Below are 57,671 nucleotides of genomic sequence, written 5' to 3'. Positions count from 1 at the left end.
AGCCTGGACACACGGGATAGAAGCCCATGGCAGAGAACACATACCACGCCGATGTCTGCCCGTTGTCCTCGTCGCCGCAATATCCGTCGGGGTTGGCATTGTAGAGTTTGTCCATCACCTCACGTATCCAGTACTGCGTCTTCCATGGTTGTCCCGAGTAGGCATAGAGATAAATCATGTGCTGGATGGGCTGGTTGCCGTGGGCATACTGCCCCATGTTCATCACCTGCATCTCACGCATCTCGTGTATTATGCCCCTGCTGCTCACGTCAGGATAGACCACGAACACCGAGTCGAGCATGCTGTTGAACTTCTGTTTGCCTCCCATCAGACCGATAAGTCCCTGCGGATCGTGGAACACACACCAGCTCCAGTGCCAGCTGTCGCCCTCTGTGAAGGAGCGGCTCCATGCCGTCGGGTCGAACGGAGACTCGAAGCTGCCGTCGGCTTTCCTGCCGCGCATGAGACTGGTGGAGCTGTCGAACACGTTCTTATAGTTCATCGCGTTGGTGCGGTATTGCTTCAGTTCCTTGTCAGACTTTCCTAAAGCCTTGCCGAAACGGTATATGCACCAGTCGTCGTAGGCATATTCGAGCGTGCGGGCGACGCTCTGGCTGTGCTTGTCGCACGGCACATAGCCGAGGCTGTTGTACTCCTCGAATCCGAGACGGCCCGTAGACGACACCTTGGGATGGACGGCGTTGGCTCCGTGCTTCACCGCTTCCCAAAGCGTCTCGGCATCATATCCGCGCAGACCTTTGAGGTAAGCGTCTGCCACGACGGACGCCGAGTTGTTGCCCACCATGCAGCCCCGGTGTCCCGGACTCGCCCACTCGGGCAGGAATCCGCTCTCCTTATAGGCGTTGACGAGTCCTTCCTGCATCTTCTCGTTCATAGAGGGATACATCAGGTTGAGGAAGGGGAAGAGGCTGCGGAAGGTGTCCCAGAAGCCGGTGTCGGTGAACATGTAGCCCGGCAGCACCTTTCCGTTGTAAGGACTGTAGTGCATCACACGTCCGTCGGCGTCGGTCTCGTAGAAGCTGCGCGGGAAAAGGAGCGAGCGGTAAAGGCACGAATAGAACGTGCGGAGGTTGTCGGTGTTGTCGTCGGAGACCTCCACACGACCCAGAACCTCGTTCCACCGTGCCCTGCCCCGTGCCGACACCTCGTCGATGCCGTCGTCTCCGAGCTCCTTCAGATTGAGCAACGCCTGCTCCGGACTTATGAACGACGACGCCACACGCACGTTGACCTGCTCTCCGCGCTTCGTGCTGAAGCCCACGATGGCACCCGAATGATTGCTCGTGGAGCTGAGTGAGGAGGCGTCTATGTTGCCGTCGGTGACGGCGGCGGTATACTTGAACGGTCTGTCAAAGACAAGCACGAAGTAGTTCTTGAAGTTTTCGGGCACGCCGCCGCTGTTCTTCGTGGTGTAGCCCACAATCATGTTCTTGGACGGAATAATCTCCGCGTGCGAGCCTTTGTCGAACGCATCGAGCACGATGTATGCCTTGTCGGTCTGCGGGAATGTGAAGCGCATAGCCACGGCACGCTCCGTCGGGGCGAGCTCGGCGGTGACGTCGTGGTCGGCGAGATACACTTTATAATAATAAGGACGCGCCACCTCAGCCTTATGAGAGAACCATGAGGCGCGCTTCTCCTCGTCGAACACAGCCTCACCCGTGACAGGCATGACCGAGAACTGGCCGTAGTCGTTTATCCACGGACTGGGCTGGTGGGTCTGCTTGAAGCCCCTTATCTTGTCCGCCCAGTACACATAAGTCCATCCGTTGCCCATCTTTCCGGTCTGCGGAACCCAGAAATTCATGCCCCACGGCATGGCGATGGCAGGATAGGTGTTGCCTGTGGACAGTTCGAATTTGGACGCCGTGCCCACGAGCGTACTCACATAGTCAACCTCGTCTGCGGCTTTTGTCTGCAACATCGTGCAAAGACACAGTGCCGATAATAATAAAGCTCTTTTCATTTGTCTTCCGGTTTTATGTTATCTGTTCTGTTTTCAGCAATCGGATAAGGATTTTTCATACAGAAACCTTGCGCCCGGCGGAATTCATGCCGCCCTTCCGGACGCGGTGATATGGATGATGCAAACGGGCGGAAAATAAGTTTACTTACATTCACCCGGGTGCGGCTTAGCTGCTACAAAGATAATGCAAAAATCCGGTTCTACCCAATAAAAACGACAAATTAAACAAGGAAAAAGAATGATATGCACCATCGCGCGTCAGGCAACGGCAGAAAGGCGTAACACGATGACGCATAACACCACCGCAATCCACAACAAAGGATGTGCCGTGAAAGGGAATGCATAAATATGCAGAACAAGACATCGCGGAACGCATAAGAATATTCCATAACGCGAAAATAAGCGGTTATTTGCGTCCGGGCAGCACTTCGGGCGCAAATACGCCACTTTTGAGCACTTTCCGCATCACATTTACACACAACGATTTACGCCATTCAGCCATATAAAACCGCTGCCGTCGCACCGCGAAAGAGCCCGTATGACACTGCCGGAAAGCCCGTTTCGCCTGCCGGAAGAGCACGTACAGCATGTTGGCACAGCCTTTTCCGCAACACAGAAGAGCCTTTTCCGCATCCCGACGCGCCACATCCGGACATTCCATACCATGGTTACGGCAGCGGAAAAGCCTCTTCCGCATGCCCCCGTTTTCTATTTCGCGATTTTCCATTGTCAAAATTTTTTACTTCGGAATTGCATAAATATGCATGCAGGTATTTGACGGAGAGACAGCGGAAGGATAAACACCCGTACACAATATCGTCCCGCCACCCACCCATACCCCATACTTTCATGACACCACCACAACGGCGTCAGCCTGTAGAGACGCAAAATCTTGCGTCTCACGAGAAGGTAAGTACAAACCATACCTGCAATAATCAAATCATTATAATCGAATTCGTTGCCCGTGAGGCACAACCCATCGCAAGCCATACACATGATAATCAATCGCCAGCCAGCGCATTTCTTGCTCGTGAGACGCAAGATTTTGCGTCTCTACTTTTTGCAGGCAGCGAAATAAGACAGCAAATCATGTTGTGTTATTACAATGGCGCCAGCCTGTAGAGACGCAAAATCTTGCGTCTCACGAGAAGGTAAGTACAAACCATACCTGCAATAATCAAACAGTCATAATCATATTCCTTGTCCGTGAGGCACAACCCATTGCAAGCCATACACATGATAACCAATCGCCTGTCAGCGCAATCCTTGCTCGTGAGACGCAACCTATCGCACGCCATACGCATCATAACCATTCACCTGCAAGCGCACTTCTTGCTCGTGAGACGCAAGATTTTGCGTCTCTACTTTTGGGCGGGCAGCGGGGTAAACGAAATCATATATACTGCTGGAAAAACCGGTCTGCGGCTGGAAAAACCGTAAGCGCGATGACGGAGGCAGGCATACGGCGGTGCCGCCGACACTGCGCGGCGGAGGCTCACAGGCACAACACCGTGCCGCGGACAGCAAAACAAAAAGGAGCCGCGCCTCACGGCGCGCACTCCATCAACCTAACTAATAAAATAAAATTACTAATCTTCCACTTCAATGGACGCATCCGGATAGTCAGACTTGAACACGTCCTCGCTCTTGGTGAGCGTCGCCTCGTAGCTGTAGCGCACGTCGCGGTCGGTTATGGTGATGTCCTTATACTCATACTTCAGGTATAATGTGGTCATCATGATGAGCTTGCGCGTGTCCGACGTGTTCTCATAGAACTTGAAGTTATACGTTCCCGATATCTCCTTCAGTTCTATGGCGTCGTTCAGAGCCGTCAGCTTTATCGTTCCGTCATCGTTGAAATGCAGGTTGAGAATGAAGCTGCTGCGACCCGTTGTCGTACGGTCCACGTTTCCGGCATACAGATAGCATTCCTTTCTGGATATGGCGTAGAGCTGCTTTCCGGTAGCCTGCGTGGTGTAAGACGTGCCTATCTGCTTCATGTTTCCGTTGCCGGAATAGATGCCGGAATACTCGTTTTTCAGATTAAGGAAATAAAGAGCCTTGGTGTATTTGGACGGTCCCACAGGCTCACCCTCCGACGTCGCGATCTTGATAGGGAGCACATACTCGGCGTAGATGTTGTGCTCGCGCAGCTTGTTAAGGTCTATCTTGCACACTCCTCCGGCATTGAGACTGCCTGCGGGAATGGTGTAGACGGTCTTGTCGAAAGCATAGCAGTCTTCAGGCAGCAGCAGATAGTAAGACTCCTCGTCATACTTGTTCTTGTCGAAGTTGTAGTCGGCAAGCGTGTCCTCGTCCACGGCGAGAGTCAGACTGATGTCCTTGCTGTTGCCGGTGGTGCCGTTCACACCGAAATATACGGGCAGGTCGACGGTGTTGTCCTCGTTTATCTCCATCTCGATGTTCTCCTGCCATCCGTTGTTCATCAGGTAAGTGTACTTCGTGAACAACTCATAGTCGAGGTCGTCGCTGCACGACGCCGCTCCGAAGAGCACCGCTGCGGCAGCCACGCCTTTCATTATCTTGTTGAAATATATTCTTTTCATGATTGTCATTGTGTTAAAATGGTTACCATCCGGGGTTTTGCGTAAGGTTCACGTTGCGCTTCATCTCCTTGTCGGGGAAGGGCCACAGATACATCCTCTGTGTGAACACCTTAGGCATCGAAGCCACTACGGTGGGGCGGTAGAACTCCTGTACACGTGTCACGTCGTCGCTTATGTTGATGTTGCAACCCATAAGCGGCTGGTTCTCCTCAAGCAACGCATCCTTCCAACGGCGCAGGTCGTAGTATCTGAAACAGTTCTCGCCCACGAGTTCTATCTGTCTTTCGCGCTTGAGAGCGGTGCGGAAGAGCTCCTGGTTGGCGTATACCACATCGTCGAAGTCGGGCACTCCGGCACGCATGCGTATGGGTTTCATGGCAGAGCGCATCTCGTTGACGTCGCGCTGCACGGTCATCGTCTCCCCGTTATAGCGTTCCACGGTGTACGACTTGCCCGGAGTGAGCTCGTTGAGAGCCTCCGCATAGATGAGCAGCATCTCCGCATAGCGTATCGTGTTCTCGGTTTTGTCCATGCGGTAGCCGCCCTGCGTGAAGGCATCTTCGTCGTTGACGAACTTCTTGAAGCCTATACCCGTGAGCGGACAGTCCTCCTTGAAGCCCTGCTTGCCGTCGTTCAGGTCGCGATAGTAGAATATCTGCTTGTTGCGGTATTGTGCCTCATTCGCGCTCGCGCATACCCATATGGAGCCGCAATAGGCTATCGACGCATAGAAGCGGGGCTCCCTGTGAGCGTACTGCCACGACACGTTTGCCGGCAGGAACGGCGCGCCGCCCTCGTTGAGCGGGTTGCTCGACGTGGTGAAACCGTCTTCCTTATAATATCCCGTAGCCTCAGCCTCCTGTATGGTCTGGCCGTTGTCCATGTAGTAAGCGTCCACCTGCTTCTGCGACACGCCTATGAGGTTGGAGCCGCTTAGCGTGCGCGGCATGCAGTTTGACACCCAGTGGTTTATCTGCTCGTTGCCCCTGCTCGTGCGTGTGAAGATGAGTTCGGGGTTCTTCGAGCCTATTATCGTACCGTCGAAGATGGACTTGTAGGAGAGATAAGGGTCAACATCAGCCCATCCGTCGGGGAAGTTCTTGTCGGAGAACTCGGCGTTGTAAGGCGGACGCTCATACTCGGGGGTGTCCGGGGAAGGCTCTATGGTGTAGAGCTCGTATATTCCCAGATCCATCACTTCCTTGGCTGCGGCGGCTGCCTTAGCCCATTTGGACTCGTCATATTCCTGCGGCACGAGCTGGCGTCCGCGGTTGTCCTTCACGTTGAAGAGGTCTCTGTTGCCGTTCATGAGCGGACTTGCCACCCAGAGCAGTATTCTCGCACGCAGCGCAAGAGCCGCTCCGCGTGTGGGACGACCCATGTTGTTCACGGTGCGCACCATTGGAAGGGAGCGCGCGGCAACCACAAGGTCCTGGTCGATGAACGCCACAATCTCGTCGAGAGAGGCTCTCGGCAAAGACAGTTCCTCGTAAGACAGACTCACGTCGAGCCCGTGCTCAGGGATGAGAGGCACCGGTCCGAAGTGGCGTATGAGCGACCAGTAGGCATAGGCACGTATGAACCGCATCTGCCCTTTCATGTCGGCTTTCTCCACCTCGGTAAGTTCGCCGCATCGGTCCACATTGTCTATGAAGGTGGAAGCCTTGCGCACAGCCTCGTAAGCCTTGTAAAGAAGGTTCTCGCTGTCACCGTTGTTTGTCGTGGCACTGTAGTTTCCGTTCTGGTAGTCGCGCCCTTCATACTTCACGATGTCATCACTCATCCACCTGCGCATGCCTTCCCCTTCAGTTATATACTGTATTGGCTCGAACGCGTTAGACAGCCATCCGTCCACATACTTCCTTTTGGAGAAAGCCGAGTCGATGGAAAGCTGGTCATAGAAATACTTGTCCACGTCCAGATAATCGGCGCACGAAGAGAACATTCCGCCTGCGACAATCGGCAAAAATATATATAATAAAATCTTTTTCATGACCTTGTTGTTGTGTTATAGATTGAAACTTAGATAGAAAGAGAATGTCCGGCTGATAGGATAAGCGTTGCCGCTCTCGTTGTTTCCTTCCGGATCCCACCACTTGAACGGGCTCCATGTGAACAGGTTCTCGCCTATGAAGCCCAGGCGCAGACCTGTAAGGCGCAGATGCTGTATCCATTCTCTCGGAACGTCATAGGTTATTTCGAGGTTCTTCAGACGCAGATAGCTTCCGTCTTTCATCCAGTATGTGGATGCGCGGTTGTTGTTATTGTTGTTCGTATAGGTGAGTCGCGGCCACGGAGCGTTGGGATTCTCCGTATCGGTGGTTCCCGAGATGTCGCTCGGAATCCATCTTTCCTCCTCAACCATGCGCTGGAGTATGTTGCCCGTAGCACCGTCGTGGAATGCGTGAGGACCGTTGCCGCCCACGAAGAACGTACGCTTTCCGGCTCCCTGGAACAGAAGGTTCATACCGAAATTGCGCCATGCCGCACTGAAACCGAAACCGTATATCAGACCCGGAGTGTTGCGGTAGCCTATCGGCACAATGTCGTCCTCGGTGATGACACCGTCTCCGTTCACGTCCTTATACTTTATGTCACCGGGCAGGATGGGGAAGTTTGCCAGCGCGTCCTGCGACGGACTCGACTTGATGTCTTCCTCGTCCTTGAACAGTCCGAGCGCAATGAATCCGCGGGTCTGCCCCTGACGGAAGCCACGGCTCATCTTATACCAGAACTCGTTTGCGGCTTCATCCTGGTCGAGAATCTCCGTATTCTGATACGTCATGTTCGCTCTCAGGGTGAAATTGACCTCACCTATCTTGTGGTTGAACGCTATGTTGCCGTCAAAACCATACGATCTCATGCGTCCGACATTAGCCATCGGAGTCTGGTCGGCGAGTCCTGTGGACAGCGGCATGTTGTTTCTCCGCATGAAGATATCGTCACGGTTGTCCCTGAAGTAGTCCACTGTTCCGGTGAACATACCGTTGAATATAGACCAGTCTACGCCTATATCCCACTTCGTTGCCTTCTCCCATGTGAGGTTGGGAGTGCCGACTGTGGTCATACGGTAGCCTGTGATGTAGTTGCTTCCGAACTGTCCGAAGGCGTAACTGCCCGACGAGCCTATCTCGGAAATAAGCGAGATGTACGGGAAACGGGTGTCTCCGCCAATCTTGTCGTTACCTACCTCACCCCATGAGCCTCTTATCTTGAAGAACTCGAGCCACGGTAACGCCTTCCTTATCCACGGTTCCTCCGAGAGCACCCAGCCTGCGGAGAATGCCGGGAAGAATCCGAACTGCTTGCCTTTCTCAAAGTTCTCCGAGCCGGTATAGCCGAAGTTGAACTCGAAAAGATAGCGCGACTTGTAGGCGTAGCGCACCTGTCCGGAGTAGGCAAGGTTGCGTTTGGGTATCGAGGCGATGATGTCGCTGCCGAGGTTTGTGTCGGAATTCTCCTCCTGATAGACCATGAGAAGACCGTTCACCTGATGGTCGCGGGCGAAAAGGCGGTCATATTCCAGCTTGGCTTGCAGATAATAACGCTTCGTTCCGGTAGTCGATGAGGTCTGGGTCATGGGTTGTACGTCCTGCTCGCGTTTGAGAATGAGCTTGCCGTAACCGTCGCGGTAGTTCTGCGCACTCCACAGTTCGGGCGACTTCGAGCGCGTGATGGTGTTGTCGTTCCATGTGTCGAAGGCGAACGTACCGGAGAAAGTGAGACCCTTTGTTATGAAGTCGAGCTTCTGGTCGAGGCTCACGTTAGTCTCCATCTTGTTCTGCCAGATGGTCTTGTAACCCGTCTGCGTCATGAGAAACTCGGGAGTTTTCTTTCCGTTGACTATAGGCCACTGCCCTGTCGACCACTTTCTCGGAGTGGTGAGCGGTGTGTATTCGGAGAACGCCTTCCATATGTCAGCCGACGTGCTGCCCGGCTGCGTGCGGTTGATGAGGTAGCCTCCGATGCCGACTGAGAGCACCGTGCTGCGCGTGATGTTCATCGTTGTGTTGGCACGGTAGTTATAACGCTCATAGGTAGAGTTGGTGTTGTATTTGTTCTCCGCGCTTCTTGTGCGGTAGATACCGTCCTCATTGAAGTAGGCACCGGACACATAGTATGTCGCATTGTCACCTCCTCCGGTGAAACTGAGCTGCGCGCGATACTGCGACGCGCCGTTCTTGAGCATCAGGTCCTGCCAGTCTACGTTAGGATAAAGGTCAGGATCAAGATTGTTCTGTATGATATAAAGCTCCTCGTCGGAGTATAGCGGTGACTGATAGCGTGCGAGCCGCGCCTCGTTTGCGAGCCGCGCGTAGTCTGAAGCGTTGGCATACTCGGGCAGTTTGCCTGTCTGGTTGTAGCCGTACTGGAGCTTACCGCTGATGCGTATCTTTCCTTTCTCACCCTTCTTCGTTGTGATGAGCACCACTCCGTTGGCTCCACGGTTACCGTATACGGCTGTGGCGGACGCGTCCTTGAGCACGGAGAACGACTCGATGTCCTCTACCGGAATCTCGTTCAGACTGCGTTCGATACCGTCGACAAGCACAAGCGCGCTGGCGTTGGCGCCGAAAGTGGAGATACCGCGAATCCAGAAGTCAGACTGGTTCTCGCCCGGTTCGCCCGAGAGCTGCTGTGTTATGATACCCGGAACGACACCTCCGAGAGAGTTGGAGAGATTGCCCGAAGGGGCGTTGAGCTGCTTCACGTCAACCGTGGTGAACGCTCCGGTGACCGTTTTCTTCTTCTGCGCGCCGCTTGCGGTGACGACCACTTCGTCCACTTCCTGACTTTGCTCCTTCATTACGATGACAAGATTGTCGTAATCCTTTATGCTCACCACCGGCACTTCCTGCTTCTCGAATCCCAGATAGGTCACCTCCAGAATCTCATACTTGCCGGTTGTTATCTTGAAAGCGCCGTTCACGTCTGTCGACGAACCCAGACCCGGCTGGTTCTTCACGATGACAACGGCACCCATTATGGGTTCTCCCTTACTGTCCTGCACGACACCTTTCACGGTGACGGAAGCGTCCTGGGCAAATGCAGCCACCTGAACGACACACAGGAGCATCAGTAACAATATCTTTTTCATGAAACTTCTATTTTATTGCATTTGTAATGTTATGTTATCACTCCACGACTACCTTGCGTATGACGTGATTCTCCCTGTCGGCTACAATAATCGACTGGTCTGACAGGATGGTAAGTCCCTCGGGACGGTTGAACATCGCCACGTCGGGCAGACCGTCCTTGTAACCGCTCGTGCGCGGCATACCGGCATAGAGAGACACCTCTCCGTCGGGAGTGATTCGTCTGATACAGTGGTTGTACTTGTCAGCTACGTACAGGTTGCCGTCCTCGTCAAACTCGATGGCACTCGGCTGGTCGAACAGCGCGGACGTACCTATTCCGTTCTGATAGCCTGACGTGTCCCACTGTCCTGCCCACAGTTCGGCAGTGCCCAGAGTCTTTGTAGTGATGTCGTAAGGCATGCGGAAGATGCAGTGACGGTTTTTCACAGCCGCATACAGATACCTGCCGTCGTTGCTGAAAGCGAGCTTCAGCTCGGTGTTGGTGGCATTGTTGACACGTATGAGCCGCGTGTACGCCTCGTCAATATTGGTGTTTTCAGAATAGCGGTAGAGATAGCCGTCGCTCTGGTTGTTGAATATGATGTCGTTGTTCACAGGGTTTATGGCAATGCCGGTGCACTTGGGGTCGTTCATTCTCACCAAAGGCTTCACATCGACAAACCCGCTCGCACGCGAGATGGCTATCAGTCCCACCTTTGAGGTGCAGTTGTCGGGATTGTAGAGATGCACCATGTAGATGGTGTCCTGAGCCACATTGAACGCCGCAGCGGTGGGCGACTGGAACGGACCCGAGCTGCATTGGATGAGCGTCTCGACCAGTCCCTCGTACAGTTTGCGCAGGGCACCGTCCTTGTTTGTGCCTCGTCCCTCGTCAATCTCATATATCACGTCGTCGTTGTCGTGGAAAAGCGCCCACGGACGGCGGAATGTCGCCACGTCGTACTCGCCGTCGTCACGGCTCGCGTTGCCGTTCTGTCCGGCAAGAGTCGACACGTTGCGCTTATACTTATAGCGGAACTCCTTTGTCGAGACAAACTCCTTCACGTTGTCTCCCTTGCCCACATAGAGCTTCACAAGCCCGGTGTCGGCGCGCGCAGGAACCACCGCGTAGATGTAATCGTTTCTCACTCCGATTATCGCAGCCTTCTTGTCGTTCACCGTCACGCGCAGATAGCTCGTGTCGGTGCCGAGGTTCTGACCCTTGATAATCAACTGTGTGCCCACTCCTCCACTGTCTGGAGAGAACGAGACGAACTTGGATTCCTTGTTTGCATCAGGCGGATAGACCACTTGTCTGTCCTCCGCGATGTCGTTGTCGGCACATCCCAGAAAGGCTGTAGCGGCGACTGCAAACACTAAAGAGAATTTAAACAATCTGTTCATAATGTTCCTTAATTCCGCAACACTATTATAAATTAAACTTTTTAAGTACCTGAGCAACAAAAAGTTGCTCAGGATTTTGCCATGTCGAAGAATTCACTTATCTTAGTGTTGCAAAAAATAAACAAGAAAATCCGACGATAGACATGGCAAAAATACAAATTAAATCTGAGAAACTCACTCCTTTTGGAGGAATATTTTCTATCATGGAGNTGCTGAATATCTATACCTGTAATAATGCTTACGCAGACATTTTTCAGACTGATTTTGGATAACGCCTACAACTTATGGGTATGATACTGCGTATTGCCTCAAGTCGCATTGTGGGGTAAGGGAATATTGAGGGTTGCAGTGGGGATTTCTACCTCAATTTATCTGCTAATTCAGTAAGAGAGGACATGTACACGCAAGAAGGACGTTGAAGGGCTTAGTTGAGGATTTGAGGATGTTTAAGTTAATAAAGTTATTTAATAGTTTGGGTTATCGTTTTCGGTCTTATGCGACCTATGTCATATGTGATTGTAAGGAACAGAATATCATGCGATGTTTTTACACATGCATCTTTTCCTGTCGGGAGGGAACCGCCTGCGCCACACCGCCGTCCTACTCACTGTCAGGAAGCGGACGGAGGGATATGCGGTAGGTGCGTCCAGGCTTGGTCATGAACTCAACAGAACCGTCCGAAGATGTGGTGTGCCTCACCCTGAGTCCGTACTTTCCTCTCACCCCGCGCACCTCCATGCCGGGCAGGTAAAGCCTGCACAATCCGCCGCACTCCGACCTCACCACGACGCCGGTCAGACGTCCGCCCGTCCACTCAGCATCGAACGTGAAGCCACCGTGCGCCCGCAGTCCGCTGAAACTGCCGTCCGCCCACTCCTTGGGCAGCGCGGGAAGGAGCCACACCCCGCGCACGCTGTTCTGCAGAAGCATCTCGGCTATGGCGGCGGTGGTGCCGAAATTGCCGTCAATCTGGAACGACGGATGCGCGCAGAAGAGGTTTGAGTACATTCCTCCGGCATTGTCGTCCATGCTCACCACGGTGACATCGGTCATGTTCTGCGCCTTTTTCAGCAGACGGTAAGCGCGCTCTCCGTCATTCAGACGTGCCCAGCACGCCACCTTCCATGCCCTGCTCCAGCCCGTGGCACCGTCGCCCCGCCATGAGAGCGACACTCTCGCGGCGTCAGCCAGACGGCGGTCGGTAAGGGCGGAGATGCCCGACAGCGGATAGAGAGCCATGAGATGGGACAGATGACGGTGACGGTCGTCGGGCGTGTCGTCGGTCTCAAGCCACTCCCGCAGCTGTCCCCGGCTGCCTATGCGCAGACCGTTGTCGAGCTGTGAGAGCCTCGTCCTGAGACTGTCGGTGAAACCGCTGTCCTCGCCCAACGCCTCTGCCGCCTCAAGAGTGTTGGCGAACAGTTCGTGGACCAGCTGCTGGGCGTATGCCGGACCGTCCTCCCACGGACCGTGCTCCGGCGACCAGTCGTCGGGCGCGACGAGCTTTCCGTCCTTCATCTTAAGCCTGTCAAACCAGTAGAGACACGTCGACCTCATCACGGGCCACGCCACACGGCGCAGGTAGTCACGGTCAAGCCCGTAGGCATAATGCTGCCACAGATGTGTGCAATACCACGCATTGGCAGGCCGGTTGATGAGCCAGTCGGTGTAGCCGAACAGGTTGTTCTGCGTGCGGACAGCCCATCCGCGGCATCCCTCGCTCTCTGCCACGCGCCGCCAGGAGCCGTCCGGCTTCATGGCTTCGGTGCTCACGTAGCTGATGAAAGGCATGTGGCACTCGGCAAGGTTGGCAACCTCGGCGGGCCAGTAGTTCATCTGTATGTTTATGTTGCTGTGGTAGTCGCACTCCCATGGCGGATTGTTCACGTGGTTCCACAGTCCCTGAAGGTTTGACGGTACCGACCCTCCCCGCGACGAGCTTATCATGAGATAGCGTCCGTACTGGAAACAGAGCACGTCGAGCCAGTTGTTGTACTTATGATTGCGCAGCAGTTCGTCGGTAGTATACTGCGGCACGCTGTCAGTCAGCCGCAGAGCCACGCGCCCGAAGAGGCTCACATAGTCGTCCACATGACGCTGGCGCAGTCTGCCGTAATCCATCGCGCAGGCGCGCTCCACCCGTCCCGACACACCGGCATGCACCCCGCGCGCTCCGCCACGTGTGTATGTGGGCGACGAGAGGTCGAAATCGGTGGCGGCGGCAAGCACCACCGTCACTGCGTCGGCGCCTCTCACCATCAGCCGTCCGTCCACCCCGGCAAGCGTTCCGCCCTCTGTCCTCACCACAGCCTGAGCCTCGTAGCAGAGCAGGTCGAGCCGTCCGCTGAAGGCGAGCATGCCGTCGCCCGTCACAGCCATGCGCCCGTCTCCGTCGGTCATGCTGATGTCAAGGTTCAGACGCCCTCTGTTTCCCGGTGTGCTGAGCCTCATCACGATGACGCTGTCGGCATGGCTCGCGAAATACTCGCGCTCATATCTCACTCCGCCTATGGTGTAGCTCACCCGCCCCATGCCCTCGTCGAGCGACAGCGAGCGGCGGTAGGAGGAGCAGGTGTCGGGCGTGAGGAAATCCAAGTATATGTTGCCGAAGTTGCGGTAGGTGCCGCGCTTCTCAGGAGAACCTGCCCAGAGGCTCTTCTCGTTGAACTGTATCTGCTCGCGCGCCACGCCTCCGAAGAACATGGCTCCGAGGTCGCCGTTGCCCAAAGGCAGGGCTGACGTCATCCATTCCACGGCAGGCTCGTCATACCACAGCTCAAGAGGGACACTCCGCGGGGCATCCGCCGGCATGGCTTGGCATACCGGCAAGAGCGAGAAAAGGACATACAGAGTATGTTTCGTGATGGTTTTCATACAGTTAAGATTGTTTCCCTGATGCGGCGGGAGGTCTTTAATCCGAATCGTCCGGGGCAAACCGGGCGGACAGAAACCGTAATTCCGCAATCTCCCTATAACCGTATAACAACTTAGGAAAGGAAAAATAAAAAAATAATAGGAAAATTTTCGTAAAATAAGTAAATGTTTGTAAAACACAGGAAAGATATATATCATATACAGACAGACAGTATATCAACTCATAAAATAAGACATATCGGAGCATATCAAAAAGCATACCGTGAATGCGGCAGTGTGCTAACGGATGTTAAACATTTAACATATCGTTTCGCGCAATCTACGCATCAGATGTGCCGCCACGCACTCTCTGCAAGCCGGAAACAGCACGTACGCGACATGAAACCGGCGGTGTCACGACACGGAAAAGGCTCTTCCACACCGCAGAACGGGCTTTACAGCACCGCCATAGAGCCTTTATCACACAACGGAAGAGGCTCTTCCGCAGTCCCGAAAAGCCTTTTCCGCAAGTCGGGAGATGCTGTTCCGGAAACCTGAGACATGAAAACCGCTGTATGTCAGAGAGATAGGGAAAAGGCTGAAAAAGCGCGTATTTCCGGCAGAAAGGCGTCCGCACGGAAATAAGAGAATTTCAGGCGCACGGGAAAGGATGTTTTTTAACATTCAAGAATAATAAAAACGGTTTTTCGGGAGGATACGGCATAAAGAAGCGTGACGGACGGAATGCATACCGGAAAAGCGCGCGGTGGGATATATCCGTAGCGGAACGGGCGGCACAGCCTATCCGTCTGACACACCTGCAAAGCGGACACAGCCTGACACGAAAGGACAATACACGAATAAAGCCGGCACATCCGCGTGCCGGCTTCATTAAAAAGAAATCTGGATAAACATGCCGTTCTGCCTCACGGCATACGGCAATGAGTGTGCTGTGTCATCTCACCAACTTCTTGCCGCCCACGATGTAGACACCGCGCGGCAGCGTGCCGAGTCCGGAGGAGGCGTCGTATGTGCCCACTCTCACGCCCGACAGGTTGTACACGGGCTGTCCGTCGAGAGCCTCGCTCTCCACCGCACTGATGGACGTCGACACGTTTCCGCCCACTGTGAGCACGCTCACGGCTGCGGCTTCGTCGCTGTTAGCCACCATGACGGCGCGGAACGGACTCGTCTGCGAGCTGCCCTCCACGCGGCGGAACGACGTGCCGTCAGGAGAGAGGACGTAGGCTCCGTCGGCAGATGCGGCTGTGGTGGTGCCCGCGAAACTGTAGTCCGTGCTGTAGGTAGACATGCGCTCTACAGGTTCTATCACGGCGTCTGTGGCGGCGAACACGAGTTTCTTGCCGCTCAGGTCATAACCGGTGCCGCCCTCATTGCCTGCGAACGACACTATGTAGGGACGGTTGGCGAGTATCTCCTGAGCATATCCGAAGTACATAACCGAGCCTTCAGCCGCGCTGAACTCCTTCACCACGAGGCTCTTGCCCTTGTCTGTGGCGGATGTGAACCATTCCACCGGCTGTCCGTCAGCCTCGACGGTCTGCGGCGTGAAAGGCAGTGCGAGCGTGCTCCACGGAGCGTCCGCCGCCGTGGCTGGCACATCTGCGGTGTAGCTCACGGTGGCTGCCGTGAACGCCTTCGGCGCGAGGAAGTCGAGTCCGTCGGCAATGACGATGTTCTCCGCCGCCGGTCCTATCACCACATTGTTCAGTCCACGGTTCTTGAGGATGCTGAGAACGCGCGCGTTGACGGTTGCCCCGTCGGCGAAATAGAGTACGGTGTTGGTGTTCACCTTGTCGGAGAGAGAGAACGACACGGGCGTCTGTCCGGGGAAGGAAACGGCTGTCATGCTCTCGTCTACGACGAATCCGGCACGGTTGGCTACCCCGTGCATCACTCCGTCAGGCGTCCAGTAGAGTATGCCCTCATTGAAGGTGAAGTCGCCGAGGTTTGCGCTCGCACCGCCGTTGCTGTCGGCATGGAAGTTGTAACGGCTTCCGTAGTTGAGGTCGGGGAACTCGTATACGAGCGTGGTGTCGCGTCCCGGGTCGAGGTCAATGTCCTGACGGCTCGACGAACGCTTCCAGTAGTAGCCTCCCTCGACCTCCCACGGCGAAGCCTCTATGTAGCTCTGGTATGGGCGGTCGCCGTTGTTGGTCACCTTGACCTGTAGCCGCATGCAGTTGCCGTATATCCTGTCGCCGTCGCGTTCGCTCAGTGAGCTCATCACGATGGACAGTTCCGGCACGTAAGCCTCGTCCACCCGCTTGGTCACAGTGTAGAATACGTCGGCGGTCTCCTTTGATGTCGAGAGTGCGAACTCGTGCTCTCCGGCTGTTGTCGGGGTGTACTTGAAGTAGTAGTCGTCGGTGCTGCTGCCCGGAATCACGATGCAGTTGCCCGACACCCACTTCCCGTCCACGAGCAGATATGTGTCGCGGTAGTACTCCTCTGTGTCGTTGTTGGTGATGTTGGCTTTCACTTTAAGCTCCGTGCCCGCACCACCCGAGCCGATGAGGTCGAGCGAGTTGACGGTCAGGTCTACCGCCGGATAGACTGTGAGCGACAGGTTGGTGGTGCCGGATATCACAGCCTTGATGTATGCCTTGTTGAAGTTGTCGTCCTCGTTCCACTCTGTGGTGCCGGCGAGGCGGCTGCGTCCCTTTATGAAATAGGTTCCGTCAGCGAGTCCCGGACCGAATGTCACTCCGCATGAGCGTGTGGGCCACCATGTGCCGGGCGTGATGTTGAAGTTGCGCTCCGTGCCTATCTCTTCCTTGACGATGTTGCCCTGCTCGTCGTAGAGCGTGAAGGCGGTGTCGAAGTTGTAGCTGTTAGAGAGGTTGGTACCCGCTCCATACTGTACGGTGAAGCGGAAATAGCCGTTTGCGGAGTTGCGTGTGTACTCGGTCTGGGGCACCCTCAGGTTGGAGAGACTTATGCGCACGGTCTCCTCCGGCTCCTGTTGTCCGGGCTCGCCGGGCTGGAGTCCCACTACGATGCCTTGTCCCATGGAGTATCCGTCAGAGCTTGTGCTTCCGCCAATGCCCTGCTGGTCGGGGAACATCACGGTGAGAAGGAAGTATCCGTCGCACATTCCGCCCCAGCCCCAGTTCATGTGGAAGCATCCGTTGCCGTCATATCCGTCGCACACCCATTCGTGTCCGCCGGTGCGGGTGGATGTGTCGCCGTTCATGAGGACGGGCCGTCCGGCTGCCAGCTCGGAGTAGATGAGGTCTTCCCAAGCCTGATAGGTGTAGCGGTCATGGCTCGTGTAGTACATGTTCTTGTCGTATCCGTAATAGTTCTTCAGCGCGTTCACGGTGTTGACGGAGGCTGCGCCCGACGACGGTCCGTAGCCCATCTGCACCGAACGTCCCACGTAGTGCATCAGCTCGGCTACCGCCTGCTTGCTCTCCTCAGACGAGGAGGCGTCGTAGGTGTCGGTCATCGAGTCCCAGTCGAAGGTGACCGAGGGCAGCGCGGGATAGTTTACGGTGGTGTTGTTCCAGCCTGATGTGTATCCCGGGATTTCTGTCGTGGGCTCCTGCGGCCACCGCCAGAAATACATTATCTGCGCCATTGCCGTAGCCACACAGCCTGTCGCGCTGAGCGTGGGCACGCCGTTGTTGTCGTAGGTGGGGCACTGCAGGTTGTAGGGATCGCCCTGGTTCCAACGGCTCGGTACGAGTGTGGGGATGAAGTTCTTGGTGATTGTCTTGCCGCTGCTTGCCGCACGGTGGGGTGCGGAGGCAGGCATGGCGCGGTCTTCCTCCACAGCCGTGATGACCGAAGAGAGGCGTGTGAGCCACTCCTTGAGCGGGTCGGGCGCGCCGTTGAGACTGAACGCGCCGTTGTCGGAATAGCCGAGGATGGGCTGTGTGCGGTCGCTTGCCGACACCATGACGAATCCTGAGCCTGTGCCTACGTTGAACACATAGAACGCGGGGTCTGCGACGACCTCGGTGAGACGGCGGCTGTCGGGACTTGCCGGAGCCTTGCGCGCGCCGCTGCTCTCACGCTGCTGTATGAACGAGAGGGCGCTCTTCCTTGCCTGCTCGCGCGACACCGGACCGGCACTCAGCAGAAGCGGACAGAGAAGGAGCAAGGATAAAAGAAGTGATTGTTTTCTCATAATGAAGTGTTTGTTTCTTGTTGTTATGTCCACCGTATGTGTACGGTTTTCTGAAAATGCCGCCACCGGCATATGGCTTTCGCCATGAGCGGCAGCGGCATCATAAAGTATCGTTGTGAAAGCAGTCTTTCCTGCGACTGCTCCGCACGGCCCGAAGCCGCGCGGCAGGTCAGGATTATTCCTCGTCGGTGTCGGTCTCCCAACCTGTGTTCTGCACAATCTCGAGGTCGCGGTTCACCTCCTCCTGCGGTATAGGCAGGAAGCTCATACGCTTGGTGAACACTCTCGTCTGGGTCTGTACCCTCTTGTAGAAGTTCATCTGTACGTTCGTCTGCTCTTCCGTGGTTCCGAGGTTGCTCACGTTGAAGCCGACCATCTGACCGCCTTCGCCGCCCTTGTGCCATGTCGGGTATATCCAGCCGTCGCCCTGAGCCATGTCCGCAACACCCCAACGGCGCACGTCGAAGTAGTACTTGTTCTCGAAGGCAAGCTCGATGATGCGCTCGCGGTAGATAACCTTGCGCACGAGGTCCTGCGTGAGGTTGCCGAGATCGATACGTGTCTCGCCTCTCGCGTCGCGCGCTGTCTGGTCTTCGCTGTTGAGTCCGACATACTCTGCCACTCCCGCACGGCTGCGGATGAGGTTCACGTAGTGTATTGCTGTGGCGAGGTCGCCAAGCTCGCAGCATGCCTCGGCATAGTTGAGGTAAACCTCACCGAGACGTATGATGACGGCGTTGTCGACACCCGACGGAGTCGTTCCTTCGCTGAGAGGCTTACGCCCGATGGTTCCGAAGATAGGATAGTCGTGCGTATTGCCGGTAGGTCCGGAGTTTCCGTTGAACGACATGACGGTGTAATAGGTGCGCGAATTGTCGAAGTCCCACCTCCGGTTCTGGAATGTTATGCCCAGATAGAAGCGCGGCTCGCGGTTGTAGAACTGCTTCATGACCGAGTAACCCGAACCCGGGGTGAAGTAGGTGTAGCCGGAGAACTTGTCCTTATATGCTGTAGTGGAAAGCATGGTGCGCACATTCTCCTTCGTGGGGTTTTCCGTGTCGTAGGTGAAATAGTCCGGGTCGTCCTCTATGCGCAGACCTTTATTGGTGAAGTAGAGGTCGACAAACTGCAGCGGAACAGAGAAAGCGCCTCCTCCTGTCTGCGCGTTGTCGATACCGGTGTGGCGCGGACGCATCGGATAGTCGTCAGCACTATAACCGGAACGGAAGAATATCATCTCACGGTTGGTGTTGAGTCCGAGGCTCGCATAGCGCGATGACTGGTACGGGCAGGACTGCTTGACGTCAGTAACCTGCTCGCCCGCGAGGTTGCGATACTCAAGCTGGTACTTTCCGCTGTTGATTATCGCAAGGGCGGCGTCACGCGCGTCCTCCCACTTGGAGTTGTCGCGGCTCTGCGGGAAGAGCAGAGTACCGTCGTTGTTCTTCAGCGTCTGGTAGTAAGGATCGCCGTTGAAGATATAGCTTGCGCGGAACAGATAGACCTCGGCGAGTATTGCCTGAGCAGCCTCCTCGGTCATGTTGCCGCGGAACTGTGTGTCGAACTCGCCCGAGCTGTTGAACTGCGAGATAAGGTGACCGCCGTTGATGGCATTCTTTATCTCAGTTATGATGTATTCGAAACACTCGTCCACGGTCTTGCGCGGAAGCATCATGTCGCCCAGAGGGTCGGCAACGCCATACACACGGTCGCCCACAATAGGCACCGGTCCGTAGCATTTCATGAGATAGAAGTAATAATAGGCGCGGAGCACACGGCACTCTGCCTTAGTCCATTCCTTCTCCTCGTCGGTGAGCATGGAGCACTTGTCGACGTTGGCAAGATAGATGTTGGCATACTGTATGGCACGGTAGCCGTTGGTCCAGAGATCCTTCACGAAACCTGTGGACGGATACATTGTGCCGAGGATGACATCGCTCAGAGGCACGGTACCCGTGTCCCATGGCAGATAGCCCTCGTTGCTGGCGGTGCGCCAGCAGTAGCTCAGACCGTCAGACCAACGCATTCTGCGGTTGTCCGGGATATATGAATAGACATTCGTAAGCCATGCTAAGGTCTGTCCGCGGTTGGAGAACACATCCTTCAAGGATGTCGCGTTATCCGGAACATCGTCGAAATAGTCCTCGCAGGACGTGAAGGAAAACACCGTCAAACCACACAGGAATATACTTAAAACCCTTTTTTTCATAGTCATGATATTTACTCTGTTCATTTAATTAAAAGTTAAAGTTGACTCCGATAGAGAATGTACGGACGTTAGGATAACTTGTTCCGTTATCGGTATTCAGCTCAGGATCCCACAAATCGAAGTCACTGAACGTAAGAACGTTCTGTCCCTGCAGATAGATACGGCCTCCTGTGATGATTCCGTTACGCAGCCATGATTTCGGGAAATAGTAAGACAAGGTGATGTTCTTAAGTCTCAGGAAGCTCACATCACGCAACCACCATGTACTGGTCTGGAAGTTGTTGATGTTGGAAGGGTCGCTGCTGCCCCATGCCAGACGCGGATAGAACACGTCGGTGTTGGTCGGGTCGGACTCGCTCCAACGGTCTGTGATGTTGGCGAAAAGCGTTCCTCCGCCAGAGGAATTGGTGAAAGGACGGATACCACTGCCCTGAAGCTGACGCTCGGCGTCTGCCACTCCCTGGAAGAGGAAGCCCAGACCGAAGTTCTTCCAACGGATGTCACCGCCGAAACCATAATAATATGCCGGCACGTCACCGCGGCTGATGTAGCACTGGTCGTAGCTGTCGATGTGTCCGTCACCGTTAAGGTCCTTATACATTATGTCTCCGGGCTTTACCAGTTCGCCAGGATAGGTCTCACCGAACTGTGTGATGTTGCGCTCCTTAATCTGCTCCTCGCTGGTGTAAAGACCCTCCGCGATGTATCCGAGACTTGAAAGTACGTTGTGCCCACGTTGGTCGAGCCACGGGTAAGCGGGCGTTGCCTGGGCGTTCTCGATAATCTTATCCTTGTTCCAAGTCATGTTTCCGTGCAGTGACACGAACCAGTCCTTGCCGAACTGATGGTTGTACTGGAACTGTATTTCGTAACCTTTGTTCTCCACAATACCCATGTTTGCGGATATGCTCTGTGCGAATCCGGCGAGGAGAGGCACGTTGTTACGGTCCACGAAGATGTTCGTACGACGCTCCTTGAAGAGCTCGAATGTGAATGAAAGGTCATCATTAAGGAAGTTGATGTCGATACCAAGGTCCTGCTTGCGTACCTTTGACCACTGTGCCTCATAACCGTAATTTGAGTAGCCAAGTCCGTTGGATGTTCCCCAGTAACTGGTATAACTGCGACTGTTACCTATCTGGGTGAAGTAAGCGAAACGGCTGCCGGAGCTGTCGTTACCGACCGTACCGTCAGAATAGCGTATTTTGAGGAATGAAATGTACTTGGACAGGGGTTTCCAGAACTTCTCGTTTGACGGTACCCAACCTATTGCGTAAGCGGGGAACCAACCGAATCGCTTGCCCGGTTCGAAGTTCTCAGAGCCTGTATATCCGAGGTTTCCTTCTATGAAATAGCGGTTGTCATAGTCGTATGTGGCACGCATGGAGAGACTCTGCTGCTTGTAAGGAAGAGTCTTGAACAGGTCTCCATCGTTTGCGTCAGTGTAGTTGCGCAGGTTGAAGAGCACGAGCCCGCTCACGTTATGCTTCTTTGCGAATGTGCGGCGGTAGTCGAGAGCAGCCTCGAAGTAGAATGTGCGGTAAACCCACTTGTCTGACTTGACGCTCATAGAGGAATTTCCCTTGAACTGTTCGGTAAGAAGCAGGTTGCCGTCAGCGTCATACAGATTGGCGTCATCAAGCCAAATGCCTGTCGTCGGGTCAAGAACAGCTGTAGGTTTCCATGTACTTTCATCCACAGTATACTGGATGGACTGGGTCGACTTCACGTCGAACGCGATGAGCGCGCGTGCCTTCAAGCCCTTGCTCCATTCGAAATAGCCGAGATCCTGAGTCAGCCTCAGGTTGGTGTTTATCTGTGTCTCGTGCTGAGTGTCATATCCGCGGCGTGTAAGAGTGACCCACGGCGAGTCCATGTCACGGTTGTCCGGAGAGTAGCCCGGGTTGGCTCCGTTAGGATAAACTTTCGGGAATATGACCGGATTGGTGGTCATCGCCTTCGTATAAATGGCACTGAAGTCCTGGGCGGGATAATTTCCGGCAGAGATCCAACCGCTCACTCCGACATCGATTGTGGTCATCTTTGTGGGGCGGAGGTTGACGTTTGTAAGGAAGTTGTAACGGTCGTAGTCGATCTCCGTGCTGTAATCCTGCAGCGGGTCGGTCTTTGTGAGACCTTTCTCCTTATAATATGACAGAGAGACATAGTAGCTTGCGTTTGGCGCACCGCCTCGTATGTTGACATTGGCGCGTGTGTTCCAGCCCATGTTCTTGTAAAGTTCGTCAAACCAGTCAACGTTAGGATAGAGATATTTGTTGACAGTGCGGTCTGCAAGAAGCGCGGCGCGCTCGTCTGCGGAAATCTCCGGTGTGGGGAGACCGTTGGCAACTTTGGTGCGCAGAATGTATGCGTCAGAATAATAAGATGTGCCTCTCGTGTTGCGGTAAGCCTCGTTTGCCGCCTCCATATAGGTTATACCGTCGGCAAGCTCGGGCAGTTTTGTCAGCTGCGTGATACCTGAATAAACGTCGACAGAGAACTGCGGCTTGCTTACAATACCCGGTTTTGTGGTGATGATGATGACACCGTTACCGCCTCGTACACCGTAAACGGCGGTAGACGCGGCATCCTTCAGCACTGTCACCGACTCGATGTCCTCAGGGTCGAGATTGTTGAAGTCGCGCTCGATACCGTCAACCAGCACAAGCGGACCTTCGTTTCTGTTGGTCATTGTGGATATACCGCGGATCCAGATGTCAGAGTCGTCCTGTCCGGGAATACCTGTACGCTGCACCGAAACGATACCCGGCACACGTCCTGCGAGCACTGAGCTGAGGTTTCCAACAGGAGCCTTGATGTGCTCCATCTTAAGAGTAGACTGTGCTCCGAGCACCGAAATCTTCTTCTGTGTGGTGTATCCGGTCACGACAACCTCATCCACACTGCTTACCTGCTCGTGCAGAATAAAGTCGAGGACGGTGCCTGTGACCTTCTGTTCGAGTACTTCAAAACCCACATACTGGGCAACGAGAGTCGGGGCGTCAGTCGTGCAGGTGATGGTATAATAACCGTTCACATCGGTGACAGCCCTGTTGTCAGTGCCTTTTTCTGTAATAGTGACACCTATAAGTAATTCTCCGTTCGTGTCCTGTACACGTCCTGAGACTTTCGTCGGAGCCGCGAATGAGGGAAGATATACGAACAATGCCATTATCAGTATCAGTCCCTTCAACGATTTCCGTATTCTTATTTTTATCATAACAATTAATTTAGGTCAAAGTATATTCCGGGGTTCATACCCGGAGAATTCCATTCTAACAAAAAACCCAAGGATGTCCGGCACACCAGAATGTGCCGGACAGTCCTTTCTTATTTGTCTTTACATTACGGTATCCGGCGTCTCGTGAGGAGCCGTCAGCACCGTAACACATTTATCTGTTCACTACCTTAACAGCCTTCGCACTGCCGTTCTCAACTATCTTGACGATATATATGCCCTTGCCCGGCAGCGTTATGGTAGCCGATCCGGCACGTGTTGTCAAAGAGGCGATGTTCTGTCCTGCAAGTGTAGCTACTGTCACGTCTGCCTGTGCGCCGAGTCCGGCAACGACAAGAACGTTTCCTGAAGCGTGAACCGCGTAAGCACCGGCAGCGTTCTCACCTGTGTTGATGTCCTCGATACCTGTGATTATCGCACCGAACTGTTTCAGAACAGGATAGAGATAGCCGCTTGCTGTGTCGAACGACCATATGTTGTTGAAGTCCCAACCGATGGCTGTGTATGTAGACTCCTGCTGGAGCGATGCAGCCGGAACGGCTGTAGCGGGTTCTACCACACCGCCTTCAACGGTCTCGTTCTTCGTAGGCCACTCTGTAGTAGCGTCCATGGTAGCCTCGTTGTTGTATATGTTGCCCGAGAAGTTGATAAGCGCGTTAGGAGTGTCACCGGCGTTGTTGCCCGCGATGAACGGAGCAGTGACGAGCGGAGAACCGTTTCCTTTGGTAGAGCAGCTGCCTATTGAGACACAGTTGTGGATGTCTACCTGGCTGTCAGACTTGTCTATCAGACCGATGAATCCGCCTGTCCAGCCACGGAACGTAGCCTTTGCGAGACCGTTGAAGTAGCTGTTCGAGATGTTGGCACCGCCTTCGAGCGTACATCCGAAGAATCCGCCCACCTGGCTTCCTCCTGTAACCGTACCGTCGACATAGCAGTTTGTCACCGTGCAGCCACTGCCGTCACCGGCGAGTATAGCCACGTGGTCGCTACCGGTAACTGTTCCCACTACAGCCACATTCTCGAATGTGGTGGTTGAGGCAGAGCCTATGAGACCCACATGGTTGCAATCCGAAGCCGACACAACGAAGTCGACGAAAGCTATGTTGCTGAACTTGGCGCCGTTGGTCTTGCCGAAGATACCGAGGTCTGAGCCGCTTGCGAAGCTTACGCGCGCACCTATCACCTTATGTCCGTTACCGTTGATAGAGCCTGTGAACGACTCGCCGCTTACTCCGATGCCCGGGAAGCTGACGCCGGTGAGGTCGATGTCCTGAGTGAGCTCATAGTCGCCGGCGAGGTTCTTGTTGATGTCGATGAACTCCTGAGCCGTCGATATCGGGGTGAGGTCGCCCTCCCTGCCGATGTATACAGAGAAGGAGTCGCTGCCGGACATAGTCAGTTTGTCTGCCACGTCGGCAGTAGGAGTAACCTTCAATACCACATCGCCGCGTCCGACGAACTGTGCGTTCTCGTCGCCTGCATAGAGGTCGTCCTGATAGATGCATGCTATGTCGCCGCCCTTTACTATCTGTATGTCAAGAGTCTGACCCAAAGAGCCGTGTATGCAAGCCAGGTCGATGAACTCCATTCCGCTTACATAGAGTATCGACTTGTTCTGAGGCATGTCGTAGATGACAGAAGGAAGCGGAGCGTTCATCCACTTCAGGACAGGATACATCTTGCCTTCGGCACCCTCGAGGAACTTCCATGTGTTCTGGAAATCCCATCCCAGAGTGCTCTCGTAGAAGCTCTGCGACCTTGCGTCGGCGGCAGATACGTTTGCTCCGTGTACGCTGATTGCGTCGTTCATGTTCTCCATCGGACCTGCGTTTGAGGCTGTAGAGCCGCAGAAGATTGACTCAAGAGCGTAGTTGTTGGAAAGGTTCACGGTACGCCCGGCAGTAGCAACGACGCGCGACACATTGCCGTAGAGGTGTGACGGAGCGATCATGTTGTTCTGTATGTATGACGGAAGAGTGTCGTCGTCGATGAGCGACACCATACCGGTGGCGTTGCTTCCGGGGCAGTCCACCGTTCCTGAGAAGAGACATTTCTCCACTGTTCCGGTGACGATTGTGCCCACCATACCTCCTGCCTGATAGCTGCGTGAGCTTATGCGGGAGTCAGACAGACAGTTGCGTACTATGGCTCCCTCGTCGGCATCGTTCTTGTTCACGTCGCCCGCGATGCTTGCCACGTGGTCGCGTCCCTCTATGTAAGAGCCCAGAACGGCACAGTTCTCAATCACACCACCGTAAGCGCGTCCCACGATAGCCGCTACATTGGCGTTGCCCACGAAGTTGGCGTTCATCACTCCGAGGTTTCTTATCTGTGCGTTTCTTGTTGTCGAGAATATTGCGACCTCACCCTGATCGGCGTTGTTGAACGATATGTTCTTCACGAAATGACCCTTTCCGTCGAACGTTCCGGTGAACTCGCCAACCGGTTTCCAGTCGTAGCCGGTCATGTCGATATCATTCTCGAGCGTGAAGTCGCCCGCGAGGTTGTAGCTCATGTTCATGAGGTCCTCCGGAGTTGTTATCGCATAGTTGATGTCGGTCACTGTGATGTCGAGCGTGACGGTCTTTCCACTGCAGAAAGCGTCGCCCTGTGTAGACAATGTAACGGTAGACTTGCCCAGCGCGACGAAGTTGAGCGTGGTGCCGCTCACCTCAACAGCTGCCGGATTGGAGCTTGTGATGCTCACCTCGCGACCCAATGCAGACACCGGAGCGAGGTCTACCGACTGTGTGATGACGCAGCGTCCGGGCAGGTCGGTCATGCTTATGGCGTCGCCGTCTATCGGCAATGTCATGCCGGAAAGCACCGGATAGGCACCTGTGGAGAGATTCCACACAGATGCGTCGAAGCCGATGTTCTGGTATGTGGAGGCTGTGCGCAGGTCGGCGTCGCTAACCGCCGTACCCTGTATACCCTCGTTGTTGGCGTCGTCGGCGAGCTGGTCATACGAAACGACAGCACCGCCCACGGTGTACACCGTAGATGTGGACGAGAGGTTGTCGCTCTGGTCTCCGTACACACAGTTGGCTCCGTTCTTCCATGCGTTGATGGCATGCACGCGGTTGTTGGCACCGGTAAGGAAAGCCGCACCCGAGACGTTGCCCGTGAAGCTGGCTATACCGTCGTTGTCGAGCATACCGCACACACCGCCAGCACCGCCCGATGCGGCTGTGGCAGAACCGATCACGAGGTTGTTGGTGAACACTCCCGCGTTGGTCCATCCTGCTATGCCGCCCGCCTGAAATGTGGTGCTGAACGCGCCTGCGGTGGACATACAGTTGGTGATGTAGGTCATCTCGTCCATGCTTGCGTTGCCGCGGGCGTCGCCCACGATGCCGCCCACATGGTCATAACCCGTGAGATAGCCGGCTGTGAACACAGCGTAGATAGTGGTATTGATGGCTTGTCCGGCGAGAATACCCACCTGCTTGTTGCCCTTCACCTTAGCGTCTGTGAAGCGCACGTTGCTGATGGTGGCACCCTCGGTGAACCCGAAGAAACCCACATTGTCCTCACCCGACGTGATGCTCAGCCCCTTTATGGTGTGGCCCGCACCGTCGAGCGTTCCGGTGAACGGCTCTTTCTCCGTTCCAACCGGCAACCATTCCCCGCTAAGACTGATGTCGTTTGCAAGGACATAACTGCCTCCCAGATCGTTTGCGATTGCCTTCAGTCCCGCCTCATCGGTGATACTGGTCTGCGACCATGCCGAAAGCGAGACAGCAAACATCAGACTGAGAGCTGAATACTTTTTAAGAATGTCAGATTTTCCCATAATTACAGGTTTTTAAGTTGGTTGTATATAAATTCCAAGTAACTGGCAATAGTACTATATATATTAATGTGTCATATCCGGGTTATGTCCATGCCGACCCGCTTCCGGGCAACGGAGCGTACGCCTCTCTTACGGGTCCGCCCGCAGGCATCTGTAATGACGCTCCGGACGGCTGCCTTAACGTGATCGCACAATACCCCTGATAATGATGTAACAACTTCGGAAAGATTTGGTAAAAAATTTTTAGTGAAAAGATGTTAAAACCTTGAATTTAGTTCTATTTTTAGTCTTCAAGGCGGTTTTTTCGCCTTTTGCATAATTATCCGGAAACAGTCACGACAGTGCATAATAATGCGTATGAGAGACAGAAAAAACCGTCACGCGACGCGGAAAAGGACACGAGGACGCAAAAAACGGGATTTTCAGGCAGCCGCGCAAAGCTCTGGCATACAGCAGGTTGGCGTTTCACAGACAGCAAGGGCGTTTTTGCGGCTCTGCCGAACGGGCTCTTTCATCGTGCGGAAGAGGCTTTTCCGCACCACCGAAAAGGCTCTCCGGCGCACCCGAAAAGGCTTTTCCGCACGAGAAAAAAGTGTCCGTCGCGCTCCTGAAACGAAAAACAGGAGAATCAGCCTGCGCATTATGCCTGCGCAGGACGCATTCCGACATGTTCCGGGAGCGGCGGCATCCACGCAGCGTACCTGCTTTGTCCCCTCTCGCCACGCGCCGTATCATGCATAAATATACATAAAAAGCCGACACAGCAAGCCGCATGCCACCGGTCAGCACACACCATCCCGCACCGCGGACAAACCTCCGCAGACATCCGGAAAGCGTAAAAACCGCTGAAAATCAGATTATCAGCACGATTTATTTCGTTGTTTGCAAACTTATTGATAAATTTGCATTCTGCAAGCGCATGCACACGCCCGCCATACGAATGAGCCGTGCATGCCGTGCCGGCATCACAAAGGCATGCCGCAACCCGACAAACCACACATACTCACACCAAATGGTTCTCAACTACATCTGGATAGCATTCTTCGTCATTGCCTTTGCCGTCGCCGTGGTGCGGCTGCTGTTTATGGGCGACACTGAGGTTTTCCCCGCAATAATGAATTCCACTTTCGATACTGCGAAAACGGCGTTCGAGATATCGATAGGGCTCACCGGAGTGCTGTCGCTGTGGCTCGGCATAATGAAGATAGGCGAGCGCGGCGGCGTGGTAAACGCTCTGGCGCGGGTGCTCTCGCCCGTGTTCACGCGACTGTTTCCCGGCATTCCCAAGGGTCATCCGGCAACAGGGTCCATCTTCATGAACATAGCCGCGAACATGCTCGGGCTCGACAACGCCGCCACTCCGCTCGGACTGAAAGCCATGGAACAGCTCCAGACGCTCAACCCGCGCAAGGACACCGCCACCGACCCTATGATAATGTTTCTCGTGCTCAACACTTCGGGACTCACCATCATCCCCGTCTCCATCATGGTATACCGCGCGCAGATGGGCGCGGAACAGCCCACCGACGTGTTCGTGCCTCTCCTGCTCGCCACGTTCTGCTCTACAATGGCTGGCATCATAGCCACATCCATATACCAGCGCATCAATCTCATAAACCGCACCATGGTGCTCACGCTCGGGGGAATGTGCGCGGCTGCGGCGGCGATAATATGGGGATTCGGCAGCATGGACAAGACCACGATGAGCGTCGTGAGCACGTCGGCAGCCAACATACTGCTGTTTCTCATCATCATCATGTTCATACTGGCTGGCGTGAGGAAGAAAGTGAATGTGTACGACGCGTTCATCGAAGGCGCGAAGGACGGATTCGCCACCGCCGTACGCATCATTCCGTATCTCATAGCCATGCTCGTAGCCATCGGGGTGTTCCGAGCCTCGGGGGCGATGGACGCTCTCATAGACGGCGTGAGATGGACAGTGGAGGCATGCGGGGGCAACTCCGACTTTGTGGGCGCGCTGCCCACGGCAATCATGAAACCGCTCTCGGGCAGCGGGGCACGCGGCATGATGGTCGACGCCATGGCTACCTACGGAGCCGACTCGTTCGTAGGACGCCTCAGCTGCGTGTTCCAAGGCTCCACCGACACCACCTTCTACATCCTCGCAGTGTACTTCGGCAGCGTGGGCATACGCTACACCCGACATGCCGTGGCATGCGGACTGCTCGCCGACCTCGCCGGAATAGCGGCGGCGATAGCGGTGTGCTATATGTTCTTTTAAAGGTGGGAAGGTGAGAAGGTAGGAAAATGAGATGTATGGAATATGGGAACTGGGATATGGAAATGGGCTAAAATAATAATTCGTTTATGACATATCAGAGGAATACGATATCCTTGTTGAGTAAGAATTTTGCACTTAGGGTCATTAAATTATATAAATACCTGCTTGAGGAAAAGCATGAGCAAATCATGTCAAAGCAGGTATACCGTTCCGGAACAAGCATCGGAGCGAATATCGCCGAGAGCCGTAACGCTCAGAGCACAGCGGATTATATAAACAAGTTAAGCATCGCTTTGAAAGAAGCCGATGAGACAATGTATTGGCTGGAACTGCTTAACGAATCAGGCACAATTGACGTAAAGCAGTTTGAATCACTGTCAAACGACTTGAATATCATAATAGGAACATTAATAAACATAATAAAAAAGCTGAAAGAGAGGGGTGAGTAGACGTCACAGGTGCGTCTCACCGATTCACCGTCTCACTCTCCCACATCCTCACTTTCTCACATTTAAACTATGTCTGGACTATCTTCTCTCGCAAAAGACACCGCCATCTACGGGCTGAGCAGCATCGTAGGAAGGTTTCTCAACTATCTGCTCGTGCCGCTGTACACGGCAAAGCTGTCGGCGGCAAGCGGCGGATACGGTGTCATAACAAACGTGTATGCATACACGGCACTGCTGCTCGTGATACTCACATACGGAATGGAGACTACCTTCTTCCGCTTCGCCAACAAGGAGGGGGAGAACCCGCAGAAGGTGTACTCCACCACTCTGACAGCCGTCGGACTCACCTCGCTGCTGTTCGTCGCGGCTGTGCTGGCGTTCATCGGACCCATATCCGGTGCCATGGGCTATGCCGACCATCCGTCGTATGTATGGGTAATGGCTATCGCAGTGGCTCTCGACGCCTTCCAGTGCATTCCCTTCGCATACCTGCGCTACAAGAAACGCCCGGTGAAGTTCGCCGCACTGAAGCTGTTCAACATCATGCTGACCATCGCGCTCAACCTCGTTTTCTTCCTGCTTCTGCCCGCCCTCTACGTCGGCGGAGGCGAAGGCTCGCCGGTGAGCGCGATATACAGTCCGGAGGTGGGTGTGGGCTACGTGTTCTACATCAACCTTTTCTGCTCCTCGGCACTCATGTTCTGCCTGCTGAAAGAGCTTACGGGCTTCCGCTATGTGCTCGACCGCGCACTGCTGCGGCGCATGCTTTCATACAGCTGGCCGATACTCGTGCTCGGCATCGCGGGCATTCTCAACCAGACAGCGGACAAGATTCTCTTCCCGTACATATACAAGAACGCTGACGCGCACGCACAGCTCGGCATCTACGGTGCGGCAAGCAAGATAGCCATGATAATGGCATTGATAACCCAGGCGTTCCGTTACGCCTACGAGCCCTTCGTCTTCGGAAAGTCGAAAGACAAGGACAACCGCGCCACCTATGCCAAGGCAATGAAGTATTTCGTCATCTTCACCCTGCTGGCATTCCTCGTCGTCGTGGGCTATATGGACATCCTGCGCCACCTCATAGGGCGCGACTACTGGAGCGGACTGAAAGTAGTGCCCATCGTGATGGCTGCCGAGATAATGATGGGAGTGTATTTCAACCTGTCGTTCTGGTACAAGCTCATCGACAAGACCATCTGGGGCGCGTGGTTCTCGGGTGCCGGATGCATGGTGCTCATACTTGTAAACGTCGTCTTCGTACCGCACTACGGCTACATGGCATGCGCATGGGGAGGGTTCGCCGGATACGCCACGGCAATGCTGCTCTCCTACTTTGTCGGGCAGAAACACTATCCGATAGACTATCCCGTAAAGGAGATGACGCTCTACGCAGGCGTGGCTCTGGTGATGTTCGTCGCAATGACAAAAGCCAACTCAGCCCTTCCCGTGTGGGGCGCGCTGGCTGTCAACACGCTGCTCATACTGCTTTTCACGGCTATGATAGTGAAGCGCGACATGCCGCTGTCTTCCCTTCCCGTCATAGGAAAGCATTTCAGAAAGAACTGACAAGCATTTCAGAAAGAACAGATGAAAACGGAAAACAATACATTAAACAAAACATCAAACAAAGGATTTATGAAAATCAAGACATTATTACTTACGGCACTACTCGCTACGGGAACCGCCGCACACGCCGACGAAGGCATGTGGACTCTTTTCGACCTGCCAAAGCCTGTCTTCGAACAGATGCAGGGATATGGCTTCGCGCTGCCTTACGAGAACCTGTATTCGAGCAGTGACGCCATAAAGAATGCAGTTGTGAACTTCTCCGGATACTGTTCGGGCGTCGTTGTGTCGCCTGACGGACTGGTGTTCACAAACCATCACTGCGGCTTCGAGGCAATACGCAGCCACTCTACTGTGGAGCACGACTACATGCTAAACGGTTTTTATGCCAAGAGCTATGAGGAAGAGCTGCCCAATGAGAACATGTTCGTGAGCTTCATGGTGGAACAGAAGGACATCACCGACTACGTGAACGGCTTCGGAATACAGCAGATGAGCATCAGCAGTCAGGAACAACTGCTCGACTCTTTGGAGAATGCCATGTCAAAAGAGGTGAAAGCCAACGACAGCACTCTGCGTCTGGAGATAAAGCCTTTCTATGAGGGCAACAGGTATTATGCCACAACCTACCGCGACTTCACCGACCTACGGCTGGTCTTCACCATACCTAAGTCGATGGGAAAATACGGAGGCGAGACCGACAACTGGATGTGGCCGCGCCAGACATGCGACTTTTCAGTGTTCCGCATCTATGCCGATCCGAAGACCAACGGTCCGGCTGAGTACTCCAAGGACAACGTGCCCTACCATCCGGAACACTGGGCTCCGGTGTCGCTCAGCGGATACAAGGACGGCGACTTTGCGATGACCATGGGATATCCGGGCTCCACCGAGCGTTATCTCTCGTCTTACGGAATACACGAGATGCGCGACGCGCAGAACGCTCCGCGTGCCCAGGTGAGAGGCATAAAGCAGGACATAATGATCCGCCACATGCGTGCCGACGAGGCAGTGCGCATAAAATACGACTCCAAATACGCGCAAAGCTCCAACTACTGGAAGAATTCCATCGGCATGAACAAATGCATCGACAGCATCGGAATCATCAGCCAGAAACAGGAATATGAGAAACGCATACGCCAGTATCAGGAACAGACCGGTCTGCTGAAGGGCAAACTCGACTTCGACAAGATGGCTGAACTCTACCGGAAACGCTTCGACGTGATGCGCACTCTCACTCTCTGGAGCGAGACTTTCGCCCGTACAAGCGAGTTCACCACACGCGCTCTCAGGCTCTCAAACGGCATGGAGGTGAAAGGACCGAAGGATAATCCGAAGAAACAATACGTTGAATTCGCCGACAACAGCGACGAATGGGACGAGGCTTTGGACAAGGAGGTGATGGCGGCACTGCTGAAGAACTTCGCCGAAAAGGTCGATCCGGCTGAGCTCCCCGACTTCTACAAGACCATAAACAAGAAGTTCAAGGGCGACTACAGGAAATACGTGGACTTCCTCTACGCCAAATCAGTAATCATGAAGAAGGGAGAGAAGATCTTCTTCAATAAGAAATCATACAAGAAAGACCCGGGAGTGCAGTACGGAATAAGCCTTATCGAGTCGCTGGCGGCACTCCGCGAGAAGCTCGTTCCGGTGAGCGACGAGATAGAAATGCAGGAACGATACCTCTGCGAAGCCAAACTGCGCATGGAGCAAGACCTTCCCCACTACTCCGACGCCAACTTCACAATGCGCCTGAGCTACGGTCAGGTGGGCGGATATGAGCTCGGCGGCAAACCGTCAGGCTACTACACTACTGCCGAAAGCATCGTGGAGAAGATGGACCGCGCTGATGAGAACATCGAGTACGCAGCCGAACCGATAATGAAGGAACTGCTCTCGAGCAAGGACTTCGGCATGTACACCGACAAGACAACAGGCAAGATGCAGCTCTGCTTCCTCACCAACAACGACATAACCGGAGGCAACAGCGGCTCGCCGATGTTCAACGGAAGGGGCGAGCTCATAGGTCTCGCCTTCGACGGAAACTGGGACTCGCTCTCAAGCGACATACATTTCGACAGCCGTCTGGCACGCTGCATAGGCGTGGACATACGCTACGTGCTGTTCATGATGGACAAGTGGGGACACGCCGACCGCCTGCTCAGAGAAATAAACGCCATCTGACACTCATCCCACAGCACCGTAACACACGGTGACAGAACAATCCGCCGGAGCACAGGAAGCCGTCCTGACTGCTCCGGCGCTTTTTTATCTGTCTTCCGCCAAGCCTTAGCGATTCACCGGAACGGGCTCTTCCACACAACCGTACGCAATACATTTTACCGTAAAAAACACCATTCTTTTCCCTCTCACAGACAGAATATTCCCGTACAAAAGCCTGATTCTCAACAAAAAATTATATCTTTGCAGCAGCGACAACGCAAAAGGGCGCAATCAGAACCAGCCCTTACATTGCAGTGTGCAGCCTGTCTTATAAAAAGACGGTGCGGACGAGAGCCGACAAGACCTGCTTTCGCTTTCCCTGATGCAGTCTGTCCTGTGTCACGACACTTGCACAATGCGCTAACAGAAGCATACACCTGACATTATTATTTCGTAACGAAGCAGCCTGAACATTTATCTAAACACGTTACATATGAGAAAAATCTATCTGTTCACAGTCGGAATCATGATGATGATTCTGGCATCATCCGGAGTATCGGCTCAGGAGAGTATAAGCCTGACGGAGACCGAACAGCCGGGAAGTTTTCCGATAGTCACAGACAATTCTACAGCCGTCATCGTCTTCGACAAGAGCGACGCGCAGGTTGTGGAGACCGCCGCCACGGCTCTCGCAGGCGACATCAAGGCAGTGACAGGTAAGGAAATAGGTGTGGGAACGACGCTTACAGCCGGCAGCTCACCCATCATCGCCGGCACCGTCGGCTCGTCCTCGCTCATAGACAAGCTTGCCGCCGAAGGCAAGATCGACGTCTCCGGCGTGAAGGGAAAGTGGGAGGCATACGGACTTCAGACCGTGGACAACCCCACAGAAGGCGTGGAGCGCGCCCTCGTTCTGTTCGGCTCGACTCCCCGTGGAACGGCATACGCCATCTTCGAAGTGTCGCGCCTGATGGGCGTATCGCCCTACATATGGTGGGCTGACGTCGTTCCGCCGCACAAGGACAGGCTTTATGCCTCCGCCGGACTGAGCGTTACGGACGAGCCTTCGGTGAAATACAGGGGCATATTCATCAACGACGAGGACTGGGGATTCCAGCCCTGGGCTGCCAAGAACATGGATCCCGACCGCAACAACGTGGGTCCCAACAGCTACGCGAAGGTGATGGAGCTGCTCCTCCGCCTGCGTGCCAACACGCTGTGGCCCGCCATGCACCTGTGCTCGGAGGCGTTCTGGGCAAACAAGGCGAACCTTCCCGTGGCGAAGAAATACGACATCGTGCTCGGCTCAAGCCATTGCGAGCAGATGCTGAGAGACAATGAATGGGAGTGGAGACGCTGGGGCGACGGCACCGGAACGTACGAGAACTGGAACTATGTGACCAATAAGGAGAAGATACAGCAATACTGGGAGGAGCGCGTCATTGAGAGCAAGGGCTTCGACGCCATCTATACCACCGGCATGCGCGGCGTACACGACTGGGCGATAAGCGGCTACCCGACCACCGAGGACAAGGTGCGCGGACTGACGGAGATAATCGGTTTCCAGCGCGAACTGCTCCAACGGCACATCGGCGACCCCACAACCGTACCGCAGATATTCATTCCTTACAAGGAGGTTCTTGAGGCTTACAACGCCGGACTGCAGGTTCCCGAGGACATCACTCTAACATGGGTGGACGACAACCACGGCTACATCAGGCAGATGCCGACAAAGAGCGAGCAGGCGAGGTCGGGCGGAAACGGCATCTACTATCACCTTTCCTACTGGGGAACGCCGCAGGACTACCTCTGGCTATGCTCCACATCGCCCTCGCTCATAAGCTATGAGCTGAGCAAAGGATATGAATACGGCATACGCAACCTGTGGATAATAAACGTCGGCGACATCAAGCCGGCTGAGGCGGAACTGGAGTTCTGCATGGAGCTTGCATGGGACGTGGACCGCTGGAATCCCGAGGAGGCACACAAGTTCAGCCGCTACTGGGCTGCGAAGACATTCGGAGAGGAGTATGCCGACGACCTGAGCGACATCAAGCAGGAGTACTACCGCCTCGGCGCGGGAGGCAAGCCGGAGCACATCTTCGCCGTGAACTACACCGACGAGGAGAAAGACCGGCGCATTGCCGACTACAAAGCCATCGTGGACAAGGTGGACAATCTCAAGGCAAGAATACCGTCGGAGCTGCAGGACGCATACTTCGAGATGATAGAATATCCGGTGAAAGGAGCCTACTATATGAACGTGAAGACATTCCGCGCGGCGCAGAGTCTTGTGCTCGCAAAGGCAGGACAGCGCGACAAGGCTCTGGAGTATGCCGCAGAGGCTCGCAAGGCTTACAGGCAGATAGAGCTGATAACAGACAAATACAACAACGGTATAGCAGGCGGAAAATGGAACGAGATGATGGACTCCAAACCACGTCAGCAGTCACAGTTCTACATGCCTGAGACCGCCACACTGTCCGGAATAAGCAGCGTGCAGAAGGAGATAGAGAAAGAAGAGACATTCAGCGTGGCTGCCGACAAGTACACATCCGTAAAGGGCAACGTCGTGACAATGGAGGGACTCGGCATGAGCGGCTCCAGCGTCACCGTGTGGCCGATAGACGAGACACAGTATTCGGCTGACAAGGCATCAAGCGCGCCCTACGCCGAATACGACGTTGAGGTGAAGAGCGGCATGAACACCATCTCGGCACGCTGCCTCCCCACATTCCCCATACATCCCGGCTACGACCTCCGCGTGGCTGTCTCCGTGGACGGAGGCGAGCCAGAGGTGTGCTCGCTGAAGACCACCGCGACAGAAGGCAAATGGAACACCACGGTGCTGCAGGGATTCAACGACGCCACCGTGACCTACAACTCCGACGAGGACAAGACCGTAAGCGTGCGCGTGTACATGCTCGACCCGGGCGTGGTGCTGAGCCAGATATACAACCGTCTGCCCGAGTCTGCCGACAACTCGCTCACAGCCAGACTCATAAAGAACAACGACTTCGAGCTGCGCACGGACGGAACGCCCAACCCGCAGGGCAACACCGACCGCGGCATACCTTACGGATGGGACCACACCGGAGAGCTCACGCTCGGACAGAACGGACTGCCCTCCTACGGCATCAACCAGGATGCAGCCAATCCGCACGGCTCTAACATATGCTGGATAAACTCGTTCCCCATGCCCGAATTCTTCGAGCTGTCGCAGACAATACCCGCATCGGAGATAGAGCCGGGCACTTACCGCGTGTCGTGCATGATGTGGATGGAGGAGAACAAGAAGACCTCCGGACGCCTCTTCGCCAACAACAACGTGCAGTACTACGGATATGAGAGCGACTACACCCGTCTGCTGACACCCGGAGAAATAAACACCTATGCGGGATATGCCGGACAGAACGGAGGCGGACCGTTCAACCTCATGCCCATGGAGGTGTTTGTGACGGTGGCGGAGGGCGAAGACCTCAAGATCGGCATACGCTCTGGAAACAGGCGCAACGACGGAACGACGGCTACAGACAACGCCGGATGGTTCAAGGTTGACAACTTCCGCATAGAGAAGGTGAGCGGAGTGCCGCAGCCGGAAAGCGAGGACCTCACACTGACAAAGCAGCTCATAACCAACTACGACTTCGAGCTCTACAACGACAACGGCACCATCAAGGAGAACACTTCGGGCGACACGCGCCGCGGAACGGTCTACGGCATACACGGCTGGAACATAAGCGGACTCTTCCCGGGCGACTCCTACGGCATCAACAAGGACGCATCCAACCCTCACGCCACCAACGTGTGCTGGTTCCAGGCGAAGAACGGAACCATGCCCGACGGCTTCGAGCTCTACCAGACAATACCCGCCGACAAGCTCACACCGGGACGCTACATGATATGCTGCCGCCTGTGGGCTGAGGAGGGCTACCTCTCCACGGTGCGCCTCTTCGCCAACGACAACGTGCAATACTACGGCATGGACATCGACTACGGCAAGAACCTCACTCCGGGAGAGAACAACACCTTCGCCGGATACATCGGAGGAGCCCCCAACTCGTTCGTGCTTCAGGACATGCTTGTATATGTCGACATCGCGGAGGGCGACGACCTGAAGTTCGGCATACGCTCGGGCAACACCAACGCCGACGGCTCCCACAGCTCAGAAGCCAAGAACGGATGGTTCAAGACCGACTTCTTCCGCATACACAAGGTTGACGCCACCGACGGAATAGAAACCGTAGCGGCTGACGGTGCGGGCAAAAAAAAAGGGGTGTACAACATTAAGGGACAGAAGATAGGCGACAGTCTGAGAGACACTCCCGACCTTCCGGCAGGAATATACGTGGTGGACGGGCGCAAGACAGTTGTACGCTGACCACGATGAAACTGACTTACATACAAGCCACAGACAAGAGGCGGTCTCCTTACGGAGGCTGCCTTTTGCGTTATTTTAAGCCATACTGTTGCATGTCACGCCGCTTATTGATAACTTTGCACACCGCAAAACAACATTCACTATGACAGAACTGAAGGAAAACCAGGGCATACCCAGACACATACTCATCATGATGGCGGTCATGGCAGGCATCACCGTGGCAAACCTCTACTACAACCAGCCGCTGCTCGAGCTCATCCGCCACGACACGGGCGCGACGGAGGTGGAGGCGAATCTCATCACCGTCATATCGCAGGCGGGATATGCCCTCGGACTGTTTCTCATCATCCCGACGGGCGATCTCTACCCCCGACGACGCATAATAGCCATGTCCCTCATCACGGCGGCGGCAATGGGAACAGTCATAGCCGTGTCGGACAGCATCGGAGTGATATGGGGCGCGTCGCTGTTTCTGGGCATGTGCTCGGTCATACCGCAGCTTTTCATACCCATAGCGGGGCAGTTCTCCAAGCCCGGGAACAAGGCGCGCAACATCGGCTATGTGCTCAGCGGACTGCTCACGGGCATCCTTGCCTCGCGCGTCATAAGCGGATTCATAGGCGAGAGGATGGGCTGGCGAGCCGTGTTCGTCATCTCCGCCGCGCTGATGGCGGCGTGTCTGGCAGTGACGGCGGCGATGATGCCTGAGATGAAACCCAACTTCAGAGGCTCTTATCCGCAGCTCATGCGCACCGTGTGGCGCATAGTGCGCACACAGCCGCGCATACGTCTCAACGCTGTACGCTCGTCGCTCGCCTTCGGCTCGATGCTCGCCATATGGTCGTGCCTGGCGTTCCATCTTGCCGGTGAGCCGTTCCGCGCTGGAGCCTCAACCACAGGCGTGCTCGGACTGTGCGGCATGGCGGGAGCCATAGCGGCGAGCGGGATGGGCAGACTGGTGCCCCGCTACGGCATAAGGCGGTTCAGCAAGGCAGGAGCGTTGCTGCAGCTGGCAGCCTGGGCGACGGCTTTCACATTCGGTGACAGCTACGCCGGGCTCATCGCGGCAATCATACTCGCCGACATCGGAGTGCAGTGCATACAGCTGAGCAACCAGAGCGACTGCATACAGCAGATGCCGGAGGCAGCCAACCGTGCCAACACCATATTCATGACCGTATACTTCATCGGCGGCGCGCTGGGCACACTGTGTGCCGGTGTGGGCTGGGACATGTGCGGATGGGGCGGCGTGTGCCTCACGGGCGCGCTCTTCGCGACGCTCTCACTCGCCATAACGCTCGTGGCTGACAAGCCATGCAAGAGGCAAGCCTGAGACAGAGAGGCACCCGCGCAACACTTCATGCCGTCGGCGAACCGCACGGCTGGCGGGATGTCCGGCACACCGTCGCCACACCGGACAACGCGGCACGGCATGCAGGCACGGCAATGCATGATTATACAAGAACAAGCTTACGTGGATGAATAAATATGCACCGTAATCCCGAAATACCGCCGTTTCCGCGCACTACTGTCCTTCCGGCTGCAAATACGCGGTTTTTACGCACTTCACGCAAGTCTCTGACAATCATCGGCTTGCGTTTTTTCATACCACAGAAAACACCGTACAGCTTTGCGGAAGAGCCTTTTCCGCACTGCGGAACGGGCTTTTCCACACCGTGAAAGAGCATATATGGCATGCCGGGAATGGCTTTCCGACAACGCGGAACGGGCTTTTTCATACGACGGCAGCTTATGTGGCGCGAACTTAATATCACAAAAACGGCGTATGAGAACAATCGTAACATGATTCCGGAGCATCCGAGACGCAACGCGCTTTCTATTTCGCGGATTTATTTTGTCAATATTTTTTACCATAAGAACGCATATTTATGCATTCCGATTATCCATGTGCCGGAATACAGCCCCTCCGTTTGTCCGTGCCGGAGCCTGCAATACGCACGTCATGCAACGGTTTGCCGAGACTCCGTGTACTACCTGATTATGCGCAGAAACTTATAAACACGCACAAAAAAAACTGTGACGGCAATCATCAGCCGCCACAGTTCCCTTACTTAACATCGGTATTATCCCCATCCTGCATCAGACCTCCGGCAAACGGATACGTCAGAAATCTGATGTCAGGTTTGGGACTGTCATAATATAAAACTAACGTCTTGTCACCTTCACGCTGCGTCTCGTGCCGTCGGTGTAGGTCTCGGTCATTATGTAGACACCCTTTCCAGGCGATGTCACCTCGCGTCCGTCAGTCGTGAACCATCTTACGCCCTGCACTGTCTTTGCCTGTTCCGTCACACCGCCGACGCCAGTCGGGTCAGCCTTTTCTATTCTTATGTTGTCCAGATAAATGACGTCAGAGCCGCCTCCGGTATATCCGAACAGGGCGAAGCTCATGTGGCTGCATCCCTTCAGCTGACTGAGCGGAATCTCATATTTCTTCCATCCTTCCTCGGTGTCGCCGCCCACGATGTATTTTGCAGCCTCTATGCTCTCGCCGTCGTCACCGCGCAGATAGACATAGAGCGACGGACGGTTGTTCGGATAGGCTGTGGCGATGTTGTACACCCAGAACGACAGCACGTTGTCATTGGCGTCGAGAGCCACCTTGGGAGATATGAATCCGGCACCGGCATACTGCTCGTACATGCTTCCGTTGAACATGTAGGCACAGCCTCCGTCACCGTCCTGCGGCTTGGCATTGTTGCGTGTGCCGTCAGGATTGTCCACTCCCCATGTGTATCCGTATGAATATACCGTCTCCACCTGCCACGGGGAAGTCTCCGTACGGGCGTCGGCGAACGACTCCTTGTAAGGCAGCTGATAGAGAGGACCGAGCACCACGGAGCCCACTACAGTCTGTCCTGTGCCCTCAGCGGTGAACGGAGCCACGCCGTAATAGTCAAGCCGCTGGCTTCCTGTCCGCTCAAGCTCTATGGTGTATGTGTTGCCTTCCACATTGTCGGCTATAAGGGCGAATGTCTTGTCGGCAGGATTGTAGCTGTAGACACGGTATCTCACCTCACCGTCAACGACCACTCCGCCGTTCACTCCAGCCTCGGGAGCATCCCAGACGAGGATGGCGTCCTTGTTGTCGGAGCTGCCCTTCACCATCAGGTTGCCCACCGGCAGAGGCACGTCGCGCCCTACGAACAGCGTGTCGGTAAGCACCTCGCTGCGCCCGTAGCTGTTTGACGCCACGAGCATGTAGGTGTTCTGTCCGTGGAGAGGCTGTGTGTCGGTCCATGTCATCGCCGCTCCCGGCACCACATCGTCGGCGGTGTAGACCGGCGCGGGGTTCTGTCCGCGGAATATCTCCACCTTTACGTTCTCCTTCAGGGCATTGCCGTGATAGTCTACAGCGGGCGTCCTGAACGTCATCACGGCTTTCAGACTGCCGTCAGCAGCCGCTTCCGACTTGTAGCCGGTGAACTCATAGGGCGAGAAAGCTGACTTCTTGTAGGTGAGCCGCACATCGTCGAGCTGCGTGTCGAGAAAGTCATTCGCACTCGTTCCCTTGGAGTTGATGCCGAAACAGTATTTGCCGCCCTCGCCGGTCACGACGTTATAAGCCACGTCCTTCATCTGATAGGCGGTACTCTTCGGCAGGTCGCCCACATGTACGCTCTGTGTCTGAGGCTCGGCGGATGTGCCCATATACACCTTGTTCGTTACAGTCTCCGAATAGACCGACGTCATCACGCCGAGCGACAGCTCGTATACGGCGTCGGCGTCGAGCCTTATCATAGGCGTGTAGAGCCATGCCTCGACTGGCGTGTCGGTGACATATGCCGAGAACTTCATCCTCTTGTTCATGCTGTCATACTCCCATCCGTAGAACGGGTTTGTCTCAAGATCGATGCCGTCGAGCGTTGACGTATAGAGGTCGGCTGCTCCACGGCTGTCGAAAGTCTCCTTGTAAGGAGCCGTGTATACGCCCACGAAGGCGGAGTCGGCGGCAGACTCACCTGCTCCGTATTCGTTTTCGGGCACCACGGTGTAGGTGTTCATGCCCACAGACTTGACGCTGCCATCGGTCCATGTGAGGTGCGCGCCGGCGGAGGGCGACTCGAACACGTGCGCAGGCTCCGCCTCCTTGTTTCTGTATATGCTTATTCTCGTGAGCGGGCTTACAGGCTGCTCCTCGAGGTTACGGTCCGGAGCGTCGAAGCTTACGGTGGCAGTCATGGCGTCGTCTGCTCCGGCAGTCACCTCGAGCGAGCCTGCCGCTGCGGGAGCCTTCGCCGCTCCCACCGCACTCACCGACACTTTTTTAAGCATCAGCATTGAAGCGTTCTTTGAGCTGTCGCCCGTATATCTCAGAGCAAGATAATATTTTCCGGGCTTGTCTGTTAAGAAATCGGCATGGTAGTCGCCGAAATCCTCATATAGCTCGAAGGCTTCCTCAGACGCCACCTTGCGGAATGTGGAGAGGTCGGCAGGGTCGGTTCCCACATACACCTCGAACGACTCGGGATATCCGTTGGTGAATGTCTTCATGTTGATGGTGTACCGGTATTTCACGCCTCCGTCGAGGCTGATAGCCGGAGTGATGAGCCAGTCGTCGCCGGTAGGGAAACTGTAGGCACTGATGTCGATGCGCACGTCATCGTTAAAACCCGTTCTCCATGTGTTGTTGTCGGCGTTGGCGTCCACGACGGTGAAGAACTCGCCGAGCACCGATGCGTCGGCGAACGACTGTGAGTAAGGTGCTGTGAACGCGTCGCCGCATATGATGCGCTCAGACTCGGCATATTCGCCGCGCTTGCCGTTGTTTGTCGCGTACACGCGATAGGAGTAGTTGTGCATCGCCTCGGGCGTTGTCTCGGTGAAAACGGTCTGCGCGTAGTTGTCGGCAACGGTCACGCTGTCGGGCATTCTCACCACCGTGTATCTGATGTTTGCCTTGTCCAGATAGCCTCCGTTCACTCCGGCGGCTGGTGCGTTCCAGCTTACGGTGTTCTTGCCTGCGTCCGCGTCGTAAGCGAAAGTAACGTCGCCGACAGGAAGAGGAGTGTCATATCCCGCGTATTTTCTTATGGACGCGAGAGGAGAATAGCCTGTGCCGTTGCTTGTGTTCACAGCAACGTAGTGGTTGCCTTCGCTCAACGTCACCGGTATGGAAACTTTCTCGCCCGGCACGGCAGGCACTCCCTTGAGGTTCTCTCCGTCGAGCCACACGTTGAGCATGGCGTCGTCGAGAGCCGCTCCGCCGTATGTGAGCCGCGGAACGGTGAACTCTATCTTTCCACCGAGGCTTCCGTCAGCGTCGAAAACGAGGTTGAGACCCTCCGCCATAGCCGGTGCGCCGTCCTTGGCGGCATTCTCGTCCACCTTCAGTGCCACGATCTGCTCGTTCTTGTTGAACCGTCCGATGAGCGAGGTCTCGGCAGTCTCGGGATTCACAGCATACAGCTCGCTTCCCGTCTCAGTCTGAGCCGCCCAGATGAACAACCCCGTACGTCCGTCGTAAACCATCGACTGGGAGTACATCACAGGTTGCACACCGGTGGTGCCGACAAGCGTCGGGCGCGCCGTCTTGCGGTCGATGCGGTACAGGTCGCCCAGCCAGTTGATGAAAAACATGCCTCCGTCGGGCACAGCGGCAAGCGTAAGGACGTTGTACTTGCCCCGGAACGCCGCGATCTTATCCATCTCATCATACTTGTCATTGTATATACACCAGTCCATTCCGGACATTCCGTCGTTATACTGGAGCGAATATGTGTTGTTGTCTATCGGATTGTAAGCCATCGTGGACGACAGAAGCGAGTAGCTCTTCTTCTCCGTTCCGTACATCACACGCTTCAGTTCTTGCCAGTTTTCCGTGTCTATGGTAATGTAGCGCGCACCGTTCAGCACACCCATGACGCTCATCGGAGCGATGCCTACGAACGTGTCGCGGCAGAAAGAAGCCGCAGTGAAGTCGTAGTCGAAGGCTGTGCGCAGAGGTGTCATAGCCATGTCACCGCCTATACTGAACGAATATACACCGTAAGGCACGCTTGTCAGCGAGGCGGAAGACCAGTCGGTGCTGTTTATAAGAGCGCAGTAGAGCTTGCGCCCCTCAAACGCTGATGCGTCGGCAGTCATCTTCCTGCCGTCCGACTTCAACACCCTTGTGAGACTCTTTCCCTTTACGGCAGTCTCACCGATGGGAGTGACAGCCGCCGGACCCGGCTTGCGCATTGTCAGAGGCGAGCTTTCCGCCATCTGTGCGCCCACTGTGACGGAGCTCATAAGAAACGCTGCCGCCACGGCGATATCAGTAAAACGTTTTCTGTTCATATGTCGTTTATCTTTTTTTCTCATAAATACTGTCATTTCACTCTTTTTACTTCTTTACCCTTTCACCCTTTTACCGCATAGCATTAAAACCAGTATCAGAGTTTTACTTTTTTATTCTCTTTACCCTTTTACCTTTTCCCCGCGTAGCGGCAAAACAGTGACCGTCATTTCACAATTTTCCTTACACTATTTCCCTTCTTCACTATATACATGCCTTTGGGTAGAGTTTCGGTGTCGGTCTCGGGTCTGAGACAGCCGTTCATGTCGTATATCTTCACTTTTAATCCCGTATCACCGGCAACGGCAGAGTCTATTCCGGTTGTCTCCGGAGCAAGTCTGAAGACACATGTCGAGCTTTCCATCGGTTTGATATAACTGTAGGTGGAGCCGTTGTATAGCAAAAGGGCTGCGACGTATGTCGTTCCGGGCACTCCGTTCTCAAACGCGCCGCTGAACGTAACGTCGGCTGTCTCACCGCTCTTAAGCATCAGATACTGCGGGTCAAGGCATCCGCGGATCACCGCTCCACTCTCGTTGAAGATGTAAAGATATACATATCCGCCGAACACCCCGCTGTCGCACTTCAGCCGGGCGGTGATGTTCATCGAGCGCGCGTCCACGTTCTCGTTGTCGGCAAAAGACAGTTGGGCAGCCGTTGTGAGCACTGCGGCTTGTGCGGGAGCGTCTTTCACACTAACCTCGCGCATTGCGCTTATGATGCGGTTGTCATCGTCTGTCACCGCAAGTTTGTAGTCGCCTGCAGGCAGGTTCATCACATCAAGGAACTCCACTTCAGCACTTGCGCCCGGAGCAAGGTCTATCTTGTACTTCGAACCCGACGCTACAGGACGGAGAGTCTTACTGTCGTAGACAGTCACCATGACGTCTCCGAGATAGTTGACGTCGCCTCCGTTCACCACGGTTGCCCTTGTGCACGACGGCACACCAGCGTAAATCTCCGCCGGAGAGTCCATTTCATCGATGCTGAGGTCAAAATAGTCGGGATAGACGAAGGCTATCCTGTCACCGCTTACACTCACGTTGAGATAGTTGGGATAGCCCACATACTCGTCGCGTATGCGACTCCACTCACCGTCAGACCCGTGCTGCCGGCATACAGGATAAAGCTTATAGTCGCCGTCGGAGAGCTTTCCGAACTTGACGTTCTCTGTCAGCGGACCGTAAAAACCGTATCCCACCTCAAGCTCGTAGGCTGCGTCGGTGCGGTAGACCTCCACCGTAGAGCCCTGTGCGTCGGCAAGAAGCATGGCGTACTCGAACGAAGAAGCCTTCCATCCGGCATTGTATATCATTCCGCGGAGCGATATGTCGGTGCTTCCACCGTTGTCTATCGTCTTCTGCGCAGGCACAAGTCCCTCCGTGGAGACAAGCTCCACGTCCTCACATGAGTTTTCCTTGGGACGCTGGATGCCTGTTATTATCTGCTGGTCGTAGTTGTATCCTCCGGCGGAACCGCCCGTTCCCTGCAAAGGAGGATTGAGAGCCGACGTGCGGAAATATCCGTTGCTCATGCCGCTCCAGCCCCAGTTGACGTGCACGAATCCGTTCTCGTCGTATCCGTCGAACACGAACGCGTGTCCGCCGGAGGACGAACGGCCGGTGGCAATGACAGGTCGTCCGTTGTCAATCTCGTCCTCTATGATCTGCTGCCATTCCTCACTGCTGTAGTTACTCCGCTGCCGGTATGCCACACCTTTGTCATAATCGAAATAGTTGAACAGCGCGTATGGTATGACATCACTGCCCGCCCCGCTCGACGAAGAGTAGTTCATGCTTACCGATATGCCGCAGTGCAGCATCAGTTCGGCGACAGCGTCGCAGCCTGCTTCGCTGCTGTTACTGTCGTACTTGGGCGTCATGTCGTCCCAGGAATAATGGGTCGAGCCGAAATCAGCCGTAAGAGTGCGTCCTCCCATTATTGCCGGCGCATAAGTGTAAGACCCCTTTCCGGTCTCAGGCCAGCGGTGATAGTACATCACCTGAGCCATAGCCGTCGCCACACATCCCGTCGCACACTTGGAGCTTATGTCGTAGTCAGGACACATATTATTATATGGCGCGCCCTGATCCCACATAATGTTGCCAAGCAGCGGAGCCACTTTCTTGCCGCTGTTCGTGCTTTTCTGCGGCGCAGTCTCAACGTTGTTGTCTCTTATATATGTTATTTCGTCCACATAACCTTCCATCCAGTTGCGCATCTCAGGCGACATCCTGTCAAGGTCGAAACTGCCTGTGTCGCTGTAACCCAGCACCTCCGCAGCCCTGTCCTCAGCCGATACGAGGACGAATCCGGCGTTGCTGCCGGCATTGAACACATACACACAGCTGCGCCCTTTCGTGTCGCCAGCCGTATACACCAGTTTAAGGTCATCGCTTCCGACATTCTGCCGCGCCCTCATCTGCGCCGCATTATCACGGAGAAACGACCGCGCGATTTTCAGAGCCTGCGGCTTTGTGACGTCCCCGGCAAAGGAGAGCAGCCCCGGCAACAACAATAAAACAGCAAGAGTAAGTTTTCTCATAATGACATTTTTAATTAGTTTTCGCATTTACAAAGGTATTTAAAAGCCGTGAAAACTAACAAAAGGTCACCAAACAATGCTTTCTGATTCATAAATTAAAAACCAAAAAGCTCATTTTCCAAGCATTTTCTGATATAATGAAGGGGTCATTCCGGTGACTTTCTTGAACGCCGCAATGAAGTTTGAAGCCGACTTGTAGCCCACGCTCTCGGCTATTCCCTGCATGCTGTACGCTCCGTAGCGTCCGCTGTCCATCATCCTTTTCATCGCCACCTTTATGCGACGCTCGTTCAGGAAAGTACGGAAATTCTTGTTGTAAGTTGTATTTATCACCTGCGACACATAGTTAGTGTTCGACTCCGAGAGCCTTGCGAGCACGGCGAGACTGAATTCCGGACTGCAGAAAGTGTCCTCGTCCTCCATCACGGCGTCAATGCGGCGCAGCAGTTCTTCGGAGTTCGGTACCGGCGCGGAGGCTTTGTCATGACGCTCAATGTCTGCCACACTATCCCCGCCGGACGTTTTCCGCCTGTCGACAATATCGCGGTAGCGGCTCTCAATATCAAGAAGCTCCCTGTTGCGCTCGAACAACGCCACGTACGCCACATGCAGTTTGCGCCGTTGACGCCACACCATCACCACCGCGGCGCATGCCACCGCCACCACGAGAAGCAGCATGACGAGAGCCGCGTTCTGATAGAATATGGTGCGTTTCTGCGCGTCTATGGTCTGCCTGTCGAGCTTTTTCTCATGCGTCTGGTAGCTGTTCTTTATCTGGGAGAACTCGTTCACGTTGAGCAGCGAGTCGGTATATCTGAAGAACTCGTTCTGATAGAACAGAGCCTTTTCCTTGTTTCCCATTTTCGTATAGACACGCATCATGCCCTTGTAGCAGTCAGCAAAGAGGTAAGCTTCGTTCTTCAGCTGTGCCAGCGAGTCGTACTTCTGCAACACCTCGAGTGCCTTATCCAGATTGCCCTGTCTCTCATAACACTGGTATACCTCCGAATAAGGATATATTTTCATCTCTCCCGGCAGTCTGAAACTGTCCACCACCGCCACAGCCTCGTTCATCCAGCGCGTCTTTTCGTCCATTTCATCGCGTATTCCTGCAATAAAACCCTTGTTGAAGCAGTAATAAAAGAGCAGCTGACCGCGCGGAACGCCCTTCAGTTCCTTCACTTTCTCGTTAAGACGCTCGGCATATGCGGCGTTGCCTATGTTGCATCCGGCACCTATCATGTTGTTCAGGAACTTGAACTGCATGCCCGAATTGCCCGAGACAAGGCTGAGACGATAGCCCTTCTCATACACGTCGAGAGCCTGGGCAAAGTTGGAATACACCGAATAGATGCCTCCCACGTTGTAGTATGCGTTCATGAGATTGAGTGTGTCGACGCTTTTCGAGTGTTCCTCTTTCTGTATATAGCGGAGCAGAATAGACAGAGCACTGTTGTAGTCGCTCTTCCTCAGATAAGCTCTTGCCTGCTCCAGATTGTCAGGAGCAGACCGTCTCTCTTGTCCGCCGGGTGCGGCAAGAATGGCGGTAAAATGGAAAAAGAGTGCCAGACACACATATATGAGTCTTCTGCCAGTCATGTTGCGAAATTGCAAAAAGATGATAACATATGAACAAAAACTGTCCTTAAACAGGTGCAAAGATAATGCGAGGCGAGCGCAACAGCAAGGAAGGAAAACGGAGTTTTACTTAACTTGATACTGCCGAGCCGTATCTTATCTTATGCAAAGATAAGAAAAAAACGGTAAAACACGGAGTACGTCACGAACATAACGTCAGTATGCCGCTCAACAATAATATAAATCGCATACGGCGGATACAGGACCGGTATCCGCCGTATGCGTATGTCAGTCGATGACACCGGTGTTTACAAGTCCGAAATACACCAGTCCGAACAGTCCGGCGTTCCAGCCCTGTATGTGGAAACCGAGATTCTCGCCCGTCAGACTGTTGATGTGCTCGTTGGGCGACCAGTCGCCCGAGTCCACGAGGTCGGCTTTCCCTACCCGTTTCACCAGCCCTATCGCCTCCGCCTTGCGTCCCATCCTCACTCTCGCCCAGCAGTCCATGAAGCTCACCCACGGCCACACGGCGCCGTTGTGATACACGGCAGGAGGATAGCCGAAGCTCTCGTCATAATACGGGAACGTCTCCGCCACACCGTAAGGAGTCATGCTCCGCGCGTTAAGGGCACCGATAATCTTTTGCGCACGGTCGTCGGGAACCACTCCGAAGAGTATGCCTACGGTCTGGTCCTGCAACAGCCGGCTGTTCACACTGCCGTCGCGCCATATCTGACAATAATATTCGCCGTTCCACAGTCCGCCTTCCCCTACGTCCATGTTCACACGCCGGTATGCCCTGCCGTACGCCTCCTCATATTCGTCTGCCGCCTCCTTGTCGCCGCACACCTCCGCCATAAGCCTCATCTTCTTCAATGCCGCCATATAAATGAGGCAGCTGAAGGGCGAGTACTTGCGGTCACTGACACCCTGCACATCCTTCCAGTCGCCCCAGAACGACACCTGCATGGGCAGTCCGATGTGCTCCTTATCTCGCAAAATGAGCCATTCCATCGCCTTTTTCAGTGCCTGCCAGTGAGTCAGGAGGGTGTGCCGCTCGTGATACACCTGCCAGAAACGCGCCACACGCAGTATGAAGAAAGCGTTTATGTCGAGGTCGTCGTCGCGCTCTATAAGCGGGAGTATGGTGGTGGGAATCTTTCCCGAGGGCTGCTGGAACGCCACCGTCTCCTCAATCATGCGGCGTTCAAGGTCGCGGAACATCACAAGATGCAGCCATGATGTCCAGTAGCTGTCACGCTGGTTGAGCTCGCGGTAACCCATCGTCACCACCTCACCGTTGCGCGTCCACTTGGTGAGCGACACGGCAGGCAACATGTACCAGCGCAGATAATCGTCGATTTCATCGTCCCCCGTGGCGGGTATGGCACGGCTGAAACCCTCTGTCTTGTCCTTCAGAACCTGCCACACGGCGCGTCCGTATGCCGTCAGTGCGGCGGGAGAGGAGAAGTCCTGCGCGCTCACCCAGCCGTCGTCATGAAACGCCATAAGTATTCTCACCGTGCGGCTCTCCCTTGGTCCGAGCGTCACATGCATCCGAAGCCCGCGCCCGTCCCACGATGTGGGCACGTCAGCCGTGAGCTCCACCTCGTGCCCGTCGCCCGCTCCCGAACATCCTTCACGGCTCACCGCCGACATGCCGCGCGCCATGTCTGCCGCAGGCAATGCCACGACATCGAACTCGTCGGCGGTCTTTCCCTTATTGGCACACTCCATCTCGACCATCAGCAACGGCAGAGCCGACGTGCGACCGTCGTTCACCGCGAGCGGACAGAAGGCGGTGACGCTGAATGACGCATTTGTCAGGGGCGACCCGTGGTAAGTGTTTCTTATAAAGGGAAAGGCGCGGCTCACCCTCTTTTTCCTGAATCCGGAGAAGCGGTGACGCCTTCCTCCCTTATCGACAAAGAACTCCACGCTGCCCTTGTCATGCAACCACTCGCCTATACGACCCGGATTGCGCATTATCTTTCCGAAGAAACCGCCGTCCTGCGATGCGTTCACCGTAAGCGCGAAGTTTGACATCGGATATCCGTCGACCTCCGCCGCGACCTGCGCCGGTGAGTCAACGCAACACAGAAACAGAACCGGTAAGGTTCCTAAAAAATGTCTTATGTTCATGCCTTAATGTAAAAACGGATTGTGTTTATCATCAATATCTGTATGCAAAGATATGAAAATAATGTGGGAGGACGGCAATACCGGTGTGTTTTTATTTCACTGACAGGATAAAAAACTCAGCTCACGGCATGTCCGGAGAGTAACGGCAGGGACGGCGCGGATGTAAAATTAATGTAAAACATGCGGTGTGTGAACTAAAATAACTAATTTTGCGCTGCATCAACGGCAATGATACTACAAAGCAGCAATATGGAATACAACACACATACAATGGCTGACGGACTGCGCGTGATACACCTTCCGTCGGCATCTCCGGTGGTTTACTGCGGATATGCGATAAACGCCGGCACACGCGACGAGGCACCGGGAGAGGAGGGACTCGCCCACTTCTGCGAGCACATCACCTTCAAGGGCACAGCGAGACGCCGGGCATGGCACATACTGAACTGCCTCGAGAGCGTGGGAGGCGACCTCAACGCCTTCACAGGAAAGGAGGACACGGTGTATCACGCAGCCGTCCTGCGCGACCACATAACGCGAGCCGCCGACCTGCTCACCGACATAGTGTTCCACAGCACCTATCCTCAGAGCGAGATAGACAAGGAGGTGGAGGTGATATGCGAGGAGATAGAGAGCTACAACGACTCACCTGCCGAACTGATATACGACGAGTTCGAGAACATGGTGTTCTGCGGACACCCGCTCGGACACAACATACTGGGACAGGCGGAACGCCTCCGCAACTACACCACGGACGACGCGCGGCGGTTCACATCGCGCCTCTACCGACCCGACAACGCCATTTTCTTTGCCTACGGCGACATAGACTTCACCCGTCTGGTGAAGGCTCTCGAACGCGCCGGACACGACTCCGCACCATCGCGCCCGACGCTGACCGACACGGAAAACATGCGCCTGCAACGCCTGCCGGAATACCGTCCGGAAAGGAAAACCATACACATGGACACGCATCTGGCACATGTCATGACGGGCAACCGTGCCTACGACATACACGACAGCCGCCGGATGGCTCTCTACCTGCTAAACAACATCATGGGCGGACCGGGCATGACGGCACGCCTCAACCTCACTCTGCGCGAGCGGCACGCGCTTGTCTACACCGTGGAAAGCTCCATGGCGAGCTACTCCGACACCGGTGTGTGGGCTGTATACTTCGGATGCGACCCTGCCCAGACCGACCGGTGCATGCGGCTCGTAAGGCGGGAGCTCAACCGCATGGCGGACACGCAGCTGAGCGACAGACAACTCAACTCTGCCAAGAAACAGATAAAGGGACAGATAGGTGTGGCATGCGACAGCCGCGAGAACTTCGCCATCGACTTCGCGAAGAGTTTCCTCCACTACGGATGGGAGAAGGACGTGGCAAGGCTTTTCCGCAATATCGACGCCGTGACACCGCAGATGATACGGCAGGTCGCGCAGGAAACGTTCGCTCCGGAGCTGATGACGACGCTCGTAATAAGATGACACCGTGCATCTATAATTATCATGTCGCGCACATACGGCAGCAATCCACCGTGCCGTTTTAACATTTATAGCCTCGCAGCTTTTTCATTTTTGATTTATGGAGCATGAAAAGCGAGAATATGTCCGTTTTTATATCATAACACATCAACACATTGATTATCAACGAAATAAGCACAAAATACTTGCCCGGACAGCACCTTCAGCCATACCGCCATACGCCAGCCATCACGCGAAAGAGGCTTTCCTGCGACGCCAAACAGGCTTCTCGGCACACCGGAAGAGCCTGTATCACACACCGGAACAGCCTTTCCAGCAACGCGAAAAGGCGCGGACGGCATGCCAGCGACCGTAAAACAGTGGAACAACGGAGTGATAACCGCAAGACCATATGTGCCAAACGGTGGTGCGACATACCGGCAGTCGCAAGGCGATATATGCAAAACAGCCCATTTCATCGGTGTCCGGCAGCTGACAGGAAAGGCGGAACGACACACCGGAACGTTAAAAAGAGACACCACGAATGTTAAAAGCGTTAAGCGTGAACGGCACCGCCACAGCCGTCAGCAGTACTTCATCAGCACGAGCCTGCCGCCATTTTCCGGCATCATCACCGTGGTGTCAGCATGCAGGGATTGAGGGGACATGCCTGAAAAAACGCAAACAAGGAAAGTAGAGACGCAAAATCTTGCGTCTCACAAGCAGGAAACACCAATAAAACAAGCCGTTTTTTGTGCATATACATTGCGCTTGACTGCTCGTGGGACGCAAGATTTTGCGTCTCTACTGGGCGGACGCCATTGAGTGGGGATTGACGGGACGTAGCTGAAAAAACGCAAGCAAGAAAAGTAGAGACGCAAAATCTTGCGTCTCACAAGCAGGAAACACCAATAAAATAAGCCGTTTATTGTGCATATACATTGCGCTTGACTGCTCGTGGGACGCAAGCGATATGATTGTTACATGCGGTTTATCAAACATATATTTTGTGCTTACCTTCTCGTGAGACGCAAAATCCTGCGTCTCTACTGGGCGGACGCCATTGAGTGGGGATTGACGGGACGTGGCTGAAAAAACGCAAGCAAGGAAAGTAGAGACGCAAAATCTTGCGTCTCACAAGGAAGGAAGCACCAATAAAACAAGCTACTTAAATATGCCACCAACCGCCCCGGCAACCTGCAATATGAAAAGAAATTCTTCTTTTCTCTTGCCATTGCACTCGCCTTTCACTATCTTTGAATAAGACAGGAGGCGGCTCGGCAATGCGCAATATGAAAAGAAATTCTTCTTTTCTCTTGCCATTGCACTCGCCTTTCACTATCTTTGCAAACAGAAAACTGCACTGCCGCATTTTCACACGGCAGCCATACCGCTTGCCTGCCGGAGCACGTGCAGACCGTTCAACATAAAGTAAGGATGACAGAAAAAGACAAAGCACGCAAAGTGACGGCGACAGGCGAGATGGCTCTTGACATCGTTTTCAAGGACGACAAGCCTGTGGACGCCGTGCCGGGAGGCTCTGCCCTCAACGCCATTGTGTCGCTCGCACGCGCAGGTGTGGGCACGTCTTTCGTGTCGGCAACAGGCAACGACTACGCCGGACGGCGCATGCTCGCCTTTCTCGAAGCGGAGGGCGTGGACGTGACGCAGGTGGAAAGGGCTGACGGAATGAGGTCTACCGTGTCGCTGGCAGTGCTCGACTCACTCAACAACGCATCCTACACATTCTACCGCGACAACGCTCCGCTGCCCTACAACGGACGTCCGAAGACGATGGGCGAAGGCGACATACTGCTGCTCAGCTCGTTTCACGCCGTGAGTCCCGGCACGCGCCACATGACGGCTCCGCTGCTCGAGGAGGCGCGCAGAGCCGGAGCGATAACGGTGTATGACATGAACTTCCGTCCGGCACACAAGGCAGACCTGCCCCATGTCATGCATAACATGGAGGAGAACATGCGCCTTGCCGACATAGTGCGGGCAAGCAGCGAGGACATAGAGACGGTGTTCGGGCTCACGGACGCGGCGGAGGCATACCGCAGACACATATCACGGCTGTGCCGCATACTGGTGTGCACCGACGGTGACAGACCCGTACGGGTGTTCGCCGGAAGCGATGTGCCGATGACGTTCGGCGTGAGACAGGTGGAGACGGTGAGCACCATAGGAGCGGGCGACAACTACAACGCAGGCATGATATACGCCCTCATACGCCACGGCATTACCCGCCGCGACCTCACGGAATGCCCCGGAACGGTATGCTGGGAGCGCATTGCGAGCCACGCGGCGGAGTTCGCGGCAGACTGCTGCACGCATACCGGCAACAGCATAAGCCGGGAGACAGGCATGAGAATGAGGAAAGAGACATAACAGGACAACAACAGGCAACAATAAAAAAAGAGAAATACACACATGAGACTAATTACAGACAATATCTATTATGTAGGCGTGAACGACCGCAACAAGCACCTCTTCGAGGGTCTTTGGCCGCTGCCTGCAGGAGTGTCATACAACTCCTATCTCATAGACGACGAGAAGGTGTGCCTCATAGACACCGTCGAGGTGGGATTCTTCGGACAGTTCATCGAAAACATACGCGACGTGATAGGCGACAGGAAGGTTGACTATCTGGTGGTGAACCACATGGAACCCGACCACAGCGGCGCGCTCTCGCTGCTCAGACAGCACTATCCCGACGTGAAGGTGATAGGCAACAACAAGACCTTCAACATGCTCAAGGGCTTTTACGGCATAGACACCAACACCATGGAGATAAAGAGCGGCGACACGCTGAGCCTCGGCAGGCACACCCTGAAGTTCGTCCTCACACCGATGGTGCACTGGCCCGAGACTATGATGACGCTCGACATCACAGCCGGCGCGCTGTTCTCTGGCGACGCCTTCGGATGTTTCGGCGCGCTGAACGGAGGTCTGACGGACGACAGGATAAACTGCGACGCCTTCTGGCAGGAGATGGTGCGCTACTACAGCAACATAGTGGGAAAATACGGCATACCCGTGCAGAACGCGCTGAAGAAGCTGAAGGGGTCGGACATAAGCTACATATGCTCCACCCACGGACCTGTATGGCACGAGCACATAGACCGTGTCATGAACCTGTACGACCGCATGAGCAAGTATGAGACGGACGAAGGCATCGTGCTGTGCTTCGGTACCATGTACGGCAACACGGAGCGTGCGGCTGAGCTGATAGCCTCTGCGGCAAGCGAGGCGGGAATAAAGAACATCGTGGTGCACAACGTATCGAAGACCCATCACTCGTATATCATCGCCGACGTGTTCCGCTACCGCGGTCTCATCGTGGGCGCGCCGACCTACAACACCGGACTTTATCACGAGATGGACGTGCTGCTCTCCGAGCTTGCCGGGCGCGACATAAAGAACCACTACATAGGATGGTTCGGCAGCCACGGCTGGGCAAGCAGGGCGGTAGCGAAGATAGGAGAATGGAACGAGAAGCATCTGCACTTCGAGCCTGTGGGTACTCCGGTGGACATATGCCAGAGCGTGAACGCCGAGACAGCCGCAGCGTGCAGGCAGCTCGGACGCGACATGGCTGAGAGACTCATGAGGGACAGAGCCTGAACACATGCACACATTATACAGCGACAGCCTGTGGCGTTATCCGTCACAGGCTGTCGTCATTTCATTATGTTGCTTTATGAAGACGCGCACGGTAGCCTCATCGCGCCGACGGTCAGTCTGTCGGCAGCCCGATAGCCCTGACATAATCCTCGAACTCGTCGCGGCTGACTGCGGCTCCGTTCTTTATCTTGGCGCGGTAGTTGTAGATGGTGTTGACGGAGAAGTGAAGAAACTCGGCTATCTTCGAGCTGTCGTCTATGCCGAGGCGTATGAGCGCGAAGATGCGTATGCCTGTGGTGAGCCTCGACATGTCGTCGGGCACGATGCGGCAGTCGGGACGCAGCAGCATGTTGAACTCGTCGACAAACGTCGGGAAAAGCCCTATGAACGTGGAGTCGAATATCTCCAGCAGTTCGTCGCGCTCACGGTCGCGGAAGTTATGGTTCTTCACCGTCTGCAAAAGGTCGGCATACCGCTTTGCCTTTAGCATCGAAAGCGTGTCTACGCGCATCGAGTCCATGCGGTCGATGTAAGACGAGCACTGGCGGAGGAAGAGTCCGATGTATTTCTCCTTCACCCTGTTGCTCTCGTCAAGATTAGCCACCGCCTCGTTGAGACGGTCTCCGGCGGCAACAAGATGCCGGTTGGCTGTGTCGAGATCGGTGAGTGTCTGCTTCATCTCAGAGTTCAGCGTGAGCAGCTGTTCGTTCTTGCGGCTGAGCTCAGACTTGGTCTGTGTGAGTCGGCGACGCTGTCTCATGAGATAGAAAAGCAGCGACAGCACGATGACGAGAAAGCCTGCCGAGACGGCGATGACGGTCTTCAGCCATGCGTTCTCGCGCCTGCCTCGCATCTGCCACATCTTGTCCACGTTTGCTATTACGGGCGTTATCTGAAGGTAGCGGAGGCGTGTCCCGAACCTTGCGGCGCAGTCGGAGGCGAAGTTTATGTAACGGTATGAACGTCGTAGGTCGCCCTTTATGTACATGGCATTGGCGAGTTCCCACAACGCCCCCTGGTCCATCACGGCGTTGCGCACATCGTTCAGCGCCGACACCGCGAGCCAGTAATTCCACCGTTCGTTGTCTCCGAGCATCTTGTAGTCAAGATAACGGTAGAACGCCACTATCGCCATGCTGTGCGAGCCTTTTGCCGCCAGCCTCATGCGCCGGTCGTTATAGCTCAGAGCCTTGGCGTAGTCGCCCTCGCCATAAGCCCTTTTCTCGAGTGCCAGAAGGCGGTAGTCGTTGTCTGCCGGGGCAATGGCGATGAGCGTGTCGGAGTAGAGTCGCGACATGGCAAGATATTTCTTTCTCAGCTCATCCACCTTTGTATAATAGGCAAGCTCGCCGTACAGATGGCTGCACGACATGTAGTAGTCGAGGAGTCCCGCCCCACTGAGCTTCTCCTTACGCACGGATGCGAGCATGTCTACAGCATCGGTGTACATCCCCGTTGAGGAACACAGGTAGGCTTTAAGCACCCGGCAGCGGTTCTCTCCCGCCCCGTCTCCGAGTCTGCGGGCTATTGTCGCGGCACGTTCGAGCCACACGAGAGCCGAATCGCTCATATAGGCACTGTATTCTTTGTACAATTCGAGGGCAAGAGAATAGCGCGCCGCCATACCGGCATTGGCGTACATGCCGCGCGTGTGGCGTATGTAGCCCTCGCGTTTTTCCACATATCTGGGCTCAGTGGAAAAGTACTGGGGATGTTTTTTTTGTTTCATAGTATTTTGTATCTTTGCATTATGAACATGCTTGAACAATTAGCCCGTATAGTTCTTCCCAAAGAAATACTGGACAATTTCGATATCGTCAAGATAGAAACAGATGAGTCTGATATTGACTCAATGAGTATGACCATCTATCTAGACGAGCGTATGAATGCTTATCTCCAAAAATCTGAGG

Annotated in this window: 27 protein-coding genes (1 of these 27 running past the window's edge); 11 read left to right on the top strand and 16 right to left on the bottom strand. The window is 54.8% G+C overall.

What is annotated here, in order from left to right; genetic code table 11:
* From BN4609_RS15130 to BN4609_RS15100, 7 genes are all read right to left on the bottom strand, one after another.
* Positions 1 to 1,987 carry the 5' portion of a GH92 family glycosyl hydrolase gene (locus tag BN4609_RS15130; protein WP_068857330.1) on the bottom strand. 290 nt of this gene lie to the left of the window's left edge, so only the first 1,987 of its 2,277 coding nucleotides appear in the window; it begins with the start codon at positions 1,985 to 1,987; the stop codon falls past the left edge of the window.
* A 406-nt stretch (positions 1,988 to 2,393) separates the two neighbouring features.
* Positions 2,394 to 2,714 carry a hypothetical protein gene (locus BN4609_RS15125; RefSeq protein WP_068857329.1) on the bottom strand — a complete coding sequence of 107 codons (321 nt, stop codon included), beginning with the start codon at positions 2,712 to 2,714 and terminating at the stop codon, positions 2,394 to 2,396.
* An 862-nt stretch (positions 2,715 to 3,576) separates the two neighbouring features.
* Positions 3,577 to 4,554 (bottom strand): BT_3987 domain-containing protein, encoded by a 978-nt coding sequence (locus BN4609_RS15120; protein WP_068857328.1) that lies wholly within the window; start codon positions 4,552 to 4,554, stop codon positions 3,577 to 3,579.
* A 22-nt stretch (positions 4,555 to 4,576) separates the two neighbouring features.
* Positions 4,577 to 6,547, bottom strand: coding sequence for a RagB/SusD family nutrient uptake outer membrane protein (locus BN4609_RS15115; protein ID WP_068857327.1), 1,971 nt, complete (start codon positions 6,545 to 6,547; stop codon positions 4,577 to 4,579).
* Positions 6,548 to 6,562: 15 nt separating this feature from the next.
* Complete coding sequence (locus BN4609_RS15110) at positions 6,563 to 9,652, bottom strand: SusC/RagA family TonB-linked outer membrane protein (RefSeq protein WP_068857326.1); 3,090 nt, start codon at positions 9,650 to 9,652, stop codon at positions 6,563 to 6,565.
* 37 nt (positions 9,653 to 9,689) lie between these two features.
* Positions 9,690 to 11,036 (bottom strand): IPT/TIG domain-containing protein, encoded by a 1,347-nt coding sequence (locus BN4609_RS15105; RefSeq protein ID WP_068857325.1) that lies wholly within the window; start codon positions 11,034 to 11,036, stop codon positions 9,690 to 9,692.
* 600 nt (positions 11,037 to 11,636) lie between these two features.
* Complete coding sequence (locus tag BN4609_RS15100; RefSeq protein ID WP_068857324.1) at positions 11,637 to 13,910, bottom strand: glycoside hydrolase family 95 protein; 2,274 nt, start codon at positions 13,908 to 13,910, stop codon at positions 11,637 to 11,639.
* Between the two features lie 378 nt (positions 13,911 to 14,288).
* Between BN4609_RS15100 and BN4609_RS16675 the strand changes: the two genes are divergently transcribed.
* On the top strand, positions 14,289 to 14,447 hold the full coding sequence (locus tag BN4609_RS16675; protein WP_164071711.1) for a hypothetical protein: 159 nt from the start codon (positions 14,289 to 14,291) through the stop codon (positions 14,445 to 14,447).
* A gap of 397 nt (positions 14,448 to 14,844) precedes the next feature.
* Here BN4609_RS16675 and BN4609_RS15090 read toward each other — a convergent pair whose 3' ends face one another.
* The 4 genes from BN4609_RS15090 to BN4609_RS15075 form a co-directional block, all read right to left on the bottom strand.
* Positions 14,845 to 18,045 carry a C10 family peptidase gene (locus tag BN4609_RS15090; protein ID WP_068857372.1) on the bottom strand — a complete coding sequence of 1,067 codons (3,201 nt, stop codon included), beginning with the start codon at positions 18,043 to 18,045 and terminating at the stop codon, positions 14,845 to 14,847.
* 175 nt (positions 18,046 to 18,220) lie between these two features.
* A complete protein-coding gene (locus tag BN4609_RS15085; protein ID WP_068857322.1) occupies positions 18,221 to 20,254 on the bottom strand; it encodes a RagB/SusD family nutrient uptake outer membrane protein in 2,034 nt (677 codons plus the stop codon).
* Between the two features lie 28 nt (positions 20,255 to 20,282).
* Complete coding sequence (locus BN4609_RS15080; protein ID WP_068857321.1) at positions 20,283 to 23,474, bottom strand: SusC/RagA family TonB-linked outer membrane protein; 3,192 nt, start codon at positions 23,472 to 23,474, stop codon at positions 20,283 to 20,285.
* A 172-nt stretch (positions 23,475 to 23,646) separates the two neighbouring features.
* Positions 23,647 to 27,291 (bottom strand): T9SS type A sorting domain-containing protein, encoded by a 3,645-nt coding sequence (locus BN4609_RS15075; protein ID WP_068857320.1) that lies wholly within the window; start codon positions 27,289 to 27,291, stop codon positions 23,647 to 23,649.
* A 1,012-nt stretch (positions 27,292 to 28,303) separates the two neighbouring features.
* Here BN4609_RS15075 and BN4609_RS15065 point away from each other — a divergent pair.
* The 6 genes from BN4609_RS15065 (at position 28,304) to BN4609_RS15040 (ending at position 39,434) form a co-directional block, all read left to right on the top strand.
* Entirely contained in the window at positions 28,304 to 29,533 is a 1,230-nt protein-coding gene (locus BN4609_RS15065) for a nucleoside recognition domain-containing protein (RefSeq protein WP_068857371.1), read from the top strand.
* Between the two features lie 86 nt (positions 29,534 to 29,619).
* Positions 29,620 to 29,982 carry a four helix bundle protein gene (locus tag BN4609_RS15060; protein ID WP_068857318.1) on the top strand — a complete coding sequence of 121 codons (363 nt, stop codon included), beginning with the start codon at positions 29,620 to 29,622 and terminating at the stop codon, positions 29,980 to 29,982.
* Positions 29,983 to 30,051: 69 nt separating this feature from the next.
* The gene (locus BN4609_RS15055; RefSeq protein ID WP_068857317.1) at positions 30,052 to 31,554 is read left to right on the top strand and encodes an oligosaccharide flippase family protein; all 1,503 of its coding nucleotides are present in this window, start codon (positions 30,052 to 30,054) and stop codon (positions 31,552 to 31,554) included.
* A gap of 69 nt (positions 31,555 to 31,623) precedes the next feature.
* On the top strand, positions 31,624 to 33,741 hold the full coding sequence (locus BN4609_RS15050; RefSeq protein WP_068857370.1) for a S46 family peptidase: 2,118 nt from the start codon (positions 31,624 to 31,626) through the stop codon (positions 33,739 to 33,741).
* Positions 33,742 to 34,213: 472 nt separating this feature from the next.
* Complete coding sequence (locus tag BN4609_RS15045) at positions 34,214 to 38,101, top strand: glycosyl hydrolase 115 family protein (protein WP_068857316.1); 3,888 nt, start codon at positions 34,214 to 34,216, stop codon at positions 38,099 to 38,101.
* A 142-nt stretch (positions 38,102 to 38,243) separates the two neighbouring features.
* The gene (locus BN4609_RS15040; RefSeq protein WP_068857315.1) at positions 38,244 to 39,434 is read left to right on the top strand and encodes an MFS transporter; all 1,191 of its coding nucleotides are present in this window, start codon (positions 38,244 to 38,246) and stop codon (positions 39,432 to 39,434) included.
* An 833-nt stretch (positions 39,435 to 40,267) separates the two neighbouring features.
* Here the strand turns inward: BN4609_RS15040 and BN4609_RS15030 are convergent.
* The 4 genes from BN4609_RS15030 to BN4609_RS15015 form a co-directional block, all read right to left on the bottom strand.
* Complete coding sequence (locus tag BN4609_RS15030; protein ID WP_068857313.1) at positions 40,268 to 44,404, bottom strand: choice-of-anchor J domain-containing protein; 4,137 nt, start codon at positions 44,402 to 44,404, stop codon at positions 40,268 to 40,270.
* 164 nt (positions 44,405 to 44,568) lie between these two features.
* A complete protein-coding gene (locus BN4609_RS15025) occupies positions 44,569 to 46,947 on the bottom strand; it encodes a C10 family peptidase (protein ID WP_164071710.1) in 2,379 nt (792 codons plus the stop codon).
* Positions 46,948 to 47,058: 111 nt separating this feature from the next.
* The gene (locus BN4609_RS15020) at positions 47,059 to 48,546 is read right to left on the bottom strand and encodes a helix-turn-helix domain-containing protein (protein ID WP_068857311.1); all 1,488 of its coding nucleotides are present in this window, start codon (positions 48,544 to 48,546) and stop codon (positions 47,059 to 47,061) included.
* A 267-nt stretch (positions 48,547 to 48,813) separates the two neighbouring features.
* Entirely contained in the window at positions 48,814 to 50,670 is a 1,857-nt protein-coding gene (locus BN4609_RS15015) for a GH116 family glycosyl hydrolase (RefSeq protein ID WP_068857310.1), read from the bottom strand.
* A 249-nt stretch (positions 50,671 to 50,919) separates the two neighbouring features.
* On the opposite strand from BN4609_RS15015, the gene BN4609_RS15010 reads away from it, so the two are divergent.
* The 4 genes from BN4609_RS15010 to BN4609_RS14995 all read left to right on the top strand — a co-directional run bounded on the left by BN4609_RS15010 (position 50,920) and on the right by BN4609_RS14995 (position 55,761).
* Positions 50,920 to 52,158 carry a M16 family metallopeptidase gene (locus tag BN4609_RS15010; RefSeq protein WP_068857309.1) on the top strand — a complete coding sequence of 413 codons (1,239 nt, stop codon included), beginning with the start codon at positions 50,920 to 50,922 and terminating at the stop codon, positions 52,156 to 52,158.
* Between the two features lie 336 nt (positions 52,159 to 52,494).
* Entirely contained in the window at positions 52,495 to 52,794 is a 300-nt protein-coding gene (locus tag BN4609_RS15005; protein ID WP_068857308.1) for a hypothetical protein, read from the top strand.
* A 777-nt stretch (positions 52,795 to 53,571) separates the two neighbouring features.
* Positions 53,572 to 54,525, top strand: a complete 954-nt coding sequence (locus BN4609_RS15000) for a carbohydrate kinase family protein (protein ID WP_068857307.1) — start codon at positions 53,572 to 53,574, stop codon at positions 54,523 to 54,525.
* Between the two features lie 42 nt (positions 54,526 to 54,567).
* Complete coding sequence (locus BN4609_RS14995; RefSeq protein WP_021993451.1) at positions 54,568 to 55,761, top strand: FprA family A-type flavoprotein; 1,194 nt, start codon at positions 54,568 to 54,570, stop codon at positions 55,759 to 55,761.
* A 112-nt stretch (positions 55,762 to 55,873) separates the two neighbouring features.
* Here the strand turns inward: BN4609_RS14995 and BN4609_RS14990 are convergent, their stop codons facing one another.
* The gene (locus tag BN4609_RS14990; RefSeq protein WP_068857306.1) at positions 55,874 to 57,490 is read right to left on the bottom strand and encodes a SusR-related protein; all 1,617 of its coding nucleotides are present in this window, start codon (positions 57,488 to 57,490) and stop codon (positions 55,874 to 55,876) included.
* Positions 57,491 to 57,671: the final 181 nt, after the last annotated feature.

Origin of the sequence: Leyella lascolaii, from assembly GCF_900079775.1 — a bacterium.
Lineage (GTDB): Bacteria > Bacteroidota > Bacteroidia > Bacteroidales > Bacteroidaceae > Prevotella > Prevotella lascolaii.
Note: the sequence above shows the minus strand (reverse complement) of the source record. Positions and strands in the feature narration are given on the sequence as shown.

Coding starts and splice junctions, on each gene's coding strand:
- BN4609_RS15125 (WP_068857329.1), bottom strand. CDS start 2,714: ATGGAAAATCGCGAAATAGAAAACGGGGGCATGCGGAAGAGGCTTTTC.
- BN4609_RS15090 (WP_068857372.1), bottom strand. CDS start 18,045: ATGAGAAAACAATCACTTCTTTTATCCTTGCTCCTTCTCTGTCCGCTT.
- BN4609_RS16675 (WP_164071711.1), top strand. CDS start 14,289: ATGAAACCGGCGGTGTCACGACACGGAAAAGGCTCTTCCACACCGCAG.
- BN4609_RS15060 (WP_068857318.1), top strand. CDS start 29,620: ATGACATATCAGAGGAATACGATATCCTTGTTGAGTAAGAATTTTGCA.
- BN4609_RS15080 (WP_068857321.1), bottom strand. CDS start 23,474: ATGATAAAAATAAGAATACGGAAATCGTTGAAGGGACTGATACTGATA.
- BN4609_RS15120 (WP_068857328.1), bottom strand. CDS start 4,554: ATGAAAAGAATATATTTCAACAAGATAATGAAAGGCGTGGCTGCCGCA.
- BN4609_RS15050 (WP_068857370.1), top strand. CDS start 31,624: ATGAAAATCAAGACATTATTACTTACGGCACTACTCGCTACGGGAACC.
- BN4609_RS15045 (WP_068857316.1), top strand. CDS start 34,214: ATGAGAAAAATCTATCTGTTCACAGTCGGAATCATGATGATGATTCTG.
- BN4609_RS15040 (WP_068857315.1), top strand. CDS start 38,244: ATGACAGAACTGAAGGAAAACCAGGGCATACCCAGACACATACTCATC.
- BN4609_RS15105 (WP_068857325.1), bottom strand. CDS start 11,036: ATGAACAGATTGTTTAAATTCTCTTTAGTGTTTGCAGTCGCCGCTACA.
- BN4609_RS15065 (WP_068857371.1), top strand. CDS start 28,304: ATGGTTCTCAACTACATCTGGATAGCATTCTTCGTCATTGCCTTTGCC.
- BN4609_RS15110 (WP_068857326.1), bottom strand. CDS start 9,652: ATGAAAAAGATATTGTTACTGATGCTCCTGTGTGTCGTTCAGGTGGCT.
- BN4609_RS15005 (WP_068857308.1), top strand. CDS start 52,495: ATGCCAGCGACCGTAAAACAGTGGAACAACGGAGTGATAACCGCAAGA.
- BN4609_RS14990 (WP_068857306.1), bottom strand. CDS start 57,490: ATGAAACAAAAAAAACATCCCCAGTACTTTTCCACTGAGCCCAGATAT.
- BN4609_RS15030 (WP_068857313.1), bottom strand. CDS start 44,404: ATGAACAGAAAACGTTTTACTGATATCGCCGTGGCGGCAGCGTTTCTT.
- BN4609_RS15010 (WP_068857309.1), top strand. CDS start 50,920: ATGGAATACAACACACATACAATGGCTGACGGACTGCGCGTGATACAC.
- BN4609_RS15075 (WP_068857320.1), bottom strand. CDS start 27,291: ATGGGAAAATCTGACATTCTTAAAAAGTATTCAGCTCTCAGTCTGATG.
- BN4609_RS15100 (WP_068857324.1), bottom strand. CDS start 13,910: ATGAAAACCATCACGAAACATACTCTGTATGTCCTTTTCTCGCTCTTG.
- BN4609_RS14995 (WP_021993451.1), top strand. CDS start 54,568: ATGAGACTAATTACAGACAATATCTATTATGTAGGCGTGAACGACCGC.
- BN4609_RS15000 (WP_068857307.1), top strand. CDS start 53,572: ATGACAGAAAAAGACAAAGCACGCAAAGTGACGGCGACAGGCGAGATG.
- BN4609_RS15055 (WP_068857317.1), top strand. CDS start 30,052: ATGTCTGGACTATCTTCTCTCGCAAAAGACACCGCCATCTACGGGCTG.
- BN4609_RS15015 (WP_068857310.1), bottom strand. CDS start 50,670: ATGAACATAAGACATTTTTTAGGAACCTTACCGGTTCTGTTTCTGTGT.
- BN4609_RS15085 (WP_068857322.1), bottom strand. CDS start 20,254: ATGAAAAAAAGGGTTTTAAGTATATTCCTGTGTGGTTTGACGGTGTTT.
- BN4609_RS15020 (WP_068857311.1), bottom strand. CDS start 48,546: ATGACTGGCAGAAGACTCATATATGTGTGTCTGGCACTCTTTTTCCAT.
- BN4609_RS15115 (WP_068857327.1), bottom strand. CDS start 6,547: ATGAAAAAGATTTTATTATATATATTTTTGCCGATTGTCGCAGGCGGA.
- BN4609_RS15025 (WP_164071710.1), bottom strand. CDS start 46,947: ATGAGAAAACTTACTCTTGCTGTTTTATTGTTGTTGCCGGGGCTGCTC.